Source organism: Streptomyces sp. NPDC007863, from assembly GCF_040633895.1.
In the GTDB taxonomy this organism is placed as follows: Bacteria; Actinomycetota; Actinomycetes; order Streptomycetales; family Streptomycetaceae; genus Streptomyces.
In genome coordinates, this window is sequence record NZ_JBEYEI010000015.1 from 57298 (window position 1) to 112618 (window position 55321).

General features: G+C 72.3%; 59 protein-coding genes (2 of these 59 running past the window's edge). 25 read left to right on the forward strand and 34 right to left on the reverse strand.

Annotated features, from left to right (window positions below; all coding sequences use genetic code 11):
• Positions 1-642, reverse strand: the 5' end (the start) of a protein-coding gene (locus ABZ621_RS23350) for a S41 family peptidase (RefSeq protein ID WP_360607534.1). It extends 2664 nt beyond the left edge of the window; the window shows 642 of its 3306 coding nt (coding positions 1-642); its start codon is at positions 640-642; the stop codon falls past the left edge of the window.
• A 183-nt stretch (positions 643-825) separates the two neighbouring features.
• Here ABZ621_RS23350 and ABZ621_RS23355 point away from each other — a divergent pair, with 183 nt between their 5' ends.
• Together ABZ621_RS23355 and ABZ621_RS23360 are read left to right on the forward strand one after the other, a co-directional pair.
• Entirely contained in the window at positions 826-1398 is a 573-nt protein-coding gene (locus tag ABZ621_RS23355; RefSeq protein ID WP_360607536.1) for a TetR/AcrR family transcriptional regulator, read from the forward strand.
• 104 nt (positions 1399-1502) lie between these two features.
• On the forward strand, positions 1503-3671 hold the full coding sequence (locus ABZ621_RS23360) for an MMPL family transporter (protein WP_360607538.1): 2169 nt from the start codon (positions 1503-1505) through the stop codon (positions 3669-3671).
• Between the two features lie 96 nt (positions 3672-3767).
• On the opposite strand, the gene ABZ621_RS23365 is transcribed toward ABZ621_RS23360, so the two are convergent.
• Positions 3768-4118, reverse strand: a complete 351-nt coding sequence (locus tag ABZ621_RS23365; protein WP_360607540.1) for an SsgA family sporulation/cell division regulator — start codon at positions 4116-4118, stop codon at positions 3768-3770.
• Positions 4119-4280: 162 nt separating this feature from the next.
• On the opposite strand from ABZ621_RS23365, the gene ABZ621_RS23370 reads away from it, so the two are divergent.
• The 5 genes from ABZ621_RS23370 (at position 4281) to ABZ621_RS23390 (ending at position 8896) form a co-directional block, all read left to right on the forward strand.
• Positions 4281-5342 (forward strand): energy-coupling factor ABC transporter permease, encoded by a 1062-nt coding sequence (locus ABZ621_RS23370; protein WP_360607542.1) that lies wholly within the window; start codon positions 4281-4283, stop codon positions 5340-5342.
• A gap of 3 nt (positions 5343-5345) precedes the next feature.
• A complete protein-coding gene (cbiQ, locus tag ABZ621_RS23375) occupies positions 5346-6116 on the forward strand; it encodes a cobalt ECF transporter T component CbiQ (RefSeq protein WP_360607544.1) in 771 nt (256 codons plus the stop codon).
• On the forward strand, positions 6113-6856 hold the full coding sequence (locus tag ABZ621_RS23380; RefSeq protein WP_360607546.1) for an ABC transporter ATP-binding protein: 744 nt from the start codon (positions 6113-6115) through the stop codon (positions 6854-6856). Before cbiQ ends, ABZ621_RS23380 begins: the two co-directional genes overlap by 4 nt.
• A gap of 40 nt (positions 6857-6896) precedes the next feature.
• Positions 6897-8063, forward strand: a complete 1167-nt coding sequence (locus tag ABZ621_RS23385; RefSeq protein WP_360607825.1) for a serine hydrolase domain-containing protein — start codon at positions 6897-6899, stop codon at positions 8061-8063.
• A gap of 86 nt (positions 8064-8149) precedes the next feature.
• Positions 8150-8896 (forward strand): SDR family NAD(P)-dependent oxidoreductase, encoded by a 747-nt coding sequence (locus ABZ621_RS23390; RefSeq protein WP_360607548.1) that lies wholly within the window; start codon positions 8150-8152, stop codon positions 8894-8896.
• A 54-nt stretch (positions 8897-8950) separates the two neighbouring features.
• On the opposite strand, the gene ABZ621_RS23395 is transcribed toward ABZ621_RS23390, so the two are convergent.
• The 23 genes from ABZ621_RS23395 to ABZ621_RS23505 all read right to left on the reverse strand — a co-directional run bounded on the left by ABZ621_RS23395 (position 8951) and on the right by ABZ621_RS23505 (position 25667).
• Complete coding sequence (locus tag ABZ621_RS23395) at positions 8951-9796, reverse strand: DMT family transporter (RefSeq protein ID WP_360607550.1); 846 nt, start codon at positions 9794-9796, stop codon at positions 8951-8953.
• Entirely contained in the window at positions 9793-10284 is a 492-nt protein-coding gene (locus tag ABZ621_RS23400) for a YbaK/EbsC family protein (RefSeq protein WP_360607552.1), read from the reverse strand. Before ABZ621_RS23400 ends, ABZ621_RS23395 begins: the two co-directional genes overlap by 4 nt.
• Positions 10285-10348: 64 nt before the next feature.
• Positions 10349-11980: a penicillin-binding transpeptidase domain-containing protein gene (locus ABZ621_RS23405; protein ID WP_360607554.1), complete on the reverse strand. Its 1632-nt coding sequence runs from the start codon at positions 11978-11980 to the stop codon at positions 10349-10351.
• Positions 11981-12229: 249 nt separating this feature from the next.
• Positions 12230-13489 carry a site-specific integrase gene (locus tag ABZ621_RS23410; protein WP_360607556.1) on the reverse strand — a complete coding sequence of 420 codons (1260 nt, stop codon included), beginning with the start codon at positions 13487-13489 and terminating at the stop codon, positions 12230-12232.
• A gap of 83 nt (positions 13490-13572) precedes the next feature.
• Entirely contained in the window at positions 13573-13797 is a 225-nt protein-coding gene (locus ABZ621_RS23415; RefSeq protein ID WP_360607558.1) for a helix-turn-helix domain-containing protein, read from the reverse strand.
• A gap of 309 nt (positions 13798-14106) precedes the next feature.
• Positions 14107-15648, reverse strand: coding sequence for a YfjI family protein (locus ABZ621_RS23420; RefSeq protein ID WP_360607560.1), 1542 nt, complete (start codon positions 15646-15648; stop codon positions 14107-14109).
• A complete protein-coding gene (locus tag ABZ621_RS23425; RefSeq protein ID WP_360607562.1) occupies positions 15645-15818 on the reverse strand; it encodes a hypothetical protein in 174 nt (57 codons plus the stop codon). Before ABZ621_RS23425 ends, ABZ621_RS23420 begins: the two co-directional genes overlap by 4 nt.
• 164 nt (positions 15819-15982) lie before the next feature.
• The gene (locus tag ABZ621_RS23430) at positions 15983-16873 is read right to left on the reverse strand and encodes a bifunctional DNA primase/polymerase (RefSeq protein WP_360607564.1); all 891 of its coding nucleotides are present in this window, start codon (positions 16871-16873) and stop codon (positions 15983-15985) included.
• Positions 16870-17292, reverse strand: a complete 423-nt coding sequence (locus tag ABZ621_RS23435; RefSeq protein WP_360607566.1) for a hypothetical protein — start codon at positions 17290-17292, stop codon at positions 16870-16872. The genes ABZ621_RS23430 and ABZ621_RS23435 overlap by 4 nt, the downstream gene beginning before the upstream one ends.
• Positions 17293-17380: 88 nt before the next feature.
• The gene (locus ABZ621_RS23440; RefSeq protein ID WP_360607568.1) at positions 17381-17629 is read right to left on the reverse strand and encodes a hypothetical protein; all 249 of its coding nucleotides are present in this window, start codon (positions 17627-17629) and stop codon (positions 17381-17383) included.
• A 95-nt stretch (positions 17630-17724) separates the two neighbouring features.
• A complete protein-coding gene (locus tag ABZ621_RS23445; RefSeq protein ID WP_360607570.1) occupies positions 17725-17886 on the reverse strand; it encodes a hypothetical protein in 162 nt (53 codons plus the stop codon).
• Between the two features lie 17 nt (positions 17887-17903).
• Positions 17904-18365 carry a hypothetical protein gene (locus tag ABZ621_RS23450; protein ID WP_360607572.1) on the reverse strand — a complete coding sequence of 154 codons (462 nt, stop codon included), beginning with the start codon at positions 18363-18365 and terminating at the stop codon, positions 17904-17906.
• Positions 18362-20575 carry a hypothetical protein gene (locus ABZ621_RS23455; protein ID WP_360607574.1) on the reverse strand — a complete coding sequence of 738 codons (2214 nt, stop codon included), beginning with the start codon at positions 20573-20575 and terminating at the stop codon, positions 18362-18364. The genes ABZ621_RS23450 and ABZ621_RS23455 overlap by 4 nt, the downstream gene beginning before the upstream one ends.
• 12 nt (positions 20576-20587) lie before the next feature.
• On the reverse strand, positions 20588-20980 hold the full coding sequence (locus tag ABZ621_RS23460) for a hypothetical protein (protein ID WP_360607576.1): 393 nt from the start codon (positions 20978-20980) through the stop codon (positions 20588-20590).
• Positions 20981-21002: 22 nt separating this feature from the next.
• Complete coding sequence (locus ABZ621_RS23465; protein ID WP_360607578.1) at positions 21003-21473, reverse strand: hypothetical protein; 471 nt, start codon at positions 21471-21473, stop codon at positions 21003-21005.
• Positions 21474-22225: 752 nt separating this feature from the next.
• Positions 22226-22450, reverse strand: coding sequence for a hypothetical protein (locus ABZ621_RS23470; RefSeq protein WP_360607580.1), 225 nt, complete (start codon positions 22448-22450; stop codon positions 22226-22228).
• The gene (locus ABZ621_RS23475) at positions 22447-23061 is read right to left on the reverse strand and encodes a hypothetical protein (protein WP_360607582.1); all 615 of its coding nucleotides are present in this window, start codon (positions 23059-23061) and stop codon (positions 22447-22449) included. The genes ABZ621_RS23470 and ABZ621_RS23475 overlap by 4 nt, the downstream gene beginning before the upstream one ends.
• A gap of 22 nt (positions 23062-23083) precedes the next feature.
• Positions 23084-23476 (reverse strand): DUF3307 domain-containing protein, encoded by a 393-nt coding sequence (locus ABZ621_RS23480; RefSeq protein ID WP_360607584.1) that lies wholly within the window; start codon positions 23474-23476, stop codon positions 23084-23086.
• 20 nt (positions 23477-23496) lie between these two features.
• Complete coding sequence (locus ABZ621_RS23485) at positions 23497-23832, reverse strand: RRQRL motif-containing zinc-binding protein (protein WP_360607586.1); 336 nt, start codon at positions 23830-23832, stop codon at positions 23497-23499.
• On the reverse strand, positions 23832-24065 hold the full coding sequence (locus ABZ621_RS23490; protein ID WP_360607588.1) for a hypothetical protein: 234 nt from the start codon (positions 24063-24065) through the stop codon (positions 23832-23834). The genes ABZ621_RS23485 and ABZ621_RS23490 overlap by 1 nt, the downstream gene beginning before the upstream one ends.
• Positions 24062-25066, reverse strand: a complete 1005-nt coding sequence (locus ABZ621_RS23495) for a DUF2637 domain-containing protein (RefSeq protein WP_360607590.1) — start codon at positions 25064-25066, stop codon at positions 24062-24064. The genes ABZ621_RS23490 and ABZ621_RS23495 overlap by 4 nt, the downstream gene beginning before the upstream one ends.
• Positions 25063-25404 carry a hypothetical protein gene (locus ABZ621_RS23500; RefSeq protein WP_360607592.1) on the reverse strand — a complete coding sequence of 114 codons (342 nt, stop codon included), beginning with the start codon at positions 25402-25404 and terminating at the stop codon, positions 25063-25065. Before ABZ621_RS23500 ends, ABZ621_RS23495 begins: the two co-directional genes overlap by 4 nt.
• Positions 25401-25667 (reverse strand): DUF6284 family protein, encoded by a 267-nt coding sequence (locus ABZ621_RS23505; protein ID WP_360607594.1) that lies wholly within the window; start codon positions 25665-25667, stop codon positions 25401-25403. The genes ABZ621_RS23500 and ABZ621_RS23505 overlap by 4 nt, the downstream gene beginning before the upstream one ends.
• A 722-nt stretch (positions 25668-26389) precedes the next feature.
• On the opposite strand from ABZ621_RS23505, the gene ABZ621_RS23510 reads away from it, so the two are divergent.
• On the forward strand, positions 26390-27160 hold the full coding sequence (locus tag ABZ621_RS23510; RefSeq protein WP_360607596.1) for a helix-turn-helix transcriptional regulator: 771 nt from the start codon (positions 26390-26392) through the stop codon (positions 27158-27160).
• Positions 27157-27630, forward strand: coding sequence for an NUDIX domain-containing protein (locus ABZ621_RS23515; RefSeq protein ID WP_360607598.1), 474 nt, complete (start codon positions 27157-27159; stop codon positions 27628-27630). The genes ABZ621_RS23510 and ABZ621_RS23515 overlap by 4 nt, the downstream gene beginning before the upstream one ends.
• On the opposite strand, the gene ABZ621_RS23520 is transcribed toward ABZ621_RS23515, so the two are convergent.
• The 5 genes from ABZ621_RS23520 to ABZ621_RS23540 all read right to left on the reverse strand — a co-directional run bounded on the left by ABZ621_RS23520 (position 27618) and on the right by ABZ621_RS23540 (position 31591).
• Entirely contained in the window at positions 27618-28181 is a 564-nt protein-coding gene (locus tag ABZ621_RS23520; RefSeq protein WP_360607600.1) for an HD domain-containing protein, read from the reverse strand. The genes ABZ621_RS23515 and ABZ621_RS23520 overlap by 13 nt on opposite strands.
• Positions 28182-28192: 11 nt before the next feature.
• Entirely contained in the window at positions 28193-28636 is a 444-nt protein-coding gene (locus ABZ621_RS23525; protein ID WP_360607602.1) for a winged helix-turn-helix domain-containing protein, read from the reverse strand.
• 294 nt (positions 28637-28930) lie between these two features.
• Entirely contained in the window at positions 28931-29152 is a 222-nt protein-coding gene (locus tag ABZ621_RS23530) for a YozE family protein (RefSeq protein WP_360607604.1), read from the reverse strand.
• A 69-nt stretch (positions 29153-29221) separates the two neighbouring features.
• On the reverse strand, positions 29222-29653 hold the full coding sequence (locus ABZ621_RS23535) for a hypothetical protein (protein WP_360607606.1): 432 nt from the start codon (positions 29651-29653) through the stop codon (positions 29222-29224).
• Between the two features lie 186 nt (positions 29654-29839).
• Positions 29840-31591 (reverse strand): phospholipid carrier-dependent glycosyltransferase, encoded by a 1752-nt coding sequence (locus ABZ621_RS23540; protein WP_360607608.1) that lies wholly within the window; start codon positions 31589-31591, stop codon positions 29840-29842.
• An 82-nt stretch (positions 31592-31673) separates the two neighbouring features.
• On the opposite strand from ABZ621_RS23540, the gene rsmI reads away from it, so the two are divergent.
• The 6 genes from rsmI (at position 31674) to ABZ621_RS23570 (ending at position 37255) form a co-directional block, all read left to right on the forward strand.
• A complete protein-coding gene (gene rsmI, locus ABZ621_RS23545) occupies positions 31674-32528 on the forward strand; it encodes a 16S rRNA (cytidine(1402)-2'-O)-methyltransferase (protein WP_360607610.1) in 855 nt (284 codons plus the stop codon).
• Between the two features lie 182 nt (positions 32529-32710).
• Positions 32711-33130: a hypothetical protein gene (locus tag ABZ621_RS23550; protein WP_360607612.1), complete on the forward strand. Its 420-nt coding sequence runs from the start codon at positions 32711-32713 to the stop codon at positions 33128-33130.
• 57 nt (positions 33131-33187) lie between these two features.
• Entirely contained in the window at positions 33188-34057 is an 870-nt protein-coding gene (locus ABZ621_RS23555) for a TatD family hydrolase (RefSeq protein WP_360607614.1), read from the forward strand.
• Positions 34058-34129: 72 nt separating this feature from the next.
• Positions 34130-35380 (forward strand): ubiquitin-like domain-containing protein, encoded by a 1251-nt coding sequence (locus tag ABZ621_RS23560; RefSeq protein WP_360607616.1) that lies wholly within the window; start codon positions 34130-34132, stop codon positions 35378-35380.
• A 28-nt stretch (positions 35381-35408) separates the two neighbouring features.
• Positions 35409-36317, forward strand: a complete 909-nt coding sequence (rsmA, locus tag ABZ621_RS23565) for a 16S rRNA (adenine(1518)-N(6)/adenine(1519)-N(6))-dimethyltransferase RsmA (RefSeq protein ID WP_360607618.1) — start codon at positions 35409-35411, stop codon at positions 36315-36317.
• Positions 36318-36367: 50 nt separating this feature from the next.
• The gene (locus ABZ621_RS23570) at positions 36368-37255 is read left to right on the forward strand and encodes a 4-(cytidine 5'-diphospho)-2-C-methyl-D-erythritol kinase (RefSeq protein WP_360607827.1); all 888 of its coding nucleotides are present in this window, start codon (positions 36368-36370) and stop codon (positions 37253-37255) included.
• Positions 37256-37258: 3 nt separating this feature from the next.
• Here the strand turns inward: ABZ621_RS23570 and ABZ621_RS23575 are convergent, their stop codons facing one another.
• Positions 37259-38230, reverse strand: a complete 972-nt coding sequence (locus ABZ621_RS23575; protein WP_360607620.1) for a hypothetical protein — start codon at positions 38228-38230, stop codon at positions 37259-37261.
• A 212-nt stretch (positions 38231-38442) separates the two neighbouring features.
• On the opposite strand from ABZ621_RS23575, the gene ABZ621_RS23580 reads away from it, so the two are divergent.
• The 9 genes from ABZ621_RS23580 (at position 38443) to ABZ621_RS23620 (ending at position 50521) form a co-directional block, all read left to right on the forward strand.
• Complete coding sequence (locus tag ABZ621_RS23580) at positions 38443-39726, forward strand: acyltransferase (protein WP_360607622.1); 1284 nt, start codon at positions 38443-38445, stop codon at positions 39724-39726.
• Between the two features lie 76 nt (positions 39727-39802).
• On the forward strand, positions 39803-41611 hold the full coding sequence (locus ABZ621_RS23585) for an ABC-F family ATP-binding cassette domain-containing protein (protein ID WP_360607624.1): 1809 nt from the start codon (positions 39803-39805) through the stop codon (positions 41609-41611).
• 112 nt (positions 41612-41723) lie between these two features.
• Entirely contained in the window at positions 41724-43565 is a 1842-nt protein-coding gene (locus ABZ621_RS23590; protein WP_360607626.1) for a PQQ-binding-like beta-propeller repeat protein, read from the forward strand.
• Positions 43562-45391 carry a PQQ-binding-like beta-propeller repeat protein gene (locus ABZ621_RS23595; protein WP_360607628.1) on the forward strand — a complete coding sequence of 610 codons (1830 nt, stop codon included), beginning with the start codon at positions 43562-43564 and terminating at the stop codon, positions 45389-45391. The genes ABZ621_RS23590 and ABZ621_RS23595 overlap by 4 nt, the downstream gene beginning before the upstream one ends.
• A gap of 170 nt (positions 45392-45561) precedes the next feature.
• Positions 45562-46245: a response regulator transcription factor gene (locus ABZ621_RS23600; RefSeq protein ID WP_360607630.1), complete on the forward strand. Its 684-nt coding sequence runs from the start codon at positions 45562-45564 to the stop codon at positions 46243-46245.
• A gap of 98 nt (positions 46246-46343) precedes the next feature.
• Positions 46344-47387, forward strand: coding sequence for a galactose-1-phosphate uridylyltransferase (gene galT / locus ABZ621_RS23605; protein WP_360607632.1), 1044 nt, complete (start codon positions 46344-46346; stop codon positions 47385-47387).
• Complete coding sequence (gene galE / locus ABZ621_RS23610; RefSeq protein ID WP_360607634.1) at positions 47384-48376, forward strand: UDP-glucose 4-epimerase GalE; 993 nt, start codon at positions 47384-47386, stop codon at positions 48374-48376. The genes galT and galE overlap by 4 nt, the downstream gene beginning before the upstream one ends.
• Positions 48373-49512, forward strand: coding sequence for a galactokinase (gene galK, locus ABZ621_RS23615; protein WP_360607636.1), 1140 nt, complete (start codon positions 48373-48375; stop codon positions 49510-49512). Before galE ends, galK begins: the two co-directional genes overlap by 4 nt.
• A gap of 247 nt (positions 49513-49759) precedes the next feature.
• Positions 49760-50521, forward strand: coding sequence for a response regulator transcription factor (locus tag ABZ621_RS23620; RefSeq protein ID WP_360607638.1), 762 nt, complete (start codon positions 49760-49762; stop codon positions 50519-50521).
• Here ABZ621_RS23620 and ABZ621_RS23625 read toward each other — a convergent pair.
• A complete protein-coding gene (locus ABZ621_RS23625; RefSeq protein ID WP_030494707.1) occupies positions 50480-50977 on the reverse strand; it encodes a MarR family transcriptional regulator in 498 nt (165 codons plus the stop codon). The genes ABZ621_RS23620 and ABZ621_RS23625 overlap by 42 nt on opposite strands.
• A gap of 161 nt (positions 50978-51138) precedes the next feature.
• Here ABZ621_RS23625 and ABZ621_RS23630 point away from each other — a divergent pair, with 161 nt between their 5' ends.
• Entirely contained in the window at positions 51139-51993 is an 855-nt protein-coding gene (locus ABZ621_RS23630; RefSeq protein WP_360607640.1) for a trans-aconitate 2-methyltransferase, read from the forward strand.
• A 74-nt stretch (positions 51994-52067) separates the two neighbouring features.
• On the opposite strand, the gene ABZ621_RS23635 is transcribed toward ABZ621_RS23630, so the two are convergent.
• Both ABZ621_RS23635 and ABZ621_RS23640 read right to left on the reverse strand, forming a co-directional pair.
• Positions 52068-53753, reverse strand: a complete 1686-nt coding sequence (locus ABZ621_RS23635; protein ID WP_360607642.1) for an FG-GAP-like repeat-containing protein — start codon at positions 53751-53753, stop codon at positions 52068-52070.
• Positions 53754-53937: 184 nt separating this feature from the next.
• Positions 53938-55321, reverse strand: partial view of a VCBS repeat-containing protein gene (locus ABZ621_RS23640; protein ID WP_360607644.1) — the 3' portion only. Its footprint extends 341 nt past the window's final position; 1384 of the gene's 1725 nt are visible here — the last part of the coding sequence; its start codon lies off the right edge, out of view; its stop codon occupies positions 53938-53940.

Below are 55321 nucleotides of genomic sequence, written 5' to 3' on the forward strand. Positions count from 1 at the left end.
CCCCTCCTCGCCGGGCGGAGCGGCGACGAACATCGGGTCGGCGAGATGGCCGCCGAGGTCCGGCAGGAGCCGCTCGCCGTGGAGCCAGAGCCGGCCGGTGGCGCCGCCCCGGTACCGCTTCCAGGCGGCGGGCTCGTGCGGCGGGGTGCCGGTGAGCAGGAGGGTGCGGCGCTCGCCGTCGGCGTCCCGGACGGCGATGTCGGAGACCGGCCCCCAGGGCAACTTGCTGCCGGGCGAGCCGTCGGTGGCGACGGTGTAGGCCCAGGAGAAGTACGAGAAGGGCTGCCCCTTCGAGGAGACGGCGAGGATGTCGGAGCGGCCGTCCTTGTCCGGGGGCGACCAGCCGCAGACCCGGGTGTCGGCGGAGCCCCAGTGGGTGAGCTGGCGGGCGTGGCCGCCGTCGACCGGCACGAGGTGGATCTCGGGGTCGAGGCTGCGCCAGTTCGTATAGGCGATGTGGCGGCCGTCGGGGGAGAAGCGGGGGTGCCCGGCCCGGGTGCGGTCGACCGTGAGCCGCCACGCGCGGCCGGGGCGATGGCCCTCGGGCACGAGCGGGGCGATCCAGAGATCGTCCTCGGCCGTGAAGCACAGCAGGTCGTCGTGGAGGTGCGGGAAACGGAGGTAGGCCACGTCGTCACTCACCCGTTCATGCTTTCCGCGCGGACGGGGTGCGGCAACCTGTGGACGCGAACCTGTGGATAACCGGGTGGGGGACGGGGCGTGTGGCCCAGGACACGTACGAAACGGTTTCGTTTCGCTGAGGGGCGGGGTACCTTCGTACCGTACGAAGAGTACGAAACCGTTTCGTTCGGCCGGAGGTACGGCATGGCCCGCAGCAGACTCACCCCCGAGCGGGAGTCCGAGCTGTACGCGGCCGTCCTCGACCTCCTCCGCGAAGTCGGCTACGACGCCCTCACCATGGACGCCGTCGCCACCCGCACCCACTCCAGCAAGGCCACCCTCTACCGCCAGTGGGGGAGCAAGCCGGAGCTGGTCGCCCGGGCCCTGCGCCACAGCAAGCCGGTCAACATCACCGAGATCGACACCGGCTCGCTGCGCGGCGACTTCCAGGCCCTCATGGCCCTCACCGACGACTGTCAGATGGAGAAGGACACCGCGCTGATGCGGGGTCTGGCCCATGCCGTCCACGACAACCCGGACCTGCACCGGGCCCTGCGCGAGCTGCTCATCGAACCCGAGCTGAACAGCTTCGACGAGGTCCTCGCCCGCGCGGTCCGGCGCGGCGAGATCGACCCGGACAATCCGGCGCTCAATCTCGTCCCGCACATGCTGATCGGGGCGTTCGTCGCCCGCCCGCTGGTCGACGACCAGCCGGTCGACCACGCCTTCCTCAGCGCCTACGTCGACGCCGTCGTGCTCCCCTCACTCGGCGTCTGACCCGCACCACCCGTTAGTCCCCTGCTCCACCTGACTGCGCACCGCTCACGCCGTCGGGCCGGCTCCCCATGCCCTGTCCCACCCCACAATGGGAGTACGCACCCGTGGCCACCTTCCTGTACAAGCTGGGCCGCACCGCCTTCCGGCGCCGACGGCTCGTCGCCCTGCTCTGGGTGGCGCTGCTCGCGCTCGCCGGAGTCGGCGCCGCCACCGCGCCCGCCGCGACCTCCAGCTCCTTCTCCATCCCCGGCACCGAGGCCCAGCGCGCCTTCGACCTGCTCGAAGAGCGCTTCCCCGGCGCCGGCGCCGACGGCGCCACCGCCCGGGTCGTCTTCAAGGCCCCCGACGGCGGGAAGATGACCGACGCGGCCCCCAAGGCCGTCGTCGAGGAGACCGTCGCCGCGCTGAAGTCCGGCTCGGACCAGATCGTCTCCGTCACCGACCCGTACACGGCGCAGGCCGTCTCCCGGGACGGCTCCACCGCCTACGTCTCCGTCGCCTACAAGGTGAACGCGATGGAGCTGACCGACGAGACCCGTGAGGCCCTCAAGCAGGCCGGCCACGGGGCCCAGGGCAAGGGCCTGACCGTCGAGCTCGGCGGCGACGCCCTCCAGACCATGCCCGAGACCGGCGCCGGCGAGATCGTCGGCGTGGTCATCGCCGGCATCGTCCTCGTCCTCACCTTCGGCTCGCTCGTCGCGGCCGGACTGCCGCTGCTCACCGCGATCATCGGCGTCGGCATCGGCGTCTCCTCGATCACCGCGCTCGCCAGCGTCCTGGACCTCGGCTCCACGACCTCCACGCTCGCGATGATGATCGGCCTCGCCGTCGGCATCGACTACGCCCTCTTCATCGTCTCCCGCTACCGCTCCGAGCTGGCCGACGGGCGCAGCAAGGAGGAGGCCGCGGGCCGGGCCACCGGCACCGCCGGCTCGGCCGTCGTCTTCGCCGGACTCACCGTCGTCATCGCCCTCGTCGGCCTCGCCGTCGTCAACATCCCGATGCTGACGAAGATGGGCTTCGCCGCCGCCGGCACGGTCGTCATCGCCGTGCTGATCGCCCTCACCCTGATCCCGGCGCTGCTCGGCTTCGCCGGCGACAAGGTGCTCGGCCGCAAGCAGCGCAAGGGCACCGTCGACCCGGAGAAGGCCGCGAAGCCGAACGCCGGCACCCGCTGGGCCCGCTTCGTCATCCGCCGCCCGCTCTTCGTGCTCCTCGCCGGTGTCATCGGCCTCGGCGCCATCGCGATCCCGGCCGCCTCCCTGGAGATGGGCCTCCCCGACGACGGCGTGAAGCCGGTCTCCGCGACCGAGCGCCGCGCCTACGACCTGCTCTCCGACGGCTTCGGCCCCGGCTTCAACGGCCCGCTGCTCGTCGTCGTCGACGGCGACAAGGCCACGGCCGACAAGACGGTCGACACCATCAAGGGCCTCGACGGCATCGCCGCCGTCACCCCGGCCACCCCCAACAAGGCCGGCGACGCCGCCATGATCACGGTGATCCCGAAGGACCGCCCGTCCTCCGGCGCCACCGAGACCCTCGTCCACGACATCCGCGACGCCACCGGCGACGACGTGCTCGTCACCGGCGCCACCGCGATGAACATCGACTTCTCGCAGAAGATGAACGACGCCCTGGTGCCCTACCTGGCCCTCGTCGTCGGCCTCGCCTTCCTCCTGCTGACCGTGGTCTTCCGCTCGATCCTGGTCCCGCTCAAGGCCGCCCTGGGCTTCCTGCTCTCGGTGGTCGCCGCCCTCGGCGCCGTCGTCGCGGTCTTCCAGTGGGGCTGGCTGGGCAGCCTGTTCGGCGTCGAGCAGACCGGCCCGATCATGTCGATGATGCCGATCTTCATGGTGGGCGTGGTCTTCGGCCTCGCGATGGACTACGAGGTCTTCCTCGTCACCCGGATGCGCGAGGCGTACGTCCACGGCGAGCGGCCCGGCGAGGCGATCGTGACCGGCTTCCGGCACAGCGCCCGGGTGGTCACCGCCGCCGCGGTGATCATGATCGCGGTCTTCTCCGGCTTCATCGGGATGACCGACCAGATGATCAAGATGATCGGCTTCGGCCTCGCCGTCGCCGTCCTCTTCGACGCCTTCGTCGTCCGCATGGCGATCGTCCCGGCCGTCCTCGCGCTCCTCGGCCACAAGGCCTGGTGGCTGCCGAAGTGGCTGGACCGGGCGCTGCCCAACGTGGACGTGGAGGGCGAGAGCCTGGCCGTCCACGACGCGGCCGGGGACGAGTCCCCGAAGCCGGACCTCGTGAAGGCCTAGGCGCCCCGAGAACCCCGGGGCCGCCCCTGAGCGGGGGGTGCGCCCCGGACCGCGCCGGGACCTGTGGGGACGGGGAGCCGACGCGGCCGTACGCCGTCAGCGTGTCGTGAGAGACGACGCGCCGGCGGCGTACGTGTGCTCCAGGAACCGGTTCAGGGCGGCGTTGTCGAACTGGACGACGGCGACCTCGTCGGGGCCGTGGAACTCGACGACCGTCTGCACCCGCCCGCACGGCCACACCGCGATGTCGCCCCGGTGCGCCGGCTCCCGCAGCCCGTCCTCCAGGAGGGCGCGCGGGAAGGACCACTCGACCCCGCCGGGAAGCACGAAGCGGACGGTGGCGGGGGTGAAGCCGGGGTCGTAGCGGAGGGCGACCGGGACGGCCCGGGAGACCGGGGCGTCGTCGCTGATCAGCCGGGCTCGGGCGTGGTCCTCGACGGCGCGCATGGGAGGGCTCCTCAGATCGTGGTCGAGTGCTCTTTGCTGCTTAATGTCGGATTCTTCCCCCGTCATCGCGTGGTCACTCCTGACGTGTCCGGGCTCACACGTCCCATCTTGTGATCCGGACGCTCTTGCAAGCTCTTTGCAGCTGCGCTCATCATTCGGTTCGTGCATGTACCCGACGGATTCATCAACGCCCCCGTATCGGCGGTCGCCGGCGTCGCCGCCGCGGCGGCCGTCGCCGTGAGCCTGCGCGGAGCGCGCAAGGAACTCGACGAGAAGGTCGCCCCGCTGGCGGGCCTCGTCGCGGCCTTCGTCTTCGCCGTCCAGATGCTCAACTTCCCCGTCGCGGCCGGAACGAGCGGCCACCTCCTCGGCGGGGCGCTCGCCGCGATCCTCGTCGGGCCGTGGACCGGCGTCCTGTGCATCGCCGTCGTCCTGCTCATGCAGGGCGTCCTCTTCGCCGACGGCGGCCTCACCGCGCTCGGCGTCAACATCACCGTCATGGGCGTGGTGACCGTCGTCACCGCCCACTTCCTCTTCCGCGGGCTGCGGCTCGTGCTGCCCCGCACCCGGGGCGGCGTGACCACCGCGACCTTCGTCGCCGCGCTCGTCTCCGTACCGGCCTCGGCCGCCGCCTTCACCCTGATCTACGCGATCGGCGGCACCACCGACGTGCCGATCGGCAAGGTCCTCACCGCGATGCTCGGCGTCCACGTCCTCATCGGCATCGGCGAGGCCGTCATCACCGCCCTCACCGTCGGCGCCGTCCTCGCCGTCCGCCCCGACCTCGTCCACGGCGCCCACGGCCTCACCGCCCCGCTGAAGCTCCGGGTCGACGGCGAGCTGGTCGACGCGGCCCCGGCCCCCGCCCCGGTCGAGGCCCCCGCCGAGGCCCCCGCCGCGAAGAGCCCGAGGAAGGTCTGGATCGGCGGCGTCGTCACCGCCCTCGTCCTCGCCGGCGTCGTCTCCTTCTACGCCTCCGCCAGCCCTGACGGCCTGGAGAAGGTCGCCGCCGACCAGGGCATCGACGCCAAGGCCGAGGAGTACGAGCACGCCACCGCCGACTCCCCGCTCGCCGACTACGGCGTCAAGGGCGTCGAATCCGCCCGGCTCTCCGGCGGCCTCGCCGGCGTCATCGGCGTCGGCCTCACCCTCGCCGTCGGCACCGGCGCCTTCTGGGCCGTCCGCCGCCGCCGCGCCGCCGCCGACACCGGCGCCCGGGTCTGACCCGTGGGAGCGGGCCACGCGCACCAGCTGTACCGGCGGGGGGACTCGCCGGTGCACGGCCTGCCCCCGCACACCAAGCTCGTCGCCGTCCTCGGCTTCGTCCTGGTCGTCGTCACGACGCCCCGCGAGGCCGTCTGGGCCTTCGGCTGCTACGCGGTCCTGCTCGGCGCGGTCGCCGCGCTCGCCCGCGTACCGGCCGGCTTCCTGCTCCGGCGGCTCGCCATCGAGATCCCCTTCGTCGCCTTCGCCGTGCTCATGCCCTTCGTGGTCCCCGGCGAGCAGACGACCGTCCTCGGCGTCTCCGTGAGCGTCCCCGGACTCTGGGGCGCCTGGAACATCCTCGCCAAGGGCACCCTCGGCGTCGCCGCCTCCGTGCTCCTCGCCGCCACCACCGAGCTGCGGGCCCTCGTCCTCGGCCTCCAGCGGCTCGGACTGCCGTCGCTGCTCGTCCAGATCGCCTCGTTCATGATCCGGTACGGGGACCTCATAACCGACGAGATGCGCCGCATGTCCATCGCCCGCCGCTCCCGCGGCTTCGAGGCGTCCGGCGTGCGCCACTGGGGCGTCCTCGCGAAGTCCGCGGGCGCCCTCTTCATCCGCTCGTACGAGCGCGGCGAGCGCGTCCACCTCGCCATGGTCAGCCGCGGCTACACCGGCACCATGCCGGTCCTCGACGCGACCGTGACGACCCGGGCCCAGTGGGCACGGGCCCTGGCGCTGCCGCTGGCCGCCCTCCCGATCTGCCTCCTCGCTCTCCTCGGACGGACCCCATGACCGCTCCCTCGCTGGAAGTCTCCGGCCTCGCCTACGCCTACCCCGACGGCCACCAGGCCCTCTTCGGCGTGAACCTGAGCATCGGGCGGGGCGAGCGGGTCGCCCTCCTCGGCCCCAACGGCGCCGGCAAGACCACCCTCGTCCTCCACCTCAACGGCATCCTCGCGGCCGGCGCGGGCAGCGTGACCGTCGCCGGGCTGCCCGTCGGCAAGAAGCACATGGCGGAGATCCGGCGGAAGGTCGGCATCGTCTTCCAGGACCCCGACGACCAGCTCTTCATGCCGACCGTCCGCGAGGACGTGGCCTTCGGCCCCGCCGCGGCCGGGCTGCGCGGCGCCGAGCTCGACGCGGTGGTGGAGCGGGCCCTGACCCGGGTCGGCATGGCGGAGTACGCGGACCGGCCCCCGCACCACCTCTCCTTCGGCCAGCGCCGCCGGGTCGCCGTCGCCACCGTCCTCGCCACCGAGCCGGAGATCCTCGTCCTCGACGAGCCGTCCTCCAACCTGGACCCGGCCTCCCGCCGCGAGCTCGCCGACGTGCTGCGCTCCCTGGACGTCACCGTGCTCATGGTCACCCACGACCTGCCGTACGCCCTGGAGCTCTGCCCGCGCTCGCTGATCCTCAGCGAGGGCGTGATCGCGGCGGACGGCCCGACCCGGGAGATCCTCGCCGACGAGGAGCTCATGGCCCGTCACCGGCTCGAACTCCCCTTCGGTTTCGTTCCGGGGTCCGTGGCCTGAGACCATGGGACCCGTTCGTACGAAAGGATGAGTGGGTCAGGTGGACGTCCAGGGCACGGTGGCACCGGGCTGGGAACCGGTCAGGGACGCGTTCCTGCGCAACTTCGAGCAGCGCGGCGAGAAGGGCGCGGCGGTCGCCGTCCACCACGACGGCGCCAAGGTCGTCGACCTGTGGGCCGGCACGAAGGACGCCGACGGCACGGAACCCTGGGCCGAGGACACCGCCCAGGTCGTCCGCTCCGCGACGAAGGGCGTCGCCGCCGCCGTCCCGCTCCTCCTCCACCAGCGCGGCCGGATCGACCTGGACGCCCCGGTGGCCACGTACTGGCCCGCGTTCAAGGCGGCCGGCAAGGACCGCGTGACGGTACGTCAACTCCTCGCCCACCAGGCCGGAGTCCCCGTCCTCGACCGGCCCCTCACCCTCGCCGAGGCCACCGACCCGGAGGCGTCCACCGCCGCGATCGCCGCCCAGGCCCCCGCCTGGGAACCCGGCACCGACCACGGCTACCACGCCCACACCTTCAGCTGGCTGCTCTCCGGCCTCGTCCACCGCGTCACCGGCCGCACCATAGGCCGCTGGGTCGCCGAGGAGCTCGCGGCCCCGCTCGCCCTGGACCTCTGGATAGGCCTCCCGGCCGCCGAGGAGCACCGCGTCGGCCGCCTGGCCCCGGTCGAGGCCCCCGAGGAGGCCGGCGCCCTCCGCCTGCGCCCCAAGCGCACGGTCACCGAGGCGTGGGAGAACCCGGGCTCCCTCACCCGCCGCGCCTTCGAGGTCATCACCCCCAAGCCCGACGAGAACGACCCCGCCTACCGGGCCGCGGAACTCCCCGGCTCGGCGGGCGTCGCCACCGCCCGCGCCCTCTCCCGCTTCTACGCCGCCACCCTCGGCCCCCTCGCCGACGGCACCCCCCGCCTCTTCGCCCCCGCCACCCTCGCCCTCGCCCGCACCGAGGAGTCGGCGGGCACGGACCGGGTCCTGCTGGTCGGCACCCGCTTCGGCCTCGGCCACATGCTCCACGGCCCCGCCTCCCCCCTCCTCGGCCCCACCTCCTTCGGCCACCCCGGCCGAGGCGGCTCCCTCGCCTTCGCCGACCCCGAATCCGGCACCGCCTTCGCCTACGTCACCAACGGCATGCGCAGGACGGTCACCTCGGACCCCCGCGCCCAGGCCCTGGTGAGGTCGGTCCGGGCGGCCCTTCCGGCGTAGCGGGGCCGGCCCGGGCCGACGACGGCGACCGTCGAACCCGGTGCGAGGGGTAGCCGCCCGGCCGGGCCCGGTGCTGTGATCGGCGCATGGAACTCATACGGCGGTTCGCGGGACGGACGGCACTGGTCACCGGCGCGGGCAGCGGGATCGGGGCGGCGACGGCCCGCCGTCTCGCCGCCGAGGGGGCGCGCGTGCTCGTCACGGACATCGACGAGGCGGCGGCGCGGAAGGTGGCGGACGGCCTGGAGGGCGCGACCGCGCACCGGCTCGACATCACCGACCGGGCGTCGATCGACCGGCTGATCGGCGGGCTCCCCGCCCTCCACGTCCTCGTCAACAACGCCTTCGTCCCCTTCGTCGAGGACCCCGACGACAACTGGCGCCGCCAGCTGGACGGCACCCTCCTGGGCACCGTCCACTGCTCCGGGGCCGCCCTCCCGCACCTGGCGGACAGCGCGGGCGCGATCGTCGTCATCGGCTCGGTCAACGCGGAAGCGTCCTTCGGCGACCACGCCTACAGCGCCGCGAAGGCCGCCCTCGGCTCCTTCACCCGCACCCTGGCCGCCGAAGCCGCCCCGAAGGGCGTCCGCGTCAACCAGATCAACCCCGGCACCATCGCCACCCCGTCCTGGTCGGGCCGGGAGGAGGACCTCGCCGCGCTCGCCGCCCGCGCCTACCCCCTCGGCCGCGTCGGCACCCCCGACGACGTCGCCGCCGCCGTCGCCTTCCTCGCCTCCCCCGACGCCGCCTGGATCACCGGCACCACCCTCCGCGTCGACGGCGGACTGATGGCCGTGAACACCCACTTCCGCGAGATCCTGGACGCCGGCTGACGCGTCGGAGATTCTTGACGCGTCGGATCCCTGGACGAGTCCGCCCGACCCCGGTCAGCCGGTGGTCAGCATCAGGCCGATGCCCGCCACCATCAGGCCCGCCGCGGCGACCCTCGGGCCGCCGAAGCGCTCCTTGAAGAAGAGGGCGCCGATGGCGGCGCCCACGATGATCGAGGACTCGCGGAGGGCGGCGACAGGGGCCAGCGGGGCCCGGGTCTGTGCCCACAGGACGAGGGCGTACGCGGCGACCGAGAGGGCCGCCCCGAGGAGCCCGCGCGCCGCGTGCGGGCGGAGCTCGGTGAGCAGGGCCCGGCGGCGCACCGCCAGCGCGTACACCGGGATCGCCAGGCCCTCCAGGGCCATCAGCCAGGCGATGTAGCCGAGGGTGGTGCCGGAGGCGCGGACGCCGACGCCGTCGACGACCGTGTACAGGGCGATCGAGAGGCCCGTGGCGAGCGCGGCGAGCAGCGCCGGCCAGTGCGCGCCCTTGCCGCGGATGCCCCACAGCGCCAGGCCCGTCAGGCCCGCGCACGCCACGCCCACGCCGAGGAGCTGCCACCGGTCGGGGACCTCGCCGACGAAGACGGCCGCGAGGAGCGTGACCACCAGCGGCGCCGTGCCGCGCGCGATCGGGTACATCTGGCCGAAGTCGCCCAGGGTGAAGGACTTCATCAGCAGCGCGTAGTACGCGATGTGCAGGGCCGCCGAGGCGAGCAGGTACGGCCACGCCCCGGCCGCCGGGAGCGGCGTGAAGGGGACCAGCGCCAGGCCGATCAGCGCCCCGCCGCCGGAGATGAGCGTGAAGGAGAGCAGCTGGTCGCGGATGTGGTGGGCCAGCGCGTTCCACGAGGCGTGCGTGACCGCCGCGACCAGCACCGCACACGCGACCAGCGGCGTCACGCCGTACGCTCGCGCACGTCCGCGACGGTCGCGCCCGCGTGGGCGATCAGTTCCTTCGGGGGCAGGGCGAAGACCGAGTGCGGGGTGCCGGCCGCCGCCCACACCAGGGCGTGGTCGAGCAGCCCCTCGTCGGCGAGGACGCGGGTCCGGGTGCGGTGCCCGAAGGGCGGAACGCCCCCGATCGCGTACCCGGTCGTCTCCCGCACCACGCGCGCGTCCGCCCGCGTGACCTCCCCGGCGCCGAGCGCCTCCCGCACCCGCTCGACATCCACCCGCGAGGCCCCGTCCATGAGGACGAGCACCGGCACGCCGTCGGCGGCGAAGATCAGCGACTTCACGATCTCGGAGACCGCGCAGCCGATGGCGTCGGCGGCCTGCTGCGCGGTCCGCGTCTCGTCCGGGAACCGCCGGACCTCGACGTCGAGGCCCAACTCGGCGAGCGCGGCGGCGAACTGGGGATGGGCGGGGGAAGTGGCATCGGTCGTCATGCCCCGCACGGTAGCGGTGGGTGTACGAGACACGCGACCGCCTTTACGTTCCCGGAACCGCCCGTCAGCCCGCCTTCAGGACCTGCGCCACCACCGGCCCGGCCGCGTCGCCGCCGTGCCCTCCGGCCTCGACGACGGCCGCGGCGGCGAGGTCACCGGAGTAGCCGGTGAACCAGCTGTTGGAAGCGGACTGCGTACCGACCTCCGCCGAACCGGTCTTCGCGCCCTTGGGCGACGGCACCCCCCGCATCGCCTTCAGGGCCGTGCCCTGCCCGGCGGTGGCCGCCGCGTTCATCATCTTCCGCAGCCCGGTGGCGACCTCGTCCGGCAGCCGCTCGGCGGTGGCGAACTCCCGCCCGTCCACATCCCTCGGGACCAGGTACGGCTGGCGGAAGCCGCCGTCCTTCACGGTCGCGGAGACCGACGCCATGTTGAGCGCGTTCATGGTGATGGCGCCCTGCCCGATGTACGAGGCGGGGGTCTCGGTGCCGCTGGACTCGGGCACCTCCCCGTCCTCGGTCAGCACGCCGACCGACCACACCTCGCCGATCCCGAACCACTTGCGGGCGGTGTCGCCGAGCGCGGTGTTGTGGACGCCCTTGGCCTTCAGCGGGTTGATCGCCTTGATGAAGGCGGTGTTGCAGGACATCGCGAAGGCGTTCGTCAGGTCGCCCTTGGTGGAGAAGCGCTTCAGGTTCTGGAAGGTGTACCCGTCCCACTGCACGGTGGGCGGACACTCCACCGCCGAGTCCGGCCCGGCGACGTCGTACCGCATCATCATCGCCGCCGTCACGATCTTCATCGTGGAACCGGGCGCCTGCTTCCCCTGGAACGCCGTGTTGAAGCCCGACGCCGGGTTGTTGGCGACCGCCCGTATCGCGCCCGTCGACGGCTCGACCGCCGCCACGGCCGCCTTCGGGAACTCCTTGACCGCCTTCTCCGCCGCCGCCTGCACCTCCGCGTCGATCGTCGTGCGCAGCTCGCCCGGCTTGCCCTTCGACAGCACGAGGAGCGTGGCGCTCGGCGTGCCGTTCGCGCTCTCGATCCAGGTCTCGACGCCCGCCTCGCCGCCGGTCTTGCCGCCGTACCGCTGCCGCAGCGCGTCCAGGACGGGCGCGAGCGACGGGTACTTCTCCGGCGGCAGGGCGACGCCCTTGTGGTCGACGGCCTCGACCGCCGGGGCCTTCGCGGTGCCGGTCCGCAGCGTGGCGCCGGCGGTCAGCTTCGGGTGCAGCACGGCGGGCGTCCACTTCACCAGCGGCCGGCCGGTGGACTCGCCGCGGACGACGCCGAGCTTGGACTCGTACGTCCACGGCTTCGACACCCCGTCGTACGTGACGGTCGCCTTCACCGTGAACGGCACGCTCGCCCCGGTCGGCGTCCCGGCCGTGATGACCGCCTCCGAGACGCCCGCCCCCTCCCGGTACGCGGCGATCGCCGGGCCCGCCGTCACCGGGTCGTTCGTCAGCCGGCCCGCCTGCTCGGCCTCGCCGGCCGCCCACGCGGCGAGGAAGTCCCGCGCGGTGGCGGTCACCTCCTCCGCCGTCACCGGCCCGGTCTTCGGCGCCGACCGCGTCCCGACGTCCGGCGAGCCGCCGGTGATCCCGTTCCAGAGGTTGTACCCCCCGTACGCGACCCCGCTCGCGACGACGACGAACACGCTCCCGACGATCCCGACCTTCGCTCCACTGCGCATGACTGGGTTCCCCTCCCCGTGTGGACCATCGAGTCAAGCAGCCGCCACTGACAGCTGTCGAGCAACGTCGGTCACACCTGTCACATGGCCGCCGCTCAGATCCAGGTGTCGAGCCACATCCGTGCCCGCCACTGGTCCATCGGGATCGGGGTCGCCGTGTAGATCGGCCAGAAGTAGATGAAGCCTCGCGGATCAAGGCCCATACGGCCCTGACCAGCGGCGGAGTCGCCAGCCGGGGCCGCGCGGCGGCTACTGGGCCGTCTGTGGGCCGTGATCATGGTTTCGGAGGCCCTGGTAGAGGGTCTCGACGGCCTTGCGGGTGCGGCCCTCGCTGCTCGGCATGAGGTGGGTGTACGTCCGGAGCGTGAACCCGGGGTCGGCGTGGCCGAGGTAGCTGCTCAGGGCCCGGATGCTCTCGCCGGCGTCCAGCAGCACGGACGCGTAGAAGTGCCTCAGTGCGTGCATGCCGTGCTCCGGGGCGGACGCGTACCGCTCGCCCTCCTCGGGCTCCGGGATGATGCCCGCGGCTGCAAGAGCGGGCTTCCACATGAAGTCGTTGAAGTAGCTCACGCGGACGTGGTCGCCTCCCGACCCCGAGAAGATGAGCGACTTGGTCACGGGCGGCCCGTCCGGGGTGCGCCAGGGGAGTGTGATGGTGACCGGCGGGTGCTTCTCCGAGTGGGCCTTGATGGCGGCGGCCACGGACGGCGGCAGGGGCACGTCACGGACCTTGCCGCCCTTCGGGGGAGCGAAGACGAACTTCCCTCGGATCCTCTTGAGCTGGTGGTTCACGGAGAGCCAGCCACCCTCGTGGTCGACCTCGTCCTCGGAGAGCCCGAACACCTCACCCTGCCGGAGTCCGCACCCGCCGGCCACGTCCACCGACGTTCGCAGGAGCTCCGGAAGGGCGGCCCGGACGGCGAACACCTGCTCCACGGTCCAGGGGGCGATCCGCGTAGGGCTCCCCTTCGGGACCTGGACCGAGCGTGCCTTGCACGGGTTCTTGGAGATGACGCCGTCGTCCAAGGCGGCACTGAACGCGGCCGAGACGGTGCCGAAGATGATCCGGCGGTGGGACGCGGCGGGCACGTTGGTCTCCAGCTCCCCGAGCCACGTCCGGATGTGCCCCGGCTGGAAGGAGACGAGCGGCCGGGTTCCGATGTACGGGTACGCGTGCAGCCTCAGCCGGCGCTCCGCCGCCTCCCGGCTGTTCACCTCGGTCGTGTGCGTCGCCACCCACTTCTCCGCGAACTGCCGGAAGGTGATCCGAGCGGCGCGGGGGTCGGTGTACTGCCCCCGGGCCATGTCGGCGGCCGTCGCGTCGAGCCACTTCTCGGCGAGGCGCTTCTGCCTGTCGGGGAAGCTCTTGGACTTCTCCGTACCGTCGGGGCCGATGTAGCGGGCCCGGTAGCGAAGGCCGGTGCCGTAGCGGTCGGTCTTGAGTCGACGCTCCTTGCCGTCGGCGTCGGTTTCGGTCTTGTACCAGCGGTCCTGGACGTGGCCGGCCATGGGTGGCTGCGGTTCCTTTCGGCGTACGGGAAGGCCCGTGCCGCCCCGAGGTGGGGGCGGCACGGGCCGGTGGGGACGACAGATCAGGCGGCGGCGTCGAGCTGGCTCTGCTCGACGACCCACGCCTGTACCGCGACGGGGTCGTATCGGACATGCCGGCCGACGCGGAATCCGGGCGGGCCGGTGCGCTGCTTGCGCCAGTGGTAGACGGTCTCCAGTGGCACCTTGAACTTGGAGGCGATGTCCTCGGGGGTGAGGTACTCGTCGGGAAGATTGGCGGTCTCGCGGGGCGTCTTGACGCTTGCCATCGGGCTCCTTCGGCTCCGTCCGGGGTGCTGGAACCCCGGAAAGTGCTGACAGAACTGACAGAACCTCGCCGTATGGCCTCTGACCTGCTGGTTTGGCCACTTTGGCCGCTGTGACAAAACCTCAAAAAACTCTGACAGAACCTCGAAAACCTAGGTTCTGTCAGACCGGGGGGTCTGAGCCCGGGGGAGGTTTTTTGAGTTCTGTCAGAGTTTTCGGAGGTTTTGTCAGCACTCCGAATGTGCTCGTTTCCGCAGGTCAGGTGCCTAGTTGGGAGGTTCTGTCAGTTCTGTCAGCGGTTTCGGGGGTTCTCAGGCGGCGGAGGTGACGCGGGGGTGGGTCTCGTAGCGGGGCGAGGGCGGCCGGCCACCACGTGTGGTGCGGGGCGGCGGGGGCTGCTGACGGAGCCAGCCGTGTTCCTCCAGGAGGTCCAGGGCGGGGTCGAGGTCGCCCATGGCGGAGAACTCGCCGCGGGGCATCGCGCGGAAGAGGTCGCGCTTGGTGAAGGTCGCGGTGCGGGTCTCGCTCAGGTGGGTCAGCACCGTGTGCGCGGCTTCCTGCGCGGGGTCGGCCTTCATGGCGTTGAACACGTCGAGGGCGTGGGCGGTGAAGTAGTCGCCGAGCCGGGTGGCGGCGGCCATCGTCTCGGCGGCGATCGGCCGGTGCCACGCGTCTTCGGGGTGGGTGGCGAGGTGGAGGAGCCCGGCGATGCGGGCGACGGCGCCGTCGCGCTTGCTGGCCCAGTTGATGATGGGCGCGAGGGGGCCGTCCTTGCGCAGGCGGGACTCGGTGACCCGCTGGTAGGCGAGAAGGACCGCGTCCGCCTCCGGGGCGAGGGTGAGCGCCACGGGTTCGGTCCAGGCCGCGAGGGTCAGGGCGAGGTGTCCGAGCTTCTGGGCGTAGGTGCCGGCGGTCTCGGGGCTGAGGAGTTCGGGGGTGAGGTTGCGGTAGCCGACGAGGGACTCGGGCTTGGAGTAGAGGAACCGGGCGAGCAGGCCGCGGCCGTCGGCGCCCTTGATCTGTCCGATGGCGTCCAGGACGTCCGGCTGGACGGCCAGGCCCATGGTGATGGCCGGGGTCTCGATGTACTGGGCTTCGCGGACCTGGCGGTTCACGCGGGCCATGTCGCCGGCGTGGCCCTTGAGGAAGATGCCCATGTTCGGGGCGCCGGAGTAGCGGCCCGCGATGATCTCGAAGATCTCCCCCTCGGGGGACAGGATCGAGATGCGGCCTTCTTGCTGGGCGAGGAGCGTCGTCAGGCTCTCGGCGGTGACGTCGTCGGCGACGAGCTGCGGCTCGGCCGGGACGACGGCCCGCTCGGCGGCCTCGGACAGGGCGACGGCCTGGGCGGTCAGCTCGGCCAGCTTCTCCGCCTCGGCATTGGCGGCCAGCTTCTCGGCCCTCTCCGCCGCGGCCTTCGAGATGCGGGCCGCCGCGGCGGCCTCGGCCCGCTGGGGTGCGGTTAGCTCGATGAGGGCCTTCTCGGCGGCGAGCAGGGGCTTGGTCATGAGCCCGAACACGGCGCTCTTGCGGTTGCCGGGCGGCAGCGCGACGGCGGTGTAGAGGTTGACCGGCTCGCTCCACTGCCCGCGCACGGACACGGTCAGGCGCCCGCCGGCGGCCGTGCCGACGACCGCGAGGGCCAGGCACCCGGCGAGGTCGACGGGCGTCTGCGTCTCCTCGGCGACACCGGCCGTCATGGCGGCGAGCCAGTCGGGCAGCGCGTCGACAGGGAAGGCCGGGAGCTTCCCGCGCGGGTTGAGCGGGATGGGCTCGTCCCAGACGGGCCCGGCGACGTCCTCGGCGGTCATCTCCTCGAACCCGGCCCACAGTTCGGGGTCGTGCGGGCTCATGCGGCTTCCTTTCCCTGACAGAGGAGCGGGCACTGGGTGCGGTGGCGGTCGTGGTCGGCGATGAGCTGGGCGACCTTGTGGTGCCCGAACGCCTTCAGGTCCCGGCCGCAGGAGCACCACGAGTGCGCGGTGGGCATCGCGTTGCGGCCGGCCGCGCCAATGTGGAGCATCGCGAGGACCCTCGGCCCGTCGGGCGGGCGCGGGTCAGAACCAACGCGGACGCCTTCGGCGACGACCTTTCGGGCGCCCACGGCCCGCCGGCGCACCGGCTGATCGGCGGCAGCGGGGCGGTTGGTGGCGGGAGGGCTTTCCAAGGGGGAGGGATTCTGGGGCTTCACGCCGCCTCCCGGGGCCGGGCCTTGCGGATGGAGCTGTCCAGGGCGCTGCGGATCGTGGCGCGGCACTCGGCCGCGGTGAGCCCCCTCGCCTCCCCCGCCCCTTGGAATGCCTCCTCGACCACGTGCCGGTCGAGGTCGCCCCACGCGACGAAGCGACCCACAAGGAACGCGGACCGGTTGAGCGTGTTGTTCGCCTGCTTCGCCGGCGCGGCCTGGACGTTGCAGCACTCCCGCTCCAGCGCCGCACGGGCCGCACGACTCCCGCTGACCACAGGCGCGACCAGAAGGGCTGCGCAAGGCCGTGAAGGCTTCTGGCGGGCCGTGAGCCCCTCCAGGAGCCAGCCGGGCAGCGGAAGGACAGGAACGTCGTCCAGGACCGCGTACGCCCCACTGGACGTCACGCTGCCGGGGGCGACGACGTACCCGCCCCAGGCTCGCGTGTCGACCAACTCGCCAAGCAAACCAGCCGAGTTGCCGAGGCGGGGGCTGCTCGGGGCCGCGAAGTAGAGGTGCTGGCCACCGGACGCGGTACCGACCCGGAAGGTCGGCGGCAGCGGCTGGCCGGCGCGCTCGCACAGGCCCGCGAACACCTCGGCGCCGGTGAGGCCGGCGGCGCCGTCCTTGGGGACGTCGAGGTCGACGACGACGAGCCGGGACGGCCCGGTCGCCAGCCCGATGTTGAACGGCGCCTGCGCCCACGCGCGGGTGATCTGCTCGGGGTCGGTGGTGGCCCGGTCCTCCCACTTCACGTGACCGCCGGCGCATGCCCCGGTGCGGGGGCACCGGGCCTCACCGTGGAGGGCGGGGCGCTTCGTTCCGGGGCGCAGCGGGAAGACGCGCCAGCCACGCTCGGCGGCGGCAAGGGCGTGCCGCAGCGGGGCGTTCACGCGTTCACCCGGTTCTGGCAGGAGGGGCAGGTGACCGTGGTGTGGGCGGGCTGCTGGGTGAGGCCCCAGCTGGTGGTGGCTCCGCAGGCGGGGTGGAGGGGAAGGCCGATGGGCAGTCGGCGGGCGGCGTGGATGCCCGTGCGGGTGGGGAGGGTGATGCGCTCGTTCCAGGGGATGACGCCGTCGGGCTGGTAGGCGTAGCCGATGGCGCGGAGTCGTCCGCTGCTGGTCTTGGTGCTGGCGTGGAACTGGCGGACCGGGATCGGGGCCGTCCAGGTGTAGCCGCCCTCGGCGTCTTCGACGCGGACGTGAGTGTCACCGGGCTCGTACGCGGTGACCCGGACGAACCTGGCGCCGGCCAGGTTGAGCGAGCAGGCGATGAACACCATGCCCGGGCGGATGGGGACGGGCTGAGGCATGCTGGGTGTCTCCAGTTCTGTAGAAGGTGCTGGTGAGCGAGGGCGGCCCCGGTTCTTTGGCGAGATGCGGGGGCCGCCCTCGTTGTCGTCACTCGGCGAACAGGCCGCGTTGTCCCTGCTCCACGGGTGTGGGCCGAGAGCCCGTGGGCGTCTCCGGCGTCAGATCCGGGAGACGCTGGTCGGTGGTGGGGCCGTCGTGGTGGAAGCGCCAGGTGCCTGCGTCGTGCTGAGGGCGGTCGGGAGCGGGGCGGGTGTAGCGGCGGGCCTCGTTCGGTTGGGTGGCGTTCCAGTCCTCGGCGCACACCTTGTGGACGGGCTCACCACCGTGGGACCGCATTGGGGTCGGCCTGCCGCACAGGCAACACGGCCGGTTCCCGGTGTGGTCAAAGTGCCGGGCGTCGCCCCAGTCGAGAAGAGGGGTCATGGCCGGGCTTAGGTGTTGATCTGGCGGCGCAGTTCGGCGACGAGGCGGAGGGTTTCGTGTGCCATGTCGGCGATGGCCTGGAGGCGCTCGTCGAGGGTCGTCGGGTCGGGTCTGGTGAAGGAGAAGGTGGGCTCGTTGTCCGGTGTGGGGTTGGTGAACGAGAACGACACGGGCGGTTCCTTTGGCGTCAGATGCTCAGGTGGCGTGCGCGGTGGATGGCGGCTTCCCACACGCTGCGGACCTGGGCTCCGGTGTGGGAGTCGTTCCAGTGGGGGATGGTCTGCCACTTCTTGCCGTGCTGGCGGCGGGCCTCGTCGAGGAGGAGGTTCCCGGCGTCGCGGTAGGCGGTGTTGCGGGAGCCGGCTGCGGCGCGTAGGGCGCCGATGGAGCAGCGGGCGCCCTCGGGGTGGATGAGGGAGTGCCTGGCCCAGCCGTGGGTGTCGAGGAACGCGAGCGCATCGCTGAGGGTCTTCTCGACCGGTCCGGGCCGGTGCGCGGGCGGGGCGATGGCGGGGCGGGCGGAGGCCGGCGCGGGCGCGGAGGGCGCCTCCGGGGTGATGGGCTGCGGGGTGGGGTCGAGGAGCTGGAACGCCGCCGCGTACAGACCCTGGTCGAGGGGGGTGAAGTCGGTCTTGGTGCGAGTGTTCATGCTGCCCTCCACAGGCCGTTCTCGTTGGTGACCTTGTTCTGCTTCTTCAGCTCGGACAGCCGCGGCTTGACGTGCTTGGCGGAGGTTTCGAGCTTGCGGGCGATGGTTTCGGCGGTCATCGGGATGGACTGCTCCTGGAGGAGTTCGAGGATGCGGGGCTTGATCAGCTCCTGTCCTTCAGGCGCCGCAGGTGCCCCGCCCGGCCGGGCGGGGCCGGGGACGGCGTGGAGACCAGCGGGGTTGTGGTGGGCCGCCGGCTCCTGCGAGGAGGGGGCGCGTTCGGCCGCGGCGAGGAGGTCGGCGAGGCTGCCGATCAGGTTCTTGCCGCGCTTGTCGACCATCGGCGTCTGGGCGATCGCGTCGCGCTCGCGCCAGGCGTCGCAGTCCTCGATCCCGACCGGCCGCTCGCCTCCGGCGAGGGAGACGGGCGGCACGTCCAGGTGCAGGGAGCGGAACTGGACGGCCTGGGAGCCGGGGGTGAGGAGGTAGCCGAGGCCGAAGGTGCCGTCCTCGGGAGCGGCTGCGGCCTCGGTGGCCAGGCCGGACATGTCGCGGTCGGCGACCTTGGCGTACTGGCCGGGCCACTGCGAGGGGATCATCGACAGGTCGATGCCCTCCGCGCCCTCCACCGCGTTCGCCCCGACCAGGGAACCCTGGCCCTTGGCGCAGCGCAGGAACACCGCGCCGCCGCCGATCAGCAGCTGCGAGCGGATGACCGTGCTGTTGCCGAGGTCTTCGGCGAGCGGGGTCTGGGTGGCCAGGACCACGCCGATGCCCCGCTTGAGGGACCGACGGGTCAGCTGCTCCACGATGGCCTTCGCCTCCGCGTGGTACGGGGAGGAGGCGGACAGCAGCATGTGGGCCTCGTCGATGCCGACCAGGACCAGCGGGTCGGTGAAGGGGAACGCGGGGCTGCGATAGCGGGCCTCGCGGTCGAGCATCAGCGCGTAGGCCAGGCGCAGGGCGCCCATCGCCTCGTCCAGGCCGTCCCCGAGGTAGGCGGACAGCGAGGCGCCGGCGATGGTCCCGGCCTGCGGGGAGGCGAGGATGACCGCGATGCCGGAGCGGTGGGCGGAGAGCAGGATCTGCTCCAGCAGCCCGGACTTGCCGGACCGTGATCCGCCGACGAGGTAGAGGTGGCGGGCGCCGGAGCCGGGCTGCGCGAGAGGCAGAAGAGCGGGGCGGCCGTCGACGTAGGTGCCGGCGCGGACGTAGCCGCGGGAGTCCATCGACAGCTCGTCGACGACCGAGGAGAGCATCGTGCCGTGCATCAGCGCGTGCTCCCGCATCACCCGGATCCCCATCTGCGACGGCTTGTCGCCGGGGGCCAGGGCGATCTGGATGGTCTCCAGGTCGAGGTTGCCCGCGAGGTCCTGGAGGTTGACGGTGCCGATCGCCCTGCGGTCGCGCGTGGCGATCCCTTCCCAGTCCAGCGGCCCGTCGTAGCGGGTCACCGTCAGGGTGGTGCCGGGCATCGCCCCCTCCGGCACGCCCACGTACGCGGCCCACAGCTCCTCGGGCGTCGTCGGCGTGCCACCAGCGGTGATCTGGGTGGGCTGGGGTGCCTTCTTGAGGTGGACGGTGACGGGCAGGGCGTTGGGGGCGTGGTGCTTGGGGTCGCCCAGCTCGACCTGGGAGACGGGGATTTGGTAGACGGCGGCGATGTCGGCGGCCTTCACCCGGACCTGCTGGCCTTGGGGCAGTGTGATGACGCCGGTGAACGACACGGCCTCGTCCTCGGCGTCGAGGGTGAGGTGCGCGAGGACGGCGCCGGGCTGGATGAGCTTGCGGCCCTCGGTCTGGGTGGGGCCGGAGATGAACTCCGCCCACCAGGCCGCGATCACCTGCTCCTGCGACGTCAGCCCTGCCCCCGTACCCGCACCCATGGTGGTCGCGGGCACGAGGGCGGGGGTGTGGCCGGTGAGGTTGCGGTGGTGCGCGAGGGCGGCTGCCCCTGCCGGGACGGCGAGTCCGAGGGCGATCAGCGGGTTCATGCCCGCGGCGAGTACCTCGTTGGCGGCGATGCCGCATCCGGTGGTCGTGAGCCCGCATCCGATCAGGGACCGCAGGACCGGGGCGGAGGTGTTGACGGCCCACGCCCCGGCTCCGGCCGCTGCGGCGGCGAGGGCGGACCAGGGGCCGGTCACGAGAGGCACCACCGCGAGCGCGGCGGGCGCGTACTGGATGAGCTGTTCTCGGGTCGGCCCCATGATCCATCCCCTTTACTGCTGGGTGTAGAAGGCGGCTTCGGCCATGTCGACGGGGGAGGTGGCGACGGCGTCGGCGATGCCGCCGTGGTCGTTCTCGGTGGTGGTCTTCGCGTCGTCGGCGGCCGCGGCGGCGCTGTCGGCGGCGGAGGTGTAGGCGCCGGCGGCGTCCTTGACGCCGGTCATGGTCAGCGCGGCGTCGGTGAACTCGCTGGTGGTCGCGTCGTCGACGGCCAGCGCCTTCATGGTCTCGGCGGCGTCGAGCATCTGCTCGGCGGCGTCGTCGACGTCGGCGGCGAGCTTGGTGACGGTCTGGGCGTGGGCGTGGACCTTGTGGGTGAGCCAGGCCAGCTTGGTGCGCAGGGCCGCGTAGTTCGCGGCGTCCTTCAGGGTCTCGGTGGCGCTCATGCGGGGCTTCTCCTGTCTGTGGTCAGCGGGCGTTGTAGAAGTCGCGCTCGGCGGGCCGGGTCAGGGGGGAGTCGGCGACGGCCCGGAAGATGCCGCCGTGCCTCGCCTCGGCGTTCGCGGAGGCGGTGCGGCACGCCTCCTCGCCGCCCTGGATCTTGTCGTGCACGTCCTTGGCGGCCGTGGCCTGGAGGTCGAGCTGCTCCTTGAGCACCTCGCACTTGGCGATCAGGCCCGCGCCGACGCCCTTCGCGGTGATGTCGGCGATGAGCGTGTCGCAGTCGGTGGCCAGCTCCAGGGCCTCGTCCATGAGCTGCAGGGCGGTGTCGGTGCTGGCCTGGCACAGGGTGGCCGAGCCGTCGGCGAGGTCGATGACCTGGGTGAGGGTCATGACCTCACCGCCGCTGTAGGTGCGGGACTTGCCCGCGGCGGTCGTGACGTGGACGCCCTTGTCGTCGACGGTCGCGGCGTGCGGGACGGGCGGGTTGGGCTGCATCGCAGGGTCCTTCCGGATGTGGTCGGGCAGCTTGACGGTGCGGGGCCCCGGGACGGTGCCGGCCGGGGGAACCGCAGACCCCGGCGGCACCGTCACCGGCGGGGCCGTCGGCCGTGGCGGAGCAGTCGGAGGCGGAGGCGCTGTCGGCCGTGGCGGTGCCGTCGGGGGCGGGGGCGCTGTCGGCCGTGGCGGTGCCGTCGGGGGCGGGGGCGCCGTCGGCGGTGGGGGTGCGGACGGCGGCGGGGGTGTTGAGGGCGAGGACCCCGTCGGCGGGGTCGCCGAGGACGGGGAGCCTGCCGGTGAGGTCGCCCCAGAGGGCCCGGCGGAAGGGGAAACGGAATGCTTCTGGACCGGTTTCTTGAGGTAGGCAGATCGCCATCCGTCCCGCAGTCCACCGGCCATATGGGCACCCGCCAGGAGCCCGTAATGCGCTTTAGCCGCAATGTTGTACGGCCTGTTTCGAAACGTTTCCGGAGTCCGAGACGGCTCCCATTTCGACTTCGTCTTGGCAGGGGGCTTCTTGGTTCCCGCTTGTTCGTACTTCCCGTGCGTCTTCTCCACGCCGAACAGGTAGCTGATGGCGAGGAGCAGGAGTAGTTCCATGACCCTCCCTTCTGTGACTCTGCGTGGTTGCGGTCGGTTACCGGTTACCGGTTACAAGGCCCCCCAGGACCCCGGTTCGGGCCCTCAGGCGGGTGGTTCGAGGGGTCTCTGGGGGCTGTAACCGGTAACCGGTAACCGCGCTCGGTCACTCAGTGCGACGGCGAGCCGATGTTGTTCACGGTCGAGTTCGCGGTGTTGAACACCGACTCCAGCGTGCTGCGGATCGACTCGCTGAACGGCGTGTAGGGCAGGAAGATCCCGGAGACGATCAGCATGATGCAGATCGCCATCTGCTTCCCCTTCGTCTTCTTGAAGGTGAAGAACAGGGCCCAGCAGAACAGGCCGAGAGCGAAGAACTGGAGCGTCATTTTCATGCACCCTTCTCGAAGGTGAATCCCTTGTTGTTCGCGGGGGCACCCGAACCGGAACCGGAGGGCACGGAAAGCTTCTTGTAGGCGATGAGGCCGCCGCCTCCGACGAGCGCCACCCACAGCCACGGGCTGGAGGTGATGCCGCCGCCGGAAGCGGCGCCGGCGGGCTGCTGGGACCTGGCGGTCGTGCCGCTGAAGACCGGGGTGGCGCACTCGGGGATCCGGGACACCTCCCAGGAGGACGCCTTGGCGACCGCCGCCGCGCGGCCCTTCATGCACTCGCGGTAGACGGTCATCTCCCGCTCGTACGCGGCCTTGGCCGCGGACTCCTCGATCTGCGCCCGCTGCTTGTCGGCCTCCGCCGCCACCAGGGAGTTCGCGGCGTCCTCCTGGGCCCGCGCACGCTCCTGGGCGGCCTGCTCGGCCTGCATGCTGGTGACGGCGATGACCGTGCCGCACACCGCGAGGACGGCGATCGCACCGCACACCGCGAGCGCGGCGGTGTTGCGGCGCAGCCCGTCGACCTTGAACGAGAACTTGCTCGACGTGCTGGGCTTCTCCGGGGCCTCGGAGCTTATGCGGCTGAACTCCCTGTCCCAGTCGATCCCGGACATGGCGGCTCCCTCCTTCAGGGGCTCAGGCGGCCAGCGCGAGGGCGGCGAGGCCGAGGGCGAGGATGTGGGCGGTCTGGTCGACGTGCGCGGCACCGCCGTGGGCGGCCCAGCCGGTCTGGCGCAGGTGGGTCATCCACCAGCGCACGGGCCAGCGGCGGTCGATGAAGGCGTGCGTCCCGCCGATCCACACCAGCGCCGCCAGCGCGGCCGGGAAGGAAACGGAGAGGTCGAGGGCGGCGGCGCCGGCCGCGAGGGCGAGGCCGCACGCGGCGATGTGGGTGGCGGCGTGGGTGAGGTTGGCCCGCCAGCCGGCCGCACCGCAGTCGGCCTTGTGGGCGGCCTGGTGGTCGGTCTGGAACGGGTAGTCGGCCAGCAGATGACCGACGTAGAGCAGCACGAACACGGTCGCGAACACAGGTTCTCCCGGGGTGCCGCTCACGCGGCCGTGGTGTCGGGGTAGGCGCAAGGGGTGCACATGCCGAGCGAGGCGGGGATGCGGTATCCGGCGTCCCGCCCGCACTCCGGGCACACCCGGCGGGCGGCGTTCGCCGCGGCAAGGGCCGCCCGCTTGGCCGGGGTCATCGGACGCACCGGCCGGGCCAGGTCGATCCGGTACAGGTAGGCGACCAGGGGTTCTCGCCGGCGGCGGGGCCGTTCGAGCTGGGCAACGACCGGCTGACCCGCCGGCCGCAGCCCGAGTGCCCGAAGCTGCCGGAACGTCGCCAGCCCCTCCGGCGCCAGACGCCACCGGTAGACAGGCAGGCCAGCCATCAGCCGAGGCGGTGGTAGGAGGCCCGGCAGGTGGCGGCGTGCTCGTTGGCCTTGGGCCGGGTGGACTTCAGGTAGTCCCCGCTGCTGGCACGCTCACCGCAGCCGTGGCAGCACCACCGGCAGGCGTAGGTGCGCGGGCGACCGGTGACGTCGACGGCGGCGCCGGTCTGGTTGTGGAACCGGATCAGCAGGTCGGCGGGCTCGGGCGGGTTGGTGTTCGGGGAGAGCTTCACCGGGACGCTCCTTCGAGAGCCGGGGCGGAGTGGTTGCCGCGCAGTTCCTGGTAGCGGCCGGTGACCCAGCCGGTGGACCAGCCGGTCAGCTCGGCGGCCTGCCGTACCGACAGGCCGGCGGCGAACGCGGCGGCCACCGTTCGGAGGGCCACGTCGTCGTCCTGCTTCTTCTGGGCGGGGCCGGCGGCGAGGAGTGCGGCGCGTTCACGCTCGGCCCGCTCCTCACGCTCACGGTGTTCACGCGCCGCCTTCTCGGCGGCCTCTCGGCGCTCCCGCTCGGCCTTCTCGGCGGCCTCGCGTTCACGGCGCTCACGGTCCAGGCGCTGCTGTTCACGCTCGCGTTCAGCGCGTTCACGCGCCTCCCGCTCCGCCCGCTCCTTGCGCTCCTCGCGCTCGGCCTGCTCGCGGGCCAGCGCCGCCTCGTGCTCACGCTGTTCACGGGACAGCTTCGCGTCGAACTCGCGGCGCTCACGCTCCCGCCGCTCCGCCTCATCGGCCCGCTGCCGCTCGGCCTCCTCGGCCTCCTTGGCACGCTGCCGGGCCTCCTGCTCACGGCGCCGGCGCTCCGCCCGTTCACGCTCCTCCAGGCCGTTCACGGCAGCGGTGATGGAACGGCGGTAGGCGAGGCCGGTCTCTGCGGTGACGATCAGCAAGAGCGGCGCGACGGCGTGCACGGCCACTCCGACCAGGTCTTTCCTCAGCGCGGAGTCGGCCGTGTTGAGGGCGAGGGTCATGATGCCGGTCATCCACCGCAGCACCACCGGCCACCGGCCGCCCTCCCCGCCCAGACGGGCCAGGACGGAGTCGAGACGCACGACGATGACGACGGCGGCGTCCACGACGATGGGGAGGATGGGGGCGGTCCAGTCCCACGCGTCGGGGGTGTGGGCCCGCATCAGCGGCGTGACGGTGAGGACCGAGTACAGCATCGCCCCGCACACGATCAGCCACGTCCCCACGCTCAGCGCCTGCTCGGCTGAACGGATCTGAACAGCGTTCACGACACCGCCCCCGAACCCGCCGCCACCGGCTCCAGGGCCGGAATGGGCGCGTAGCCGACGAGCCGGACGTGAGCACCGGCGAAGCGGCCGTGAACACTTCGGACGGCCGTGGTGCCGCCGCCCTGAACGTGGTGCTCGACGGCGGCCGGAGGCATGTTCAGGGCCTCGCGCCAGGTCTCGAACGCGGCGAAGTCGTCGTAGTGGAACGACAGCTCCAGCCGGTCCGGGAAGATCGTCGTCACGTTCACGCATGGCGCCGGCAGGTGCGGGAACTTCGCCTCCATCGCGATCAGCGCCGTCACCGGGACCGTCAGGTCCGCGAGCTTCTGGGCGTTCACGCGACACCGCCGGACTGCACCGTGGCGACGCGGTTGGTCAGGTTCCGGCGCTCGACCAGGACCCGGTTGCGGGCCCGGCGCGCGCGCCGCTCGTCCAGCTCCGTGGCCGGGCGGTCCAGGGTCGTGATCTGGACGTCGAGGAGGTCGACCTCCGCCTCGATCAGCGGCATCTCCAGCTCGATCGCGTCCAGCTCCGCGTCCGACGGCTCACCGTCGAACGCCAAGGCCTGGGAGGTGGTGGGGAGTGTGATGATGGACTTCATGGGTCGTGTTCCCTTCTCAGAGGAACGGCCCTATCGAGGTCCCGGAGGTGCAACTCCGGGACCTCTCGCCGTTTGGAACCATCCGGCTCCCCTCAACCCCGCCCGTACAGCACCCCGAGTGACGGGGGCCGGACGGGCGAGGGAGGCAACCGGCCGCAGCCGATCGGCTGCGGGGGGCAGATGACGCGGTGGGCATGGCCACTCCGCCGGTCCAGCGGGAGGGGCGCCCAGGGTCTTAATCGCTTTATGCCGGCCTCCATCGGGGCGGACATGGCGTAATGACAGTTCGCGATCTTTGCCCCTGTCTCACCGACGCAGAAGACTCCGTGATCGACCCCGAAGGGCGGCCGGAGCAAGGTGCTTGCTGTTCGCGTGCGGCAGGGCCTACGGCTTGTCGCAGATGCCTGCATCCACTGTTCAGTTCTCAACCGTGACTGGCGCTTCCATCGAGCCGTTTCACGAGCTCTCCAGGCGGCGTGCTTAGGCAGCACCGATCACCGGCCCGAAGCCTGATGAGGTACATGTACTACCTGTTCTCCATTATGGGGAGAGGGATTCGCATCGTCAAGTCCCTTGGGTCTTTGGCGTCTGCGAGTCCATCCCACTCGATGTCTTCAGCTTGGCCTGATCAGCACAGACGGTGGACACCGCACATGTACGACTCCAGGACGGCTTGGCTACGGTGAGTCGTCCCAAGTCGTCCCACAGGGGAGCCCACGGGCATGGCCAACGAACGCTTACGCGGCGCAATCATCGAGAGCGGTATGACCCTGGATCAGGTGGCCGAGCGGCTTGGAGTGTCCGCGAAGACTGTGGAGCGCTGGATCAACGACCCCAAGCGTCAGCCCTACCGCCGCTTCAAGTACGCCACGGCGTCCCTCCTTCAGCGGGAGGTCTCCTATCTCTGGCCCGAGGAGCGGACGTCGGCCGAGGTTACTGAGGCAGGCAACGCCGAGTTGGTCCAGCTCTACCCGCACCGCTCCGTCGTACCGAACCGGCTCTGGCCGCAGCTCTACGCCGGCGCCCGGCGGCAGTTCGACGTCCTGGTCTACTCGGGCTTCTGGCTCACCGAGGACCCGGCCTTTCACCAGGTGGTGAAGGAGAAGTCCGCCGACGGCGTTCCGATCAGATTCATGCTCGGCGACCCCGAGTCGGAAGCGGTCGCCGTCCGCGGGGCCGATGAGGGGATCGGCGGCGCGATGGCCAGCAAGATTCGCAACGCGCTCGTCAACTACGCACCGTTGTTCGAGCTTCCTGGAGTCGAGTTCCGCCTCCACACAACGACCCTCTACAACTCCATCTACCGCGCAGACGACGCGATGCTCGCCAACGGGCACCTGTACGGCGTCGGCGCGTACATGGCCCCCGTTCTGCACCTTCAGCGCGTCCCGGGTGGCGAACTGTTCGACGCCTACGCCGAGAGTGTGGAGCGGGTCTGGGAGAGCGCGCGGCAGATCTCCTCCCCCACGACCCTCGGAGGTTCAAGCGCATGAGCCGTATCGACTACTTCCGCGACCCTGCGGCCCCCAAAGCCAACTCGGTGGTCCCCTCGGTCACCGTTGTTGTCCGCGATAGCGAGGGGCGGCTCCTGCTCATCCACAAGACAGACAACGACCTGTGGGCGTTGCCAGGGGGCGGTCACGACATCGGCGAGCGGATCGGCGATACCGCCGTCCGAGAGGTCGAGGAGGAGACCGGAATCGCGGTCGAGGTGGAGGGCGTCATCGGCCTCTACACGGACCCGGAGCACGTCCTCGCATACGACGACGGCGAGGTGCGGCAGCAGTTCTCGATCTGTTTCCGGGCCAAGCCGGTTGGCGGCACCCTCCGCACGAGCAGCGAATCGAAGGAGGTCCGCTGGGTGAACCCGGCGGACCTCCACGAACTCGACATTCACCCGTCCATGCGCCTCCGCATCCGACACGGCCTGGACGAGACCCGGCGGGAGCCCTACATCGGCTGAACGTGTGCGGCGGCCAGGCGCCCTTCCACCCGCTCGTTGGCGGCATAGATCTCGGGGGCAGCCCGCTGGATGAACCGGCCCACGATGGTGTCGGGGCCGTACCGCTGCACGATCTCGTCCAGCCGGGCCGCCGGCGTCGTGTGCTCGCCGTCCGGTGTCGTCGTCATGTCGGACACGATGAGCGCGTCCACCAGCTCCGGCCTCTCCAAGGCGAACTCGGTCTCCAGCTCATGGCGGAGTCCCCGTTCCTCCGCCTCCAGCAGAGCGCAGGAGTGATGGGCGACGAGCCGGACGACTCGTTCGTCGGCCCCTTCCTGGTCGCGGAGGAAGCGAGCCCCGTCGAGCGGGTGGAAGCCGGTGGTGGCGATGCTGGGGGAATAGCCGACGTCATGGAGAACGGCCGCAGCTTCCAGCAGTGCGGCGTCGCGGCCAAGGATCGGGCTGAAGGACCGTGCCCGCTTGGCGACCCCGAGGGAGTGCGACCAGCGGCGCGGCAACGGCTCGGACAACATCGTTTCGGAGAGCGCGTAAGCCCACTCAGTAAGCCCCATGGGTGGCAAGGCTAGGACTCCTCTGGGTCGATCGGGAGGGCGCGAACGGTTCGGCCCTTGCCGTGGACGGTGGCGAGCAGCCCGGTTCCCTCCATCTGCGCGAGGGCGCGCCGTACCGCCGTGCGGGAGACTCCGAACCGTGTGCACAGCTTTGATTCCGACGGGTAGGGGTCGCCCACCGTCAGTGCGTCTTCCTTGATCAAGTCAGTCATGCGGTCGACGAGCGGTCGGATGGGCTGAGCCGACATCCGCCATCCCGCCCCCGGAACGGAGGTGATCAGCTTCTCGGCTTCCAGGGTCTTGAGCGCACGCCGGATGGTGTTCCGGGAGACGTCGTGCTCCCGCATGAGCGCGGCCTCGGACGGCAGCGCGTCCCCGTGAGAGCCCTTCTCAATGTCCTTCCGCAGCACGTCAGCGATGATCAGATAGGTTCCGCGCGGGCTGGCCTCCGGCACGGCACCTCCTTCCGGGAACGTCGACTGCTGTCAGGGTCGCACGTCGTTGCTGCGGACGTACGCGGCATCCCCGGGCCAGAGTTCGGGGCCGTCGAGGGACCGCCAAGGGGCACCGAGGACCACCGACAACGAGCAAGAGGGCGCGACCGATGGTCGCGCCCTCTTGGTCGTGCTTTCCCAGCCAGATCCACGTGTCGAGCCACATCCGTGCTTGTCACTGATCCATCGGGATCGGCGTCGACGTGTAGACCGGTCAGAAGCAGATGCCAGCGGCCGGCCGAGGGGGAGCGGGGCTTAGCCCGCCGTTTCCGCTCGGTAGAGATCCCAGGCGCGCTCAAGGGTCTCTACGGCGGCAGAAATCGCACCCCGACCCTCCAGGTACTCCCGCTGCCCCTTGAGCTGCTTGCCGGATGGCCAGTCAGGATCCATAGCTACGTCCCGGGCCAGATCACCGATGGCGTTGTCGTCCTTGACGTGGCTCTTCAGCCACGTAGTGAAGCTCTGGGAACCCGTCATGGCCACATCCTCGCACCGAGCCGGCCGCTACGTGGCGGGCTTGGTGAGACACCAGGGCGAGGGCCTGCGCTAGCACTCCCACCAACGTCCGGTGCACTGCTTGCGGATCAAATCGTCGTTGAGCTGATCTTTGAGCGTCTGGGCAACTGCTAGTTCGTCCGGGCTGAAGCATTGAGGGTTCTGAAGGATCAAGTTTGCAGCCATCTGCCGGGCAGTTCTGAGGGTGAGTTGCTCATCTGCACTGAGGCTGCTCGTCTGCATCTTGTCGACGATCGGCTTGGCTTCTTCGCCGCCGCGCCTCACAGAATCGGTGACGGCGGCGCACTCGGTTGAAGCTGCGTCATCGGAGTGGGAGGGGGCCGTGTATCGCCCGCTGATGAAAGCAGCGGCGATGGCTACGAACGCGATCGGTGTGGCGATGAGCGCGCCTCGGTACCTTCGCTTCCAGGACGCGGGGCCAGGAGCGGACGGCTGGCGAGGTACGGCCTTTGGGTCCTGCATGCTCTCCCCCTGGCGGACGACAGCACAGTGTCGCAGGGCCGAGCTGCAAGCTCCATGGGGGTGGAGAGATTTCTGATCTGGGGCCGCCTGGGGGCCGTCCAGGGGCCGCCAGTGCCCACCGGCAGCCACCGGCAACAGCCAAGAGGGCGCGGCCACCGGCCGCGCCCTCTCGCTGCGAATTCCCTGCTAGATCCAGGTGTCCAGCCACATCCGCGCCCGCCACTGGTCCATCGGGATCGGCGTCGCCGTGTAGATCGGCCAGAAGTAGATGAAGTTCCAGACGATCAGGAGGACCAGGCAGCCCGCCACCACGGCGCCGATGGTGCGGCGTCTCTCCGTGGAGCCCTTCGGGCCGATGATGGCGCCGATCATCATGGCGACCGCCAGGCACAGGAAGGGGACGAGGATCACGGCGTAGAAGTAGAAGATCGTGCGTTCCTGGTAGCGGAGCCAGGGGAGCCAGCCGGCGGCGAAGGCGCAGAGGATCGCGCCGGCGCGCCAGTCGCGGCGGAAGAGCCAGCGCCACAGGACGTACAGGAGGGCGGCGCAGCCGGCCCACCACAGGAGGGGGGTGCCGAGGGCGAGGATCTCCTGGGCGCACTTCTCCTTCGCGGAGGCCGGGCAGCCGCCGGTGCCGGGGGCGGGGGACTCGTAGAAGTAGGAGACGGGGCGGCCCGCGACCAGCCAGGACCAGGGGTTGGACTCGTAGGTGTGGGGCGAGGTCAGCTCGACGTGGAACTTCCACACCGCGGACTCGTAGTGCCACAGGCTGCGCCACCACTGCGGCAGCCAGCTCCAGAAGCCGGGGTCCACCGCGTCCTGCTCGGCGGCCCAGTTCCGGAAGTAGCCCTTGTCGGAGACGAGCCAGCCCGACCAGGTGGCCAGGTACGCGGCGAACGCCACCGGCACCGTGGAGACGAAGGCGGGCAGCACGTCCCGCTTCAGGACCGCCACGTACGGGCGGACCGCGCCCGCCGTCCGCCGGGCGCCGACGTCCCACAGGACCGTCATCAGGCCGAACGCGGCCAGGAAGACCAGGCCGTTCCACTTCGTGGCCCCCGCGAGGCCCAGCATCACACCGGCCGCGAGCCGCCACGGGCGCCAGCCCAGGCGCAGGGTCTCGGCGATCTCCGCGTCCGGGCGGAGGACTCCCTCCTCGTCCTCGGGGAGCGCGGCGGCGAGCCGTTTCCGTGACCGGTCACGGTCGACGACCAGGCAGCAGAAGGCCGCCAGGACGAAGAACATCAGCACCTGGTCGAGGAGCGCGGTGCGGCTCATCACGAAGTGCAGGCCGTCGACGGCGAGCAGCAGTCCGGCGAGGCAGCCGAGGAAGGTGGAGCGGAAGAGGCGGCGGCCGATCCGGCACACCATCAGGACGGAGAGCGTCCCGAGCAGCGCCACCATGAACCGCCAGCCGAACGGCTCGAAGCCGAAGAGCCTCTCGCCCAGGCCGATGACCCACTTGCCCATCGGCGGGTGGACGACGTACCCCGGGTCGGTGGGGATCAGGACCGAGCCGGGGTCCTTCAGGATCGTCTTGTCGATGTCCTTGGGCCACGCCCCCTCGTACCCCTGGTTGATCAGGGCCCAGGAGTCCTTGGCGTAGTACGTCTCGTCGAATATCACCGCGTGCGGCTTGCCCAGGTTCCAGAACCGGAGCACGCCGGCGACGGCCGCGACGAGCAGCGGACCGCCCCAGGCGGACAGCCGCCACAGCCGGTCGGCGGCCGCGGGGCCGAGCCCCAGGAGGGACGTCACCCGCGGCGACGGCCGGGTGTACGGCGGGTCGAGCCGGTCCCGCGTGCCGATCGCGAGCGAGCCGGCGGCGGGCGGGCGGTAGCCGAAGCGCCGCAGCCGCAGCTGCCACGAAGAGGGCTCGGCCACGGTCGGCGCCATGGAGTGCTGGCCCTCCAGGGCCTCGGGTGCGGTACGGGTCACCGCGCCATCGTAGGGACTGCGCCTGTGCGCGTCGCCCGTCCCGGCGGTACGGGGCGCCGTGACGGGTGCGACTCCTGGGAGGATGGGACGCGTGACAGGAACGCTGGTACTCGCAGGGACCCCCATCGGTGACGTCGGCGACGCGCCGCCGCGGCTCGTCGCCGAGCTGGAGGGGGCGGACATCGTCGCGGCCGAGGACACCCGCCGGCTGCGCGGGCTGACCCGGGCGCTCGGCGTGCACACCACCGGGCGGGTGGTGTCGTACTTCGAGGGGAACGAGTCGGCGCGCACGCCCGAGCTGGTCGAGGCCCTGCAGGGCGGCGCCCGGGTGCTCCTCGTGACCGACGCGGGCATGCCGTCGGTCTCCGACCCGGGCTACCGCCTTGTCGCCGCCGCCGTCGAGGCGGACATCAAGGTGACGGCCGTCCCCGGCCCGTCCGCCGTGCTCACCGCGCTCGCGCTCTCCGGCCTCCCGGTCGACCGGTTCTGCTTCGAGGGCTTCCTGCCGAGGAAGGCCGGCGAGCGCCTCGGCCGGCTCAGGGAGGTCGCGGCCGAGCGGCGCACCCTCGTCTACTTCGAGGCCCCGCACCGGCTCGACGACACCCTCGACGCGATGGCCGAGGTCTTCGGCACCGACCGGCGCGCCGCGGTCTGCCGCGAGCTGACCAAGACGTACGAGGAGGTCAAGCGCGGCCCGCTGGGCGAGCTGGCGGCCTGGGCGAAGGAAGGCGTGCGCGGCGAGATCACCGTCGTCGTCGACGGCGCCCCGGAGACCGGCCCCGAGGAGCTGGACGCGGCCGAGCTGGTGCGCAGGGTGCGGGTGCGCGAGGAGGCGGGGGAGCGGCGCAAGGAGGCGATCGCCGCGGTCGCCGCCGAGGCGGGGCTGCCCAAGCGGGAGGTCTTCGACGCGGTCGTCGCGGCGAAGAACGCGTCCTGAGAATTCCAGGAAAGGCCCTGGAAACGGTAAAGGGCTAACCTTTAAGGCAAAGCCGAATCCGGCGCCGGGAGCTTCTGAGGGCGCTTCGGCAAGGGAACGCCCAAAACCGTTCCACGGTTTCTTCCCCGCTGATGCGCTCCGGCCCGAAAAGGCGTCCACTGGACCAGTGGAGAGGAGCTGGCATGAGTGAGACCACCGGCACCGGAACGCCCGTCGTCCATGAGGCCTACGCCTTCGCCTGCATGAGGTGCGGGTACGGCTGGGAGCAGTCCTACGAGATAGAGCACCACACGGACGCGCACGGCCAGGCGTTCGTCGTGTACAAGGCGGACGGAGAGCGGGTCCCCTCCCCGCTCTCGAATCCGACCTGCATGAACTGCGGCGGCCACGTGGTGCGGATCATGCGCGCCGGGCAGGTGTCGACCGTGCTCGACCTGATCGCGTCGATGGAGCACCACGGGCGCGGGGCGAAGGAGACCGGTCCCGTCTCGGCGGCCGGACCGATCGGCCAGTCGCTGACCGAGGGCGGGGAGGCCCCGCCGCCGGTCCCGCACCACTGGCACCTCTCCGATCTGCTCCACCCCTTCCGCTCCCGGCACTGAGAGCGGGCGCCGAAACCGCCGCGCGGACGTGCTCATGGCCCTCGTACGATCGGGGCCATGAGTGCCAAGGACGCCCCGCCGCCGCTGCCCGAACCCCTCCTCGTGGAGGTCGCGGACTCGCACACCCACCTGGACATGCAGTCCGGCACGGTCGAGGAGGCGCTGACGAAGGCCGCGGCCGTCGGCGTGACGACGGTCGTGCAGGTCGGCTGTGACGTGAAGGGCTCCCAGTGGGCCGCGGAGACGGCGGAGCGGTACGCGAACGTGCACGCGGCCGTCGCCCTGCACCCCAACGAGGCGCCCCGGATCGTCCTCGGGGACCCCGACGGCTGGTCGCGGCAGGGGGCGCGGGACGCGGGCGGCGACGCGGCGCTCGACGACGCGCTCGCCGAGATCGACCGGCTCGCGGCCCTCCCGCACGTCCTCGGCGTCGGCGAGACCGGCCTCGACTTCTTCCGCACGGGCCCCGAGGGCATGGCCGCGCAGGAGCGTTCCTTCCGCGCCCACATCGAGATCGCCAAGCGGCACGGCAAGACCCTCGTCATCCACGACCGGGAGGCCCACGCCGACGTGCTGCGGGTCCTGGACGAGGAGGGCGCCCCCGAGCGGACCGTCTTCCACTGCTACTCCGGCGACGCCGCGATGGCGGAGATCTGTGCCGCCAAGGGCTACTACATGTCCTTCGCCGGCAACATGACCTTCAAGAACGCCCAGCCGCTGCGCGACGCCCTCGCCGTCGCCCCGCTGGACCTCGTCCTCGTCGAGACCGACGCCCCCTTCCTCACCCCGGCGCCCTTCCGGGGCCGCCCCAACGCCCCGTACCTGATCCCGGTCACCGTCCGGGCGATGGCCGCGGTGCGCGGCATCGACGAGAACGCGATGGCGGAGGCGCTCGCCGTGAACACGGCCCGCGCCTTCGATTACTGATCCATAACGGTTACGTGTCGTAGCCGGGTGGTTTTGGAGAGTGACCTCCGCCGGGGCTAGGGTCCCGGCCTCGTGAGCACTTCCCAGGGCAGTCACCGCGCCGGACGGCCGGGGGCGGCCACGCTGCCCGTCCACGAGCAGCCCACCCAGGCCGTCCCCCTGACCGTCCCCGCGCAGGGCCGGGCCGCCGCCCGGCGCGGGGCCCGGCGCCGCAAGGCCGCCCGTCCGGCCGGCGACGGACTGCGCAGGCTCGTCCCGCAGGCCCTCGTCGTCGCCTTCCTGGCCGGCGGCACCAGCGCCTTCGTCGCCGACGACAAGGCCGTCCGGCTCACCGTCGACGGCGTCCCCCGCACCCTGCACACCTTCTCCGACGACGTGCGGGAGCTCCTCGCCGACGAGGGCCTGGAGATCGGCGAGCACGACCTCGTCGCCCCCGCCCCCGGCGCGCCGCTCGCCAGCGGCGACGAGGTCGTCCTGCGGTACGGCCGGCCGGTCGCCCTCACCCTCGACGGCTACCGCCGCCAGGTGTGGACCACCGCCGACACCGTCGACGGCGCCCTGCGCCAGCTCGGCGTCCGCGCCGAGGGCGCCCATTTGTCCGTCTCCCGCTCCGCCGCGATCTCCCGCACCGGCCTCGCGCTCGACGTCCGCACCGAACGCGCGGTCACCTTCCTCGCCGACGGCCGCGAGCGGACCGTCCGCACCAACGCGGCCACCGTCGCCGAGGCCCTCGACGAGGCCGGCATCACCCTCGGCGGCGAGGACACCACCTCCGTCCCCCGGGACGCCTTCCCCCGCGACGGGCAGACCGTCACCGTGCTGCGGATCACCGGCTCCACCCAGACCCGCGAGGAGGCCGTCCCGTACGCCGTCGAGCGCGTCCGCGACCCGGAGCTCTTCGCCGGCACCGAGGTCGTCGAACGGCAGGGCGTGCCGGGCCTGCGCCGGGTCACGTACCACCTGCGCTCCGTCAACGGCGTGAAGCAGAAGCCGCGCCGCACCGGCGAGGAGCTGGTCCGCGAACCCGTCTCCCGCAAGGTCCGCGTCGGCACCCGTTCGCTCCCCACCTCGGTGGCCGGCGCCGACGGCCTGAACTGGGGCGCGCTCGCCGCCTGCGAGTCCGGCGGCCGGCCGAGCGCGGTCGACCCCTCGGGGACGTACGGCGGCCTCTACCAGTTCGACCCCGGTACGTGGCGCTCCCTCGGCGGCACCGGCGTCGCCCAGAACGCCCCCGCCGCCGAGCAGACCTTCCGGGCGAAGAAGCTCTACGTCCAGCGCGGCGCGGGGCCCTGGCCGCACTGCGGGCGCAGGTTGTTCCAGTGACCGGTACGGCGACCCGTAGGCTGTACCGGTGAGCACCACCACCGGCCCCGACGGCCCCGACGCCCTCCTCGGCCCCGCCGACATCCGTGAGCTGGCCGCCGCCCTCGGCGTGCGCCCCACGAAGCAGAAGGGCCAGAACTTCGTCATCGACGCCAACACCGTCCGGCGCATCGTCCGCACCGCGGGCGTCCGCCCGGACGACGTGGTCGTCGAGGTGGGGCCCGGACTCGGCTCCCTCACCCTGGCGCTCCTGGAGGCCGCCGACCGGGTGACCGCCGTCGAGATCGACGACATCCTGGCCGCCGCGCTGCCGGCGACGATCGCCGCGCGCATGCCGGAGCGGAAGGACCGCTTCGCGCTGGTCCACTCCGACGCCATGCTCGTCCAGGAGCTGCCGGGCCCGGCGCCGACCGCGCTCGTCGCCAACCTCCCGTACAACGTGGCCGTGCCCGTCCTGCTCCACATGCTCGACCGCTTCCCGACCATCGAGCGGACCCTCGTCATGGTCCAGGCCGAGGTCGCCGACCGGCTCGCCGCCGGACCGGGCAACAAGGTGTACGGCGTCCCCTCCGTCAAGGCGAACTGGTACGCCGAGGTCAAGCGCGCCGGGGCCATCGGCCGCAACGTCTTCTGGCCCGCGCCCAACGTCGACTCGGGTCTCGTCTCCCTGGTCCGCCGCACCGAGCCGATCGCGACCACCGCCACCAAGGCGGAGGTCTTCGCGGCCGTGGACGCGGCCTTCGCGCAGCGCCGCAAGACCCTGCGGGCCGCCCTCGCCGGCTGGGCGGGCTCGCCCGCCGCCGCCGAGGAGGCACTGGTGAAGGCCGGGATCTCGCCGCAGGCGCGCGGCGAGGCGCTGACGGTCGAGGAGTTCGCCCGGATCGCGGAGAACAAGCCGGAGAGCAAGCCGGAGAGCAAGCCGGAGGCCCAGGCGTGAACGGTGCGACGGGCACGAGCGGTGCGACGGGCGTGACCGGCGTGACCGGCGTGACCGTACGGGTCCCGGCCAAGGTCAACGCGCAGCTCGCGGTGGGCGCGGCCCGCCCCGACGGCTTCCACGACCTCGCCAACGTCTTCCTCGCCGTGTCGCTGTACGACGAGGTCACGGCCACCCCCGCCGACCGGCTGACGGTCACCTGCGAGGGCCCCGACGCGGACAAGGTCCCGCTGGACGCCACCAACCTCGCGGCCCGCGCCGCCACCCTCCTCGCCGCCCGGCACGGCCTCTCCCCGGACGTCCACCTGCACATCGCCAAGGCGATCCCGGTGGCCGGCGGCATGGCCGGCGGCAGCGCGGACGGCGCCGGCGCCCTCCTCGCCTGCGACGCCCTGTGGGGCCTCGGCACCCCGCGTGACGTGCTCCTGGAGATCTGCGCCGAACTCGGCTCCGACGTCCCCTTCAGCCTCGTCGGCGGCGCGGCGCTCGGCGTCGGCCGCGGCGAGCGGCTGACGGAGCTGCCGGTGGCCGGGCCCTTCCACTGGGTCTTCGCGGTCGCCGACGGCGGCCTGTCGACGCCCGCGGTGTACGGCGAGTTCGACCGCCTCGCCGAAGGCGCCGACGTCCCCGAACCGGTCGCCTCCCCGGCGCTCCTGGAGGCCCTGCGCACCGGCGACACGACGGCGCTGGCCGGCGCCCTCGCCAACGACCTCCAGGCCCCCGCGCTCTCGCTGCGGCCCTCGCTCGCCGCGACCCTCGCGGCCGGCACCGAGGCGGGCGCGCTCGCGGCCCTGGTCTCCGGCTCGGGCCCGACGACGGCGTTCCTGGTGAAGGACGCGGAGTCGGCGGACCAGGTGGCCCGCGCCCTGCGCGCCTCCGGGACCTGCCGCGCCACCCACACGGCCACCTCCCCGGCGCCGGGCGCGACGGTCCTGTAGGGGCTACCGGAGCTTGTTCTTGGAGATCCTGGCCAGGAGCAGGTTCGGGTCGGGGTCCGTGGTGTCGAAGAAGGCCGCGCTGTTCACGTAGACCTTCTTGTGGCGCACGGCCACGGAGGTCGGGTTGTCGAGCCCGTCCGTGCCGGTGAGCACGGTCTTGTGGGTGCCGTCGGGCCGGACGAGCTCCAGTTTGTCGGCCATGATCAGGGCGGCGAGGACGGTGTCGCCGTGCCCGGTGAAGGCGAAGTCGTCGACGAAGGCGAGGCCGGTCGCCCGGGTCTCGGCCGGACCGGCGGTCCGGTCCTCGCGCACCGGGATGCGCAGCAGGGTCCCCCGGGCGGTGTTGGACACCCAGACGGCGCCGTCGTGGACCTTGAGGCCGTTGGCGCCGAAGGGGACCTCGGCGGTGGGTTCGAGCGCGGCCCCGGTGGCCCAGGCCGTGGGCTCGCCCCCGCTCACCGGGAGGCTCCACACCGTGCCGAGGCGCGTGTCGGCGGTGTAGAGGGTGCCGCACTTCTCGTCGAGGGCGAGGCCGTTGGGGAAGGCGTCGGCGGGGAAGAAGCCGATCTGCTCCGGCGTGCCGCCGCCGGGCGCGACGCGCCAGATGCCCGTCTTCTCGGTCCCGGTGGCGTAGGTGACGTACAGGGTGCCGTCGTGGGCGCGGGCGATGCCGAGGGCGACGGCCCCGCCGACGGGGGTCTGCGCGTCCGGCACGTCGGGCAGGGTGGCGAGGATCGTCGTCGCGCCCTGCTCGGTGACGCGGGCGACCTGGTGGGCGAAGGCGAAGGTGATGTCGGCGGAGCCGTCGGGTTCGAGGGCGATGTTCTCCGCGTTCTGTCCGGCGGCGAAGTCGAAGTGGGCGACGACCCGGGGATCGGTGACGGCCGGATCACCGGCCGAGGCGGGGCCGGCGGCGAGCACGGTGAGCGCGACGGCTGCACCGGCGACGGCGGCCACGCGTGGACGTCTGGACATGGGTTTCTCCTCGGGGTGGGGTGGTGGGTCCGAGGAGAAGATGACGGCTCGCCGGCCGGAGCCTCCGGCAGCCCCGGCCGCGAGGTCGCCCGCGTGGCCGACGGCATGGGGCCGGTTGGCACTGCCCGGTGGCCCGCCGCGGGCCCGTACTCAGTGGCCGGCTGAGTATCCGCGCCCTGTCGGGCCGGAGGCGGGCACGGGACCCTGCCGGTATGAGAATCAGCGCGCGGGAGCTCGCCGAGGGCACGCCGGCGAGCCGGGACCGGTACGTGGACCTGCTGAGGGTCGTCTCGCTCGGGGTCGTCGTCCTCGGCCACTGGCTGATGGCGGCCGTGACCCAGGACGGCGTCGGGAACCTGCTGGCGGTCGTGCCGGAGCTCCAGGCGGCGACCTGGGCGCTCCAGGTGATGCCGGTGTTCTTCTTCGTGGGCGGCTTCGCGCACGCCCTCGCCTACCGCTCCCGCCCCCGGTACGCGGACTTCCTGCGGGCCCGGCTGCGCCGGCTGCTGCGGCCGACGATGGTGTTCGTCGCGGTGTGGGGCGCGGCGGCGCTCGTGCTCCAGGTGGCGGGGGCCGACGGCGGGCTGACCGGCGTCGCGCTGCGGCTCGTCACGCAGCCGCTGTGGTTCATCGGGATCTACCTGGCGATGGTCGCCTTCACCCCGCCGCTGCTGCGGGCGCACGAGCGGTACGGCTGGGGGGCCTTCGCGGGGCTCGCGGCCGCCGCCGTCCTCGTCGACGTGGCGCGCTTCGCCGCCGGCGTCCCGTACGTCGAGTTCCTGAACTTCGCGTTCGTCTGGCTGGCCGTGCACCAGCTGGGCTTCCTGCGGGCCGACGGCATGATCCGGCGCCCCGCGCTCCTCGCGGCGGCGGGGCTCGCCGGCGCGGGCCTGCTCGTGGCCTTCGGCCCGTATCCGCTGTCCATGGTGGGGATGCCCGGCGAGAAGGTGTCGAACATGGCCCCGCCGACGCTGGCCCTGCTCTGCCACGGCCTGTGGCTGATCGGCGCGGTGGAGCTGCTGCGCGGCCCGGGGGCGCGGTTCGCGGCCCGGGCGCGGGTCTGGCGGGCGGTGGTCGCGGCGAACGGCATCGCGATGACGGCCTTCCTGTGGCACCTGACGGCGATGCTCGGCGTGTACGGCGGGATGCTCGCGCTCGGCGTACGGCTCCCGGCCCCGGCGACCGCCGCCTGGTGGGCGCAGCTGCCGCTCAGGCTCCTCGCGGCGGCCGCGCTGACCGCGCTCCTCGTCGCGGTCTTCCGCCGCTTCGAGGCGCCCGCGCCCGTCCCCCGCACCGGCGGCTCGGGACCGCTCGCCGCGCTCGGCATCGCCCTCGCCCTCCTGGGCGTCCTGGGCCTGTCGATGACGGGCTTCGGCGGCCTCCTGGAGGGCCACACCGCCACCCTGATCGCGGTCAGGGTGACCGCCCCGGCGGCGGTCGCGATGGCCCTGGTGGGCTGGCTCCTGGTCGACCGGCCGGGCCGCTCCCGGTCCTGACCCGGTCGGCAGGGCCGCCGGGCGGCGCGGGGACGTACCCTGGTATGTCGATCGATCACCCCGCACTGGAGTCAACGTGGCCGTCAACCTGGTCAATGTCGAGAACGTCAGCAAGGTGTACGGCACCCGTGCCCTGCTCGACGGGGTCTCGCTCGGTGTCTCCGAAGGGGACCGGATCGGGGTCGTGGGGCGCAACGGCGACGGCAAGACCACCCTCATCCGGATGCTGGCGCGCCTGGAGGAGGCCGACAGCGGCCGTGTCACGCACAGCGGCGGGCTGCGGATCGGGGTGCTGACGCAGCACGACTCGCTCGACCCGAAGGCCACCATCCGGCACGAGGTCATCGGCGACCTGGCCGACCACGAGTGGGCCGGCAGCGCCAAGATCCGGGACGTGCTCACCGGCCTGTTCGGCGGGCTCGGCCTGCCCGGCTTCGAGCACGGCCTCGACACCGTCATCGGCCCGCTCTCCGGCGGCGAGCGCCGCCGCATCGCGCTGGCCAAGCTGCTCATCGAGGAGCAGGACCTGCTCGTCCTCGACGAGCCCACCAACCACCTGGACGTCGAGGGCATCGCCTGGCTCGCCGGCCACCTCCAGACCCGCCGCTCGGCGCTCGTCTGCGTCACCCACGACCGCTGGTTCCTCGACCAGGTCTGCACCCGCATGTGGGACGTGCAGCGCGGTGACGTGTACGAGTACGAGGGCGGCTACTCCGACTACGTCTTCGCCCGGGCCGAGCGGGAGCGGATCGCCGCCACCGAGGAGGTCAAGCGGCAGAACCTGATGCGCAAGGAGCTGGCCTGGCTGCGGCGCGGCGCCCCGGCCCGCACCTCCAAGCCCCGCTTCCGCATCGAGGCGGCCAACGCGCTCATCGCGGACGTGCCGGAGCCCCGGGACACCACCGAGCTGATGAAGTTCGCCAACGCCCGGCTCGGCAAGACCGTCTTCGACCTGGAGGACGTGACCGTCACCGCCGGTCCCAAGACCCTCCTCCAGCACCTGACCTGGCAGCTGGGCCCCGGCGACCGCGTCGGACTCGTCGGCGTCAACGGCGCGGGCAAGACCTCACTCCTGCGGGCACTGGCGGATGCCTCCGTCTCCCAGGGCGAGAAGCAGCCGCCGGCCGGCCGGATCGTCGTCGGCAAGACCGTGCGCCTCGCCTACCTCTCCCAGGACGTCACCGAACTCCCCGCCCAGCTGCGGGTCCTGGAGGCCGTGCAGCAGATCCGCGACCGGGTCGACCTCGGCAAGGGCCGGGAGATGACCGCCGGGCAGCTGTGCGAGCAGTTCGGCTTCGGCAAGGAGAAGCAGTGGACGCCCGTCGGCGACCTGTCCGGCGGCGAGCGCCGCCGGCTCCAGCTGCTCCGTCTGCTGATGGACGAGCCGAACGTCCTCTTCCTCGACGAGCCCACCAACGACCTCGACATCGAGACCCTGACCCAGCTGGAGGACCTCCTCGACGGCTGGCCGGGCTCCATGGTCGTCATCTCCCACGACCGCTTCTTCCTGGAGCGCACCACCGACCGCACCTTCGCCCTGCTCGGCGACCGGGCCCTGCGGATGCTGCCGCGCGGCATCGACGAGTACCTGGAGCGGCGCCGCCGGATGATCGAGGAGGCCGCCCCGGCGCCCGCCGCCGCGGCCGCCCCGCAGCAGAAGGCCGGGGTCTCCGCCGCCGACGCCCGCGCCGCGAAGAAGGAGCTCCAGAAGGTCGAGCGGCAGCTCGACAAGATCTCCGAGCGCGAGACGAAGCTGCACGCGCAGATCGCCGACAACGCGACCGATTTCGAGAAGGTCGCGAAGCTCGACGCCGAGTTGCGTGAACTTTCTGGAGAACGTGAAGAGTTGGAGCTGCGCTGGCTCGAACTGGCCGAGAACGCATAACGAGGGCATCACGGACCGGTCCTCCCTTGGGCACAAGGGATGGACCGGTCGCTTTTGCGCCACCGGGTGAGTGGTAGAAAGAAAACCCGCTCACAGCAAGGGGGAAGCGCTGATGACCCAGCCGCCCAGCAACCAGCCGCCGGGGGGCTTCGGAGCTCCCCAGGATCCGAACCAGGGCGGCATGCCGCCCGTCCCGCCGGCGCAGCCGCCGCAGATGCCGGCCCAGCCGCCGCAGATGCCGCCGGTCCCGCCCCAGGCGCCCGGCCAGCCGCCGCAGGCCCAGCCCGGCTACGGCTACCCGCAGCAGCCGCCGCAGCACCAGCAGCCGGTCCCGCCGCCGTACGGCTATCCGCAGCAGGCCCCGCAGCCGGGGCCGTACGGCCAGCCGCAGCAGCCGGGTCCGTACGGGCAGCAGCAGCCCGGCCCCTACGGCGGCTACCCGGGCCAGACCCAGCCGATGTACCCGGGCGCGCCCGCCCCGGACGGCGGTTCCGGCGGGGGCCCGTTCAAGGGCCGCACCGGCCTCGTCGCGATCGTCGCGGCCGCCGCCGTGCTCGTCGCCGGTGTCACCACCTGGGCCGTCGTCGGCGGCGGTGACGACGAGAAGCCGACCGTCGCGACGAGCCCGACGGCCAGTTCCAGCGCCACCACCGGTCCCGAGCCGACCGAGTCGGTCGACCAGGGCGACGGCTCCGGCGACGGCGACAAGGGCGGCGAGGACGACCTCAACGCGGCCCGCCAGGAGGGCGAGGCGAAGGTCAACTTCCTCACCACCAACGACGTCGACCTGCCCCGCAACGGCTCCGAGGTCTTCGGCCCCTGGATCGTCGGCGACACCGTTGTCAAGGCGATGTACAAGGGCGTCTCCGGCTACTCCCTGACCGACGGCGCCAAGAAGTGGTCGGTCGACCTGCCGTTCAAGCTGTGCGCGGCCCCGGCCCAGCCCGGCGCCAACGGCATCATGGTCTTCGGGTACGAGGAGAGCGCCAAGGACGGCGCCAAGTGCTCGATGCTCCAGCAGATCGACCTCAAGACCGGCAAGGCGGGCTGGAAGAAGGCCGTCCCGAAGCCGACCGGCCTCTTCGCCTTCTCCGACAACACCCTCGCCATCGGCGGCAACACGGTCACCGCGGCCGGCAGCAGCAGCGCCTACGGCTTCTCCCTCACCGACGGCAAGCAGGTCTTCACCGGCCCCACCGGCGACTGCAAGCCGTACGCCTACGCCGGCGACGCCACCAAGCTGATCGCCGCCAGCCAGTGCCGCACCGCCGACGTGAGCAAGGAACAGCACACGATCAGCGAGGTCGACCCCAACACGGGCAAGGCCAAGTGGACCTACCGGCTGGCCGCCACCTGGGAGGTCGACAAGGTCTACTCGGTGAACCCGCTCGTCGTCTCCGCCTTCCAGCGCGAGCAGAAGAAGTGGTCGATCGTCGCGCTCAAGCCGGACGGCAAGGTGCGCTCCGAGATCCAGGGCGGCAAGGACAAGTACGCCCCGCGCTGCGGCGGCGGCCTGGTCATCTTCGGCCGCAACCTCCAGGGCTGCACCGGCGTCGCCGCCGGCGGCGACACCTTCTACATGGCGACCGACACCGCGTACGGCACCTCCAACGAGGTCGTCGCCTTCGACCTCAACACGGGCAAGCCGAAGTGGCGTTCCAAGGCCCCCGACGAGCAGCAGATGTCCCCGCTGGGCATGGAGGGCGGCGAGGTCCTCGCCTACGTCTCGCCCAAGTACGACAAGGGCGGCGCGGTCGCGACGATCGCCCCGGCCGGCGGCGCGCCGAAGATCCTCCTCAAGCACCCCGTGTCGGTCGCGCAGATCGAGAGCGGCTTCTTCAGCGCGGGCTACGCCTACGGCAACGGCACCTTCGTGATCGCGGCGGGCCGGGTCTCGGCGTCGAACGACGCCGAGGAGAAGGAGACCAAGACGATGATGGGCTTCAGCAAGTGACCCAGCCGCCCCCGCCTCCGAACCAGCCGCCGAACCAGCCGCCGAACCAGCCGCCGAACCAGCCCCCCGGCCCGCCGCCGGGCGGCTTCGGCGCCCCGCAGGACCCGAACGGGCCCGGTTACGGCTACCCGCAGGCCCCGCAGGGCCAGCCCGGCTACGGCTACCCGCAGCAGGCCCCGCAGTACCAGCAGCCCCCCCAGCAGGCCCCGCAGTACCAGCAGCCGGTTCCGCCGCCGTACGGCTATCCGAACCAGCCGCAGCAGCCGCAGCAGCCGTACGGCTACCCGACCGCGCCGCAGCAGCAGGTCCCGGCCGCCGCTCCGGGCGGCCGCCGGAAGCTGTCCGCGCAGGCGCAGATCATCGTCGCGGCGGCCGTGGCCGTCGCCCTGATCGTCGGCGGCGGCATCTGGTACGCCAACTCCGGCTCGGACCCGTCCCCGGACGCCAAGCCGACCGGCGGCACCAGCCAGTCCCCGAACGGCGGCGGTGACGGCGGCGCCTCCGGCGGCGGCGACGGCCCCGCCGCCAACGGCCTGGGCGGCAAGGGCAAGGAGAAGCCGGGCGGCAAGACCGGAGCCCGCCTCGCCTTCCGGATCGACGTGCCGACGGTGCCCGACACCACGCCCGTCGACGGCTCCTGGATCACCGACAAGACCTTCGTGAAGACGGGCGTCAACTCGGTCGTCGGCTACGACATCGACAAGGGCACGGTCTCCTGGACGATCCCGCTGGCCGGCCAGGTCTGCGGCGCGTCCCGGCACAAGACCGAGGACAACAAGGTGCCGGTGCTCTTCGAGGAGAAGAAGCGCGTCGCGCCCCGGTACTACCAGAGCTGCAACCAGGTCGGCATGCTCGACCTGAACACCGGCAAGCTCCTGTGGTCCGCCTCCGTCAGCGGCGGCGGCGACGAGAAGGCCCGCTTCAGCGAGGTGACGCTCGGCGGCGGCACCGTCGCGGCCGGCGGCACCGACGGCGGCGCGGCCTTCGACGCGGCCACCGGCAAGGTGCTCTGGAAGCCGCAGTCCAACGACCAGGGCTGCTACGACATGGGGTACGGCGGCGGCGCCGGCCTCGTCGCGGTCCGCAAGTGCGGCAAGTACGGCGCCCAGACCATCTCCGTCCAGAACCTGGACCCGAAGTCGGGCAAGCCGCTCTCCGAGTTCAAGATGCCGCAGGGCGTGGAGTACACCTCGGTCGTCTCGACCAAGCCGCTGGTGGTCGCGGCCAACGTCGGCGACGCCGCCGACGACGGCAGCAGCGTCTCGGACTTCTTCTCCATCGACGAGAAGACCGGCAAGCTGCGGACCAAGATCACGGCCAACCCGGACCGCTACGCGGCCGAGTGCGGCGCCACCTCGGTGGAGGAGTGCTCGCAGGCCCTCGTCGGCGACGACCGGCTCTACCTGCCGACCGAGGAGCACGAGGGCTCCACCGGCGAGTACGGCGACGAGACCAACGAGATCGTCGCCTTCAGCCTCGCCGACGGCAAGATGGCGCCCGAGAAGGCCGACGCGGGCGACGGCTACGTGCTGATGCCGCTGCGCATGGACGGCGGTGACCTCATCGCGTACAAGATGCCCCCGCACGACAAGGGCGGGCAGCTCGTCTCCGTCCACGCGGGCACCATGAAGCCGACGCTGCTCCTGGAGAACCCCTCGGACAAGGCGAACCGGTCCATCGAGTCCAGCTTCTCGATCACCGGCGCCGAACTCCTCTACGGCGACGGCCGGTTCTTCATCTCCGGCACCTACGCCAACAAGCCGAGGGAGTCCGGCTCCGCCCTCGACAAGAAGTACCTCGCGGTCTCGTTCAGCACCAAGGGCTGACGTCCGCGACCCACGCGAAGGGCCTCCCCGGGACACCGGGGAGGCCCTTCGCGCGTCCCGTCCCCCTTTCGGGCGGCGGAGGTTGACGGACCGTGGGGCGGGGGAGCGTGTAGCTTGCCGGGATCGGAAGTGCCGGGGAACGGCCGGCCCGGGGGATGGGGGATGACGGGATGGGCGTTCGGCTCGTGGTCGTGGACGACCACCGCCTGCACGCGGAGGCGCTCGCCTCGGCGCTGAAGCTGCGCGGGCACCGGGTGCTCGCGGCGGCCGCGCCGGCCGCGGGGGCGGCGGAGGTCGTGGTGGGCCGGGCCCCCGAGGTGTGCCTCTTCGGCACCGCGGCGCCGGCCGCGGAAGGGGCCTTCGAGCCGGTCGCGCGGATCAAGCGGGAGCGGCCGCAGGTGGCCGTGGTCGTCCTCGGGCCGGTGCCGTCGCCGCGCGGGATCGCCGCCGCCTTCGCGGCCGGGGCGTCCGGGTACGTCCGGCACGACGAGCGGATCGAGGGCGTCGAGCGGGCCCTGCTGAAGGCGCGGGCGGGGGAGGCCGCCGTGGCGCCGCAGCTGCTCGCCGGGGCCTTCGCGGAGCTGCTGAACCCGGCGGCGCAGCCGGACGACGAGGCGCAGCGCCTCCTCGGGCTGCTGACCCACCGCGAGGTGGAGGTCCTGGTGCGGGTGGCCGAGGGGGAGGACACCCGGCTGATCGCGGCGGGGATGGGGATCGCGCCGAGCACGGCGCGGACGCATGTGCAGCGGGTGCTGATGAAGCTGGGTGTCGGGTCGCGTCTGGAGGCGGCGGCGCTGGCGGCGAGGACCGGGCTGCTCGACCGGGCGGTGCCGCGGCAGCGCACGGCGTACTGAGTTCCACGGAGGGGCCCCGTGGGGCCGCGCCCTTGACCTCGATGTTCGGTTGTGGTTCTTTGTGCGTGGTTCTGTTTGTTCGCGCCCGGAGGCACCCCGTGAAGAAGACCGTCACCACGCTCGCCGACGGGCGCGAGCTCATCTACTACGACCGTCGCGACGACCTCGTCCGCACCGCCGTCGACCCGCGCCCCCTCGCCCCCGTCACCTCCCGCTCGGAGATCCGGTTCGACGAGCTGACCGGCGACCACGTCGCCGTCGCCTCGCACCGGCAGACCCGCACCTACCTCCCGCCGGCCGACGCCTGCCCGCTCTGCCCGGCCAGGGACGGCCGCGAGAGCGAGATCCCCGAGGAGGGCTACGAGGTCGCGGTCTTCGAGAACCGCTTCCCGTCCCTCTCCGGCGGCGTCGGCCGCTGCGAGGTCGTCTGCTTCACCGACGACCACACCGCCTCCTTCGCCGACCTCACCGAGGAGCGGGCCCGCCTCGTCCTCGACGCCTGGACCGACCGCACCGCCGCCCTCTCCGCCCTCCCCGGCGTCCAGCAGGTCTACTGCTTCGAGAACCGGGGCCAGGAGATCGGCGTCACCCTGCCCCACGCCCACGGCCAGATCTACGCCTTCCCGTACATCACCCCCCGCACCGCCCTCATGCGCCGCCGCATCGACGAGCACCGCCGGGAGACCGGCCGCAACCTCTTCGACGACCTCGTCGCCCGCGAGCGCGCCGACGGCGAACGGGTGGTCCTGGAGACCGAGCACTGGATCGCCTTCGTGCCGTACGCCGCCAAGTGGCCGTACGAGGTCCACCTCCACCCCCGGCGGCGCGTCCCCGACCTGCTCGGCCTCGACGAGGCCGCCCGTGCGGAGTTCGCACAGGTCCATCTGGAACTCTTGAGGCGCTTCGACCGGATCTTCGGCCCGGCGGAGCCGCCCACGCCCTACATCGCCGCCTGGCACCAGGCGCCGTTCACGGACGAGCGGCGGGAGGACTTCGGACTGCACCTGGAGCTGTTCACGGTCCGGCGCGCCTCCGGCAAGCTGAAGTTCCTCGCGGGCACCGAGTCCGGCATGGGCGCGTTCATGAACGACATCCGGCCGGAGGACGCGGCCCGGCGCATCCGAGAGGTGGCAAGCGCATGACGACGGCGAAGAAGTACCTGGTCACGGGCGGGGCGGGCTATGTGGGCGGCACGGTCGCCGCCCACCTCCTGGAGAGGGGGGACCGGGTCACCGTCCTCGACGACCTCTCCACCGGTTTCCGGGAGGGCGTCCCGGCCGGCGCCGAGTTCGTCGAGGGCCGCGTCCAGGACGCCGCCCGCTGGCTCGACGGCTCCTACGACGGCGTGCTGCACTTCGCCGCGTACTCGCAGGTCGGCGAGTCCGTCGCCCAGCCGGAGAAGTACTGGGAGAACAACGTCGGCGGCACCATGGCGCTGCTCGCCGCGATGCGCGCGTCCGGCGTCCGCCGGCTGGTCTTCTCCTCCACCGCCGCCACCTACGGCGAGCCCGAGACCGTCCCGATCACCGAGGCCGCGGCCACCGCCCCCACCAGCCCGTACGGGGCGAGCAAGCTGGCCGTCGACCACATGATCACCGGCGAGTGCGCCGCCCACGGCCTCGCCGCCGCCTCGCTGCGCTACTTCAACGTCGCCGGGGCGTACGGAGGGCTCGGCGAACGCCACGACCCCGAGTCGCACCTCATCCCGCTGGTCCTCCAGGTCGCCCTCGGCCGCCGCGAGGCCATCTCCGTCTACGGCGACGACTACCCGACCCCCGACGGCACCTGCGTCCGCGACTACATCCACGTCGCCGACCTCGCCGAGGCCCACCTGCTCGCCCTCGACGCCATGACCCGGGGCACCGTGCCGGCCGGCGAGCACCTGGTCTGCAACCTCGGCAACGGCAACGGCTTCTCCGTCCGCGAGGTGATCGAGACCGTCCGCAAGGTCACCGGCCACCCGGTCCCGGAGATCGCCGCCGGGCGCCGCCCCGGCGACCCGGCCGTCCTGGTCGCCTCCGCCGACGCCGCCCGCGAGCGGCTCGGCTGGATCCCGTCCCGCCCCGACCTGGCGGACGTCGTCGCCGACGCCTGGGCCTTCGCCCGGCACCGACAGGAGGAGCGCGCATGAGCGTCGCCGCCGGCTTCGAGGCGCTGTACGGCGCCGCGCCCGACGGGGTCTGGGCCGCCCCGGGGCGGGTCAACCTCATCGGGGAGTACACCGACTTCAACGACGGCTTCGTGCTGCCGCTCGCCCTGCCGCACACCACCGTCGCCGCCGTCTCCCGCCGCGACGACGGCGTCCTGCGGCTGCACTCCGGGGATGCCGACGGCGGGATCGTCCAGCTCGGCGTGGCGGACCTGGAACCCCTCTCCGGCGGCGGCTGGGCCGCCTACCCGGCCGGGGTCGTCTGGGCACTGAGGGAGGCCGGGCACCCGGTGGCCGGCGCCGACGTGCACCTCGCCTCCACCGTGCCGACCGGCGCCGGGCTCTCCTCCTCGGCGGCCCTGGAGGTCGTCACCGCCCTCGCCCTGAACGACCTCTTCGAGCTCGGGCTCACCCGGCCCGAGCTGGCCCGGATCGCCCAGCGCGCCGAGAACGCCTTCGTCGGCGTGCCCTGCGGCGTCATGGACCAGATGGCCTCCGCCTGCGCCGAGGAGGGCCACGCCCTCCACCTGGACACCCGGGACCTGTCCTACCGTCAGGTGCCCTTCGACCTCGCCGCCGAGGGGCTCGCGCTCCTCGTCGTCGACACCCGGGTGAAGCACGCCCTCGGGGACGGCGCGTACGCGGAGCGGCGCGCCGGTTGTGAAGCGGGCGCGCGGGCGCTCGGGGTGCGTGCCCTGCGCGAGGTGGACGCCGCGCATCTGCCCGCCGCGCTCGACCGTCTGAGCGACGGGACGATTCTGCGGTACGTCCGGCACGTGGTGTCGGACAACGACCGGGTGGTCCGGGTGATCGCCCTGCTCGACGCCGGCGCGACCCGGGAGGTCGGCCCGCTCCTCACCGAGGGCCACGCCTCGCTCCGGGACGACCTGCGGGTCTCCTGCGCGGAGCTGGACCTGGTGGTCGAGGCGGCGAACGCGGCCGGGGCGCTCGGCGCCCGGATGACCGGCGGCGGCTTCGGCGGCTCGGCGGTGGTCCTGGTCGAGGCGGACCGGGCGGAGGACGTCGCGGCGGCGGTCCGGAAGGCCTTCGCGGGCGCCGGGTACGCGGAGCCGGGGATCTTCCCGGCCGTCCCCTCGGCGGGCGCCCGCCGCCTCTGAGGAGCCCCGGACGGCCTCACGGACGGTCGACTTCGGACACTTCCGCCAATCGGCCCCCACGGCGGTGCCCCGCCCCTACTCTGTGGGGCAGCACCGGTGGGGGCCGGTGCCGTTCAGGGGAGCGAGACCGCCGGGTACGGCGCCGGGAGCGGGGTAGCAGTCTGGTCACGGCGGCGGCCGTGTGCCCGACGGACCCGCCCTCCGGCGCCGTACCGCGTCGGTCTCTCCTCGACACTTGGGGGTGTCCGTGGCACGAATCCGGGTCCTGGTGGTGGACGACCACCGCGTCTTCGCCGAGTCGCTGGCGGCCGCGCTCGCGGCCGAGCCGGACGTCGACGTCGCCGCCGCCGGCACCGGTCCCGCCGCCATGCGCTGTCTGGACCGGGGCGCCGCGGAGGGGCGCCGGTTCGACGTGCTGCTCGTCGACGCCGATCTGGGCGTGCTGCCCGCGGCCGTGCCGCCCCCTCCGGAGGGCGAGCCCGCCGTGGACGGGATCTCGCTGGTCGCGGGGGTGCGGAAGGTCCAGCCTTCGGTGCGTACGGTCGTGCTCGCGGAGAAGGACGACGCCCGCCGCGCCGCGCTCGCGCTCCAGGCGGGGGCCTCCGGCTGGGTGGCGAAGGACTCCTCGCTCCAGCGGCTGCTCGCCGTGGTGCGGGGGGTGCTGCGGGACGAGACGCATCTGCCGCCGGCGCTGCTGACCGGGGTGCTGCGGGAGCTGACGGCGGCCCGGCGGCACCGGACGGAGAGCGAGCGGCTCGTGGAGTCGCTGACCCCGCGCGAGCGGGAGGTGCTGCGCTGCATGGTGGCGGGCCTGGGCCGCAAGGCGGTGGCGGAGCGGCTCTTCCTCTCCCCGCACACGGTCCGCACGCACATGCAGAACGTGCTGGGGAAGCTGGGCGTCCACTCGACGCTCGCGGCGGTGGCCCTGGCCCGGCGGGCGGGCGTGGGCCCGGCGCCGCTGCCGGCGCTAGCCGGGGACGTTGTCGAACGGGGCGGTCAGCCGGCGTAGCAGGGCGGCCAGTTCGGCGCGCTGGGGGCGGGAGAGCTGGGCGAGGATGGCCCGCTCCTGGGCGAGCAGCCCGGCGAGCGCCTCGTCGGCGCGGTCGCGCCCCTCGGGGGTCAGGCGGACCAGGACCCCGCGCCGGTCGCTGGGGTCGGGGAGCCGCTCGACCAGGCCCTTCTTGGTGAGCCGGTCGATGCGGTTGGTCATCGTGCCCGAGGTCACCAGGGTCTGGGTGAGGAGCTGGCCGGGGGAGAGCTGGTACGGGGCTCCGGCGCGGCGCAGCGAGGTGAGGACGTCGAACTCCCAGGGCTCCAGCTGGTGCTCGGAGAAGGCGAGCCGGCGCGCGCGGTCGAGGTGCCGGGCCAGCCGGGAGACCCGGCTGAGGACCTCCAACGGCTCCACGTCGAGGTCCGGGCGCTCACGGCGCCATGCAGCGACCAGCCGGTCGACCTCGTCCTCCATGTGATCAGTGTAGTGGGTCTGTTGACATAAAGTCTCTTGGAGTCAAGTTTCTCGATGTCATGAATCTTGATATCGAGATATATTTGGCCGAAAGGCGGGGAAGGGACCGGGCCGGAACCGGTTCCGTTTCACCGCCTCACACCTGCAAGGGGGCTTCGAACATGCATTCCGTGTCGTCCGTGCCAGCCCAGGGTTCCGCCGTCGCGCCGGTCTGGGACCCGCACCAGTACCTCCGCCACTCCACCCACCGCACCCGCCCCTTCCTCGACCTCCTCAGCCGAATACCGCGCCTCCCCGACCACGGCCGCCCCGCCCGCATCGCCGACCTCGGCTGCGGACCCGGCAACGTCACCGCCCTCCTCGCCGACCGCTGGCCCGACGCCCACATCACCGGCTTCGACCTCTCGCCCGAGATGCTCGAACAGGCCGAGAAGGACTGGTCGGGCACCACCGCCGGCGGCGGCTGGCTCGACTTCCGCCCCGCCGACGCCGCCCACTGGACCCCCACCGAGCCCTACGACCTGATCGTCTCCAACGCCGCCCTCCAGTGGGTCCCCAACCACCCCGAGTCCTTCGCCGCCTGGATCGACGGCCTGCGCCCCGGCGGCGTCCTCGCCTTCCAGGTCCCCGGCAACTTCACCTCCCCCAGCCACGCCCTCCTCGGCGAACTCTGCGCCCGCCCCGAATGGCGCGAGCGCCTCGCCGGCCAGGGCCGCCGCTTCGTCCACATCCTCGAAGCGCCCGACTACCTCACCCGCCTCACCGCCCTCGGCTGCGAGACCGACGTCTGGGAGACCGTCTACTGCCAGCTCCTCCAGGGCGAGGACCCCGTCCTCGACTGGGTCAAGGGCACCGCCCTGCGCCCCGTCCTCACCACCCTCGGCGACGACCGGGAGGCCGTCGACGCCTTCCTCGCCCAGTACCGCGACCTCCTCCGCGAGGCCTACCCCCCGGGCCGGGACGGCACGGTCTTCCCCTTCCGCCGCGTCTTCGCCGTCGCCCGCAAACCCGCCTGAGACACCCCGCGAGAACGCGTCCGCCCCCGCACCGGAGGGAACCGGTGCGGGGGCGGACGACGGGGCGCCGAGGACTAGGAGATCTGGTTGTAGATCTGGAAGCCCGGGCCGTAGAGCGAACGCGCCGAGAACTTGTTCGGCAGCGTGTTCAGGTAGGTGTACAGGTCGCCGCCGGAGGTGGCGCCGACGATGTCGCCCTTGCCGTCGGCGTTGAGGTCGCCGGCCGCGGCCAGGTGCTTGTACGTGTTCCAGCCGGAGCCGATCTCCTTCTTCGCCGCGAACGGGGCGGTGGCGCTGCCGGTGCCCGCGTACAGGTACAGGACGCCGGTGCTGCTGCGGGCGAGGAGGTCGTTCTTGCCGTCGCCGTTGTAGTCACCGGCGCCGAACAGCTTGTTGAACTGGCCCCAGCCGGAGCCGACGCGGATCCGCGAGGCGAAGGCGTCGCCCTCGCCGTTGCCCTTGTACAGGTACAGGACGCCGGAGCTGTCGCGAGCCAGCAGGTCGCCCTTGCCGTCGCCGCTCAGGTCGCCCGCGCCGACGAAGGCGTTGTAGCCGCCCCAGCCGCCGCCGATGTACAGCATCTCGATGTACAGGTCGCCGACGAGCTTCTCCAGGACGTCGGTCCGGCCGTCCGCGTTCAGCGAGGACAGGGCCGTCCACGTGGTGCCCGCCCACTCGCCGGTGTCGCTGATCGCCTGGCGCTTGGTCAGCCGGCCGGTGGTCGAGCTGCCGTAGAACCACAGGGTGCCGGCGCCGTCACGGGCGATCAGGCCGTCCTTGCCGGTGTACGCGATGTTGCCGCCGAGCGCGAACTGCTCGATGCCCGCGAACTCGCCGTCCGCGGAGACCTTCTGGCGCCCGTTCAGGGTGCCGTCGCCCTTCGGCAGGTACAGGAAGAGCGCACCCTTGTTGTCCCGCGCCCACAGGGAGCCGTCCTGGCCCGCCGGGAAGATCTGGTTGTAGGTCTGCCAGCCGCCGCCGATCAGCTTGCGGGTCTCGAACGGACGGGTCGTGGAGCCCGTGCCGACGTAGTAGTACAGCTGGCCGTCGGCCTTGCGGCCGTACAGGTCGGCCTTGCCGTCGCCGTTGACGTCGCCGGCGCCGACCAGCTGGTCGTAGTCGTTCCAGCCGCCGCCGACGGCGATCCGCGTGCCGAGCGGCTTCGACGGGACGCCGGTGGCCAGGTACAGGTAGAGCTGGCCGTCCTTGGCGCGGGCGATCACGTCGGCGCGGCCGTCGGCGTTCACGTCACCGGGCGAGGTAATCTTGTTGTACGCCTGCCAGCCGCCGCCCACCGGGTACTCGTACGGCGTGCCGGTCGGGGCGACGTCCTGGTAGAGCGTCAGCGCGCCGTTCTCGGAGAGGACCAGGACCTCGGGCTCGGCCTCACCGTTCTGGTTGCCGATCGGGATGATGTCCTTGGCGATGTTGTCGACGCGGGCCAGCTCGACCACGTCGGTGTCGCTGGCGGTCGAGTACAGCTCGCCGTCGGCCCAGCGGTAGATGATGTCGTCGACGCCGTCGAGGTCCAGGTCGGACAGGAGCGGCGCGACGGCCTCGGCCGCTTGCGCGCCGGCGCGGGCGGAGCCGTCCGCCAGGTCCGGACGGACCAGCTTCGGCAGCGTGAAGGACGGCTTGGCCTTCTCGACGGTGGTACGCGGCGCCGGCTCGGCGGCCGACGCGGGAGTCGCCAGCACCATGCCGGCGGAGAGGGCGAGCGCGGTGCACGTGGTGATACGACGGCCACGCCCGGAGAACATGGAACGCAAAATCCCCCCCTGGGGAACATGAAGATGTGGGTACCGGGGCGGGTTCCGCACGCCTTCGCCACGCACTTTGGGCGTGTATGTGCGAAGGGCGAACGCCTCTCCCGATGTGTGCGTGAGTGTAACGCCCGGCACCGACATCCGGATGAACGGAGGCCGATGCCGGGCGGAACGGGGACTAGTACAGGTCCGGGTAGACCTGCCAGCCGGCGCCGACCTCGGCGCGCTTGCCGAACGTGGCCTTCGCGGTCGTCGCTCCCGTCGAGTGGTAGCGGTACAGGGTGCCGCCCGGAGTCGTCGCGAGGATGTCCGCGCGGCCGTCGCCGTCCACGTCGCCGGGGGCGACGATCTGCCGGTACGTGTTCCACCCACCACCGACCTGCTGCCGGGTCGCGAACGGACGCGTCGACACGCCCGTGCCCTTGTACAGCCACAGCGTGCCCGAGCCGTCCCGCGCGAGGATGTCCGTCCGGCCGTCGCCGGAGATGTCACCGGCGCCGATCAGACGGTTGTACGAGCCCCAGCCGCTGCCGATCCGGATCCGCGACGCGAAGCCGGTGGCCTCGCCGTTGCCCCGCATCAGGTACAGCACGCCCGAGCGGTTCCGGGCCAGCAGGTCGCCCTTGCCGTCGCCGTTCAGGTCGCCGGGCCCGAAGACGTGGTTGTACGAGCCCCAGCCGCCGCCGGTCCAGTTGTTGGTGTAGAGGGAGCCGTCGTACGTGAAGTGCAGGTCGCCGTGGCCGTCCGTGTCCAGCGAGGAGGCGAAGCCCATCGGGGCGCCCGCCCAGTCGCCCGCCTCGCCGACCTGGTCGCGCGGCGTCAGCTTGCCGTTGTTCATCGTCCCGTACCAGTACAGGGTTCCGCCGGACGTCCGGGCCATCAGCGCGTTCTTGCCCGCGTAGGCGATCGCGCCGGAACCGGCGAACTGGTTGACCGAGACGTACCCGCCGGACGACGAGACGCGCGCGCGGGAGGTGAACGTGCCGTTGCCGCGGCCCTGGTAGGCCCACAGCGTGCCGTCGACGGACCGGGCGAACAGGTCGGCGTGCCCGTCGCCGTTCATGTCGTCGGCCGACAGGAGCTGGTTGTACGTGTTCCAGCCGCCGCCGATCAGCTTCTTCGGCTTGAACGGGTTCGTCTTCACGCCCGTGCTGCCGTAGAAGTACAGGTTGCCGTCGGACGTGCGGGCCACCACGTCGCCCCGGCCGTCGCCGTCGTTGTCGCCGATGCCGACGAGCTGGTCGAAGGCCCCCCAGCCGAAACCGGCCTTCACCGGCGCCGAGAAAGGAGCCGCGAGGTTGCCCGTCGCACGGTAGAAGTACAGCTCGCCGTTGTGCTTGCGGGCCAGCAGGTCGAAGCGGCCGTCGCCGTCGACGTCACCGGGTGAGAAGACCTTGTTGTAGACGTTCCAGCCGCCGCCGGTCCAGGAGTGGCCGTACGAGCCGGACAACATGCCGTCGCCGTGCAGCTCGGCCTTTCCGTACTGGGTCAACACCAGCACCTCGGGCTGGCCGTTGCCGTTCTGGTCGCCGAGCGGGACCAGGTCCAGCGCGACCTCGGCG

Bases quoted from the DNA above. Each gene is read 5' to 3' on its own strand.
- ABZ621_RS23515 (WP_360607598.1), top strand. From the start codon at position 27,157: ATGAGCCGTATCGACTACTTCCGCGACCCTGCGGCCCCCAAAGCCAAC.
- ABZ621_RS23390 (WP_360607548.1), top strand. From the start codon at position 8,150: ATGGAACTCATACGGCGGTTCGCGGGACGGACGGCACTGGTCACCGGC.
- ABZ621_RS23460 (WP_360607576.1), bottom strand. From the start codon at position 20,980: ATGAGCGCCACCGAGACCCTGAAGGACGCCGCGAACTACGCGGCCCTG.
- ABZ621_RS23415 (WP_360607558.1), bottom strand. From the start codon at position 13,797: ATGGCAAGCGTCAAGACGCCCCGCGAGACCGCCAATCTTCCCGACGAG.
- rsmI (WP_360607610.1), top strand. From the start codon at position 31,674: ATGGGACGCGTGACAGGAACGCTGGTACTCGCAGGGACCCCCATCGGT.
- ABZ621_RS23535 (WP_360607606.1), bottom strand. From the start codon at position 29,653: ATGCAGGACCCAAAGGCCGTACCTCGCCAGCCGTCCGCTCCTGGCCCC.
- ABZ621_RS23365 (WP_360607540.1), bottom strand. From the start codon at position 4,118: ATGCGCGCCGTCGAGGACCACGCCCGAGCCCGGCTGATCAGCGACGAC.
- ABZ621_RS23600 (WP_360607630.1), top strand. From the start codon at position 45,562: ATGGGCGTTCGGCTCGTGGTCGTGGACGACCACCGCCTGCACGCGGAG.
- ABZ621_RS23380 (WP_360607546.1), top strand. From the start codon at position 6,113: ATGACCGCTCCCTCGCTGGAAGTCTCCGGCCTCGCCTACGCCTACCCC.
- ABZ621_RS23530 (WP_360607604.1), bottom strand. From the start codon at position 29,152: ATGACGGGTTCCCAGAGCTTCACTACGTGGCTGAAGAGCCACGTCAAG.
- ABZ621_RS23450 (WP_360607572.1), bottom strand. From the start codon at position 18,365: ATGAACACTCGCACCAAGACCGACTTCACCCCCCTCGACCAGGGTCTG.
- galE (WP_360607634.1), top strand. From the start codon at position 47,384: ATGACGACGGCGAAGAAGTACCTGGTCACGGGCGGGGCGGGCTATGTG.
- ABZ621_RS23405 (WP_360607554.1), bottom strand. From the start codon at position 11,980: ATGCGCAGTGGAGCGAAGGTCGGGATCGTCGGGAGCGTGTTCGTCGTC.
- ABZ621_RS23420 (WP_360607560.1), bottom strand. From the start codon at position 15,648: ATGAGCCCGCACGACCCCGAACTGTGGGCCGGGTTCGAGGAGATGACC.
- galK (WP_360607636.1), top strand. From the start codon at position 48,373: ATGAGCGTCGCCGCCGGCTTCGAGGCGCTGTACGGCGCCGCGCCCGAC.
- ABZ621_RS23410 (WP_360607556.1), bottom strand. From the start codon at position 13,489: ATGGCCGGCCACGTCCAGGACCGCTGGTACAAGACCGAAACCGACGCC.
- ABZ621_RS23625 (WP_030494707.1), bottom strand. From the start codon at position 50,977: ATGGAGGACGAGGTCGACCGGCTGGTCGCTGCATGGCGCCGTGAGCGC.
- ABZ621_RS23455 (WP_360607574.1), bottom strand. From the start codon at position 20,575: ATGGGGCCGACCCGAGAACAGCTCATCCAGTACGCGCCCGCCGCGCTC.
- ABZ621_RS23475 (WP_360607582.1), bottom strand. From the start codon at position 23,061: ATGTCCGGGATCGACTGGGACAGGGAGTTCAGCCGCATAAGCTCCGAG.
- ABZ621_RS23590 (WP_360607626.1), top strand. From the start codon at position 41,724: ATGACCCAGCCGCCCAGCAACCAGCCGCCGGGGGGCTTCGGAGCTCCC.
- ABZ621_RS23440 (WP_360607568.1), bottom strand. From the start codon at position 17,629: ATGCGGTCCCACGGTGGTGAGCCCGTCCACAAGGTGTGCGCCGAGGAC.
- ABZ621_RS23520 (WP_360607600.1), bottom strand. From the start codon at position 28,181: ATGGGGCTTACTGAGTGGGCTTACGCGCTCTCCGAAACGATGTTGTCC.
- ABZ621_RS23575 (WP_360607620.1), bottom strand. From the start codon at position 38,230: ATGTCCAGACGTCCACGCGTGGCCGCCGTCGCCGGTGCAGCCGTCGCG.
- ABZ621_RS23400 (WP_360607552.1), bottom strand. From the start codon at position 10,284: ATGACGACCGATGCCACTTCCCCCGCCCATCCCCAGTTCGCCGCCGCG.
- ABZ621_RS23510 (WP_360607596.1), top strand. From the start codon at position 26,390: ATGGCCAACGAACGCTTACGCGGCGCAATCATCGAGAGCGGTATGACC.
- ABZ621_RS23550 (WP_360607612.1), top strand. From the start codon at position 32,711: ATGAGTGAGACCACCGGCACCGGAACGCCCGTCGTCCATGAGGCCTAC.
- ABZ621_RS23580 (WP_360607622.1), top strand. From the start codon at position 38,443: ATGAGAATCAGCGCGCGGGAGCTCGCCGAGGGCACGCCGGCGAGCCGG.
- ABZ621_RS23355 (WP_360607536.1), top strand. From the start codon at position 826: ATGGCCCGCAGCAGACTCACCCCCGAGCGGGAGTCCGAGCTGTACGCG.
- ABZ621_RS23435 (WP_360607566.1), bottom strand. From the start codon at position 17,292: ATGCCTCAGCCCGTCCCCATCCGCCCGGGCATGGTGTTCATCGCCTGC.
- ABZ621_RS23485 (WP_360607586.1), bottom strand. From the start codon at position 23,832: ATGGCTGGCCTGCCTGTCTACCGGTGGCGTCTGGCGCCGGAGGGGCTG.
- ABZ621_RS23630 (WP_360607640.1), top strand. From the start codon at position 51,139: ATGCATTCCGTGTCGTCCGTGCCAGCCCAGGGTTCCGCCGTCGCGCCG.
- ABZ621_RS23635 (WP_360607642.1), bottom strand. From the start codon at position 53,753: ATGTTCTCCGGGCGTGGCCGTCGTATCACCACGTGCACCGCGCTCGCC.
- ABZ621_RS23465 (WP_360607578.1), bottom strand. From the start codon at position 21,473: ATGCAGCCCAACCCGCCCGTCCCGCACGCCGCGACCGTCGACGACAAG.
- ABZ621_RS23470 (WP_360607580.1), bottom strand. From the start codon at position 22,450: ATGAAAATGACGCTCCAGTTCTTCGCTCTCGGCCTGTTCTGCTGGGCC.
- ABZ621_RS23505 (WP_360607594.1), bottom strand. From the start codon at position 25,667: ATGAAGTCCATCATCACACTCCCCACCACCTCCCAGGCCTTGGCGTTC.
- ABZ621_RS23425 (WP_360607562.1), bottom strand. From the start codon at position 15,818: ATGCTCCACATTGGCGCGGCCGGCCGCAACGCGATGCCCACCGCGCAC.
- ABZ621_RS23555 (WP_360607614.1), top strand. From the start codon at position 33,188: ATGAGTGCCAAGGACGCCCCGCCGCCGCTGCCCGAACCCCTCCTCGTG.